This is a genomic window from Micromonospora sp. NPDC051196, from assembly GCF_040682415.1.
Classification (GTDB): domain Bacteria; phylum Actinomycetota; class Actinomycetes; order Mycobacteriales; family Micromonosporaceae; genus Micromonospora.
In genome coordinates this window covers 1-56,874 of sequence record NZ_JBFBAY010000023.1, presented here as the reverse complement: position 1 = coordinate 56,874, position 56,874 = coordinate 1, and the positions used below count along the sequence as shown (strand labels likewise).

Here is a 56,874-nt window from a genome sequence, read left to right as displayed (position 1 = left end):
ACCCCCACTCCCACACACCACCCGCCCGCACCCCGGGTCCTCGGCCCCCCCCCCCCCCGGGCCCCCCCGCGCCCCCCCCCCCCCCGCCCCCGGGGGGGGGGCCCCCCCCCCCCCCCCCCCCACGCCGATGCGTCAGCGACTCGCGCCGGCCCGGCGCTTGTTGTAGACGTCGAAGGCCACGGCGACGAGCAGCACCAGCCCCTTCACCACCGACTGCATCGACTGTTCGACGCCCATCAGCTGCATTCCGTTGCTCATCACGGCCATGATGAGGCCGCCCACCATGGCTCCCACCACGGTGCCCACGCCACCGGTGACGGCCGCGCCGCCGATGAACGCCGCAGCGATCGCGTCCAACTCGAACATGTTGCCGGCGGCCGGCTGGGCGCCGTTGGACCGTGAGGAGAAGATGATGCCGGCCACCGCGGACAGGAAGCCCATGTTGACGAAGATCCAGAAATTGACCGTACGGACCTTCACGCCCGACAGCATCGCCGCCGGCAGGTTGCCACCGATCGCGTAGACCTGCCGGCCGAACACGGTACGCCGGGTGAGCAGCCCGTAGACCAGCACCAGCACGGCCAGGATGATCAGCACGATGGGCAGGCCCCGGGCGTTGGCCAACTGCCAGGCGAACCACATGACCACCGCACCGACCAGGACCATCCGCGCGACGAACAGCGCGAACGACTCCACCGGCTGCTGGTAGCGGATCCGCGCCACCCGGGTGCGGAAGCAGCTCACCACGTAACCGGCCACCGCGATGCCACCGATTAACAGGGTGAAGGCGTCGTAGCCGTCACCGCCGATCAGTCCGTTGAGGAAACCGGCCGCGATCCGGTTGTACTCCGCCGGGAACGGCGACAGCGAGATGTTGTCGAGCACCCGCAGCGTCAGGCCACGGAACAGCAGCATGCCGGCGAGCGTCACGATGAAGGCGGGGATACCGACGTACGCGACCCAGAAGCCGTGCCACGCGCCGACGGCGAGCCCCACGGCCACCGCCGCCAGCACCCCGACCCACCACGGCTGCCCCTGCCGGATGACGACCACGGCGGAGACCGCGCCGGTCAGCGCCACCACCGAACCGACCGACAGGTCGATGTGCCCGCCGATGATCACGATGACCATGCCGATGGCGAGCACCAGGATGTACGAATACTGAAGGACGATGTTCGTGATGTTGCCGGGGCTCAGCGAGAGACCGTCGGTGAGGAACGCGAAGAGCGCGACGATGACGACGAGCGCCACGAAGATGCCGCTCTGCCGCAGATTATTCATGATCAGCGTACGCGGGTCGCTGCTGCCGACGTGCAGGGCGACGGCGGGAGCACTCTCGGCCGACCCGCCCTTGTGCACCGAGGAGGGCTTGGTGCTGGTCATCTGACGGATTCCTTGTCCTTCGCCATGAGTTCCATGAGCTTCTCCTGGGTCGCCTCAGCCGCCGGCAGCACGCCGGTGATCCGACCCGCCGAGAGGGTGTAGATGCGGTCGCACATGCCGAGCAGCTCCGGCAGTTCGGAGGAGATCATGACGACCGCCTTACCGTCGGCGACCAGCCGGTTGATGATCGTGTAGATCTCGAACTTCGCCCCGACGTCGATGCCCCGGGTCGGCTCGTCCAGGATCAACACGTCCGGGTCGGTGAACAGCCACTTCGAGAGGACGACCTTCTGCTGGTTGCCGCCGGACAGCTTGCCCACCACGGACAGCACACTCGGCGCCTTGATGTTCATGTCACGCCGGCTGGCCTCGGCGACCCGGGTCTCCTCGTTGTCGTGCACCCATCCGGCCCGGGCCAGCCTGCGCAGCCCGGCCGAGGACACGTTGTGCCGGATGTCGTCGATGAGGTTGAGCCCGAAGCGCTTGCGGTCCTCGGTCGCGTACGCGATGCCGTTGCCGATCGCCTCGGACACCGACCGTGCCCTGATCTCCTTACCGTGCATGTACAGCCGGCCGGAGATGTCCCGCCCGTACGAGCGCCCGAAGACGCTCATCGCCAGTTCGGTGCGGCCAGCGCCCATCAACCCGGCGATGCCGACCACCTCGCCGGCCCGTACGTCGAGGCTGGCACCGTCGACGACCAGCCGGTCCTGGGTGGGGTGCCGGACGGTCCAGTCCTCGATGCGCAGCACCTGCTCGCCGGGCGCGGAGACCCGGTCGGGATAGAAGCTGTCCAGGTCCCGGCCGACCATGCCGCGGATGATCCGATCCTGGGTCACCTCACCCGAGCCCATCTCCAGCCGCTCCACCGTCCGGCCGTCGCGCAGCACGGTGGTCGAGTCGGCGATCGAGGTGATCTCGTTGAGCTTGTGCGAGATCATGATGCAGGTGATGCCCTGGTCACGCAGCCGCCGCATCAGGTCCAGCAGGTGTGCCGAGTCGACGTCGTTGAGCGCGGCCGTCGGCTCGTCCAGGATCAGCAGCTTGACCTCTTTGGACAGCGCCTTGGCGATCTCGACCAGTTGCTGTTTGCCGACGCCGAGCTGCACCACGGGGGTGACCGGGTTCTCGTGCAGGCCGACCGAGGCGAGCAGCCGCGCCGCCTCGGCGTTGGTGCGGTTCCAGTCGATCAGGCCGCTGCGGCCACGGCGTTCGTTGCCGAGGAAGATGTTCTCGGCGATGGAGAGGTACGGCACCAGGGCTAGCTCCTGGTGGATGATGACGATGCCGTGGGCCTCGCTGTCGCGGATGCCGCGGAAGTCCACCGGCTTGCCGTCGAGCAGGATCTCGCCGGAGTAACTGCCGGACGGATAAACACCCGACAGCACTTTCATCAGGGTGGACTTGCCGGCGCCGTTCTCGCCGCAGATGGCGTGGATCTCGCCACGTCGTACGGCGAGCGAGACGTCCTGTAGCGCCGCCACCCCCGGGAAGGTCTTGGTGATGCGACGCATCTCAAGGATGTTGTCGTCCATGATCACCGTCCTGCGGTCTCGATCGTGGTGCGGGGCAGAGTGGTGCAGTCAGGGGTGGTCCGGGCTCGGCGGCGGATACCCACCGCCGAGCCCGGGGATATCGCCGTCAGCCCTTGGCCTGACCGGCGGCGACCTCCTCGGCGGTGAAGTAGCCGGAGTCGATCAGCACCGACTTGATGTCGTCCTTGAACACGGTCTGCACCGGCAGCAGGTAGGACGGGACGACCTTGACGCCGTTGTTGTAGGTCTCGGTGTCGTTGGCCTGCGGGGTCTTGTCCTGGAGGAACGACTCACCGGCGACCACCGCCTGCTCGGCCAGCAGCCGGGTGTCCTTGAAGATCGTGGAACTCTGCACGCCGTCGTTGATCAGCTTGACCGAGGCGATCTCGGCGTCCTGTCCGGTCACCACCGGCATGTCGCCGCGGTAGCCGGCGTTCTGCAAGGCGGTGATGATGCCGCGCGACAGGCCGTCGTACGGCGAGAGCACCCCGGCGACCTTGCTGCCGTCGTTGTAGCTCGACGTCAGCAGGTCCTCCATCCGCTTCTGCGCGCCCTCCTGCTGCCAGCGCAGGATCGCCACCTGATCGATCTTGGTCTGACCGGACTTCACCTTCAGCGTGCCGGCGTCCAGGAACGGCTTGAGGGTTTCCATGGCGCCGTTGAAGAAGAAGTGGGCGTTGTTGTCGTCGAGCGACCCGGCGAACAGTTCGATGTTGAACGGCCCGGTCGCCTCGCCCTTCCCGCCGTCCTTGGTCTGCAGGCCCAGACCGACGAGAAGCGCGGTGGCCTGCGCCACGCCGACCTTGAAGTTGTCGAAGCTGACGTAGAAGTCGACGTTCGGGCTGTCCCGGATGAGCCGGTCGTAGGCGATGACCGGGATCTTGGCATCGGCCGCCGCCTGCAACTGCCCGCTGAGCGCCGTGCCGTCGATCGCCGCGATGATCAGCACGTCGGCACCACGGGTGATCATCTGGTCGACCTGCTGCGACTGGGTGGGGATGTCGTCGCCGGCGTACTGAAGGTCCACCTTGTAGCCCTTGGCCTCCAGCTTCTCCTTGACGGAGTTGCCGTCGGCGATCCACCGCTCGGAGGTCTGGGTGGGCATCGAGACGCCGATGGTCAGATCGCCGGGCTTGTCGCTGTCATTGCCGCCACCGCCGGCGCCGTCACCACTGCAGGCCGCCATGCTCAGCGCCAGGACGACGCTACCGAGAGCGGCCAGGATTTTTCTGCTCACTGGCTTCCCCAATCTGAACTCGCGCCGTCAGCCGGCTGCGTGGGTCGCACTTGGAGGCCAAGTGTTAGCGCTCACATGTATCAGGTCAACACCTGCTCCGAAATCCAGCGGTCACGGTCTCGTAACGTTCCCACCGCTCCTCCGATCGGTCAGGTATCCGCAGGTCAGAGCGGTGTGGTGAGGCTCAGACCGACAAGCGTGGCGGGCATTTCCGCACCCGACATCGACGCTCGATGATACGCCCGATCCGACCGGTGACACCGAGCGCATTCCGTCAGCCACGCCCGCCCACACCGGATACCCGAGGGCTCGTGGACCACCACCGGCGCGCCGATCGGCGAACCCGGCCTTTCCGGCATGCCGCCAGGCCCGGCCTTGACACCGGAAGCGCCGGGGCAGATGCTCTGCTAAATCAGTTTAGCGACTGTATCCCCGGACACACCTCAGCCACTGCCAGGACACGCGTGCCCCGGGATGACGGGCCAGTCGCGTGCCACAAAGGAGGATCGATGAGACTGCGCAGGGCGCTGATCGCCGTCGCCACGGCGCTGGCGATCGGCATGTCCGGCACGGCCTACGCCGCAGCCGGTGACCGGGGCGGCACAGGCAACATCACCAGCATCACCCCCATCACCACCGTCTACACCTACGGCCAGAAGGTCTCGGCCGTGGCCGTCGAGTACCCGACGACGGTCAACCCGCGCACCCTGGACAACTCGACGTTCACGGTGTCCGACACGACGTACAACTTCCGCTTCAACCCGATCGAGGACCTGCCCAAGCTGGCCGAGCGGAAGATCACCCACACCTACACCAACAACGCGCCGACCACCCGCGCCGACCGCCGGTCGACGCCGGGCCGGTACGTCATTGTCGAGTTGGACCCGGACGAGAACCTCGGCTGGACGGTCGTGCTCTCCAAGTGCCCGACCTTCCTGTGCCACGTCAAGGTGAACGAGGACCTGCCGACCCGGGTGGTCCAGCGCAAGGATGTCCACGCCCAGCCGGGCAAGGGCAACGGCAAGGGTCCGGTGCTGTCCAAGGCGGCACCGAAGACCTCGCACCGAGTCACCGAGAAGGCCGTCAACCTGCTCGTCGACGACTTCCGGTACGGCTCGTACCTCAGCGGCGGCATGGTGCTGCCGTACCACTACCACCTGCCGAAGAACCACCAGCCCGGTAGGACGTACCCGCTGATGGTGGTCCTGCCCGGCCACGGCATGGGCTGGGACGGCGACAACCTGGGCGTACAGATCGCCGCCGACATCCCGGCGACGGCCTGGTTGCAGTCGAGTTGGACCGGTAGCACCGAGGACGTCATCGTGCTGGCCCCGCAGAACCAGCGGGTGGGCCTGCCTGCCGAGGGTGACCTGCTGATCAGGCTGGTCGAGCAGTTCGTCAAGGACCACCCGGTGGACACCGGCCGGGTGTACGCCACCACCGTGTCGTACGGCTCGCGCCTGCTGTGGGAGGCGTTCGCCAAGCGGCCCGACCTGTTCACCGCCGGCCTGGTCACCGGTGGCTTCCAGGTCAGCGCCGGCCAGGCGACCGCCATCGCCGCCGGTGAGGTCCCGCTCTGGATCACCCACGGCGTCAACGACCACCTGCTCAACATCTCGCTGGCACGCAACACGCATGCCGCGCTGCGGACGGCGTACGAAGCGCGGGGCAAGTCGCCCGAGCAGATCGCCGAACTGCTGCGCTACACCGAGTACGGCAACGAGGCGTTCTCCCTGCCGGACCACCACGCCGCCTACGGCCCGACGTACGAGGACAGCAGCATCCTGCGGTGGCTGCTGGCCCAGCGGTGACGAACCGGTGACCGCTGCACCCTGACTCGGTGCACGCCGGCCGCGGCACCCCCGTGGTACGCGGCCGGCGCGCCGGTCCGATGATCCGTGCCCGCGCTGATCCGTGCCCGCGCTGGAAGCGGGCACGGACGTGCCTCAGCCCCCGATCGCGATGGCGAAGATGTGCATGGTCGGTACGTTGGCCGCGGGTCGTGCGCTGATGTTGGGCAGCTCGATTCGGCTCACCGGCTTGTTCTGCAACGCCACCCCGACGTAGTAGACGCAGGCGGAGACGTTGTGCCGCTGGTTGCCGGGGCGGTTCTGGTACGCCGTCACAATGGCGGCGGTGCCACCGGCGTGCGGTCCGCCGTACCAGTCCGGGGTGCTCAACGTGAAGCCCTGCCGGGTGCCGTCGGCGTAGACCACCGTGGCGGTGCCCGACACGGCGCCGTAGGTGCCGGTCGCGAGAAAGCCGAGCGTACGCCCCGTGCCGGTCACGCTGATCGACTGCCCGGAGGCGATGGCGTTGTCGGCGCCGCCGGGGGCCACGTTGGGCCAGCGGAAGTTCACGCCGTTACGACTCACGGTGCTGCCCGGGGTGACCCCGGCCTGGGCCAGGGCCTGCGCGGAGAGGCTGGCGCCGTTGCCGTCGAAGTTGGCCGCGCCGGTGTTGGTGTCGTTGGTGGTGCTGGCGTTGGTGAAGCTCTGTTCCAGCGTCGGTGTGGTGGTCGCCGAGCCGGTGGCCCGGTAGGGGCGTCCACCCTGCACGGTGATCTCGATCAGGTCGGACTCGATCCGGGTGATCCTGGCCGGCGTGCCGTCGGTGGTGTCCACCACGGTGAAGGTGCCGGTGAACATCCGGCCACGGACGCGTACCGTGCCGGCGCGGTCCGGCCGGATGAGGACCTCGGTGGCCTGGCCGTTGCTCCAGGTGATGCCGACGGTGTGCCCACCCCGGCCCCGCAGGCCGCTGACCCGTCCGCTGGGCCAGGCCGCCGGCAGTGCGGGCAGCAGGTGGAGTTCGCCGGTGTGGCTGTGCAGGAGCATCTCGGCGATGCCGGCGGTGGCCCCGAAGTTGCCGTCGATCTGGAAGGGCGGGTGCAGGTCGAACATGTTGGGCGCCAGGCGGGTGGGGGTGGCGAGGTAGCGGATGAGGTCGTGGGCGCGGTTGCCTTGTTCGAGGCGGGCCCAGAAGTTGATTTTCCAGGCCAGCGACCAGCCGGTGCCGTCGTCGCCACGGATCTCCAGGGTCCGGCGGGCGGCCTCGAACAGTTGTGGGGTGCCGCGCCGGGTGATCTGGTTGCTGGGAGCGAGGCCGTAGAGGTGCGAGACGTGCCGGTGATTGCGTTCGGTCTCCACCCAGTCGTAGAGCCACTCCATGATGTTGCCGCGCGCCCCGACCCGGGTCGGGGCGAGCCGGTCGCGGGTGGCCCGGACCTGGGCGCGGAAGGTGGCGTCGGTGTTGAGGATCTCGCTGGCCCGGGCGCAGCCGTCGAAGAGGTCCCGCAGGATCTGGTTGTCCATGGTCGGGCCCGCGCAGACGCTGGCGTCGGCATGATGGCCGATCTCCGGTGAGTTGGACGGGTTGGTGACCAGGTAGCCGAGACTGGGCTCGGTGACCAGGGTGTCGAGGAAGAACTGGGCGGCGCCCTTCATGGCGGGGTAGTTGGCGCGCAGGAAGTCGAGGTCGCCGGTGAACAGGTAGTGGTCCCAGATCATGGTGGCCAGCCAGGCGCCGCCGGTCTGCCACATGCCCCAGAAGGCACCGTCGACCACGGACGAGCCGCGCCAGGCGTCGGTGTTGTGGTGGGTGACCCAGCCACCCGCGCCGTACTGGACCTGGGCGGTGCGGGCACCGCTGACGGTCAGATCCTGGATCATGGCGAACACCGGCTGGTAGCACTCCGACAGGTTGGTGGTGTCGGCCGGCCAGTAGTTCATCGGCAGGTTCGCGTTGATCGTGTACTTCGAGTCCCACGCCGGGGTCAACGAGTCGTTCCAGATGCCCTGGAGGTTCGCCGGCTGGGTGCCCGGCCGGGATGAGGAGATCAGCAGGTATCGACCGAACTGGAACAACAATGCCGAGAACTGCGGATCGTTCACCGTGTTGTGCTGCGCGATCCGTACGTCGGTCGGCTGGTCGGCCGCCGAGGTACGCCCCAGGTCGAGACTCACCCGACCGAACAACGCCTGGTAGTCGGCCACGTGCCGGGCGCGCAACTGGTCGTAGCTGCTGGCCCGCGCGGCGGTGAGGTGCCGACGCGCGATGCCCTGGTAGTCGCCGCCGACGTTGCGGAAGTTGACGTAGCTGGAGCCGATCGAGATCAGCAGGGTCACGCTGGTGGCGCCGGTGACCCGCAACGTCCCACCGGAACTGCTCACGCTGCCGCCGCTCACCGTGGCGTGCGCCAGGGCGAGGAACCGGACGGCGCCGGTGACGCCCTCCTGATTGCCGGAGACCCCGTCGAGCGCGATCGTGGCCCCGTCCGGGCTGGACACCGTGGTCCGCTGCGGGCTGTCGAAGGTTGCGGTGAAGGTGATCGAGGCGGACCGGTCGGCGGTCAACCGCATCGCGATCACCTGGTCCGGTGCGCTGGCGAAGACCTCCCGTTGGTAGCGCACCCCGTTCATCAGGTAGCTGACGGAGGTGGTCGCGTTGGTGAGATCCAACTGCCGGTTGTACTGCGAGGTGCCGGTGGCGCCGGGGAAGGCCAGTCGGAGATTGCCGACGGTCTGGTAGGCCAGTTGTCCGACCGGGTTGCCGAGCATGTTCTGGTTGATCAGGTTCTGGGCCTGGGTCCACTGGTTCGCAAAGACCAGCCGCCGGATCTCCGCGAGGGAGCCCAGGCCCCTGGGGTTGCTCGAGTCGTGCGGTCCGCCGGCCCAGACGGTGTCCTCGTTGAGCTGCAGTCGTTCCGTGTCGGTGTTGCCGAACACCATGGCGCCGAGTCGACCGTTGCCGATCGGGAGCGCACGTAGCCAGTCGGTGCCGGCGGCCCGGTCGTACCAGAGCGCGAGGTCGCCGGCCGCCAGCACCTGTGGGGGTGCCACCGAGTCGGCACGGGCGATCGCGGTCCACGGCAGCGGCAGCAGGGCACCTCCGGCACCCGCCGCGCCGATCTTGAGGGCCTGCCGTCGGGTCAGGTCTGACATCGATCCTCCAAGCGGTGACCGATCCCGGCCACCCGAAGCGCGGAAAACTGAATGAGCCAACCTCTGAATCAGCCCGTCGGGCCAGCCGCGGCCGCGATGCGTCAGGTCGCCGGTAGCCTGCAGAACAGGCAGACATCTGATGTGTTTCGGAAATGTTACTCCCGGCCGAGGTGATAGGCAATGGTCGATATTTGACCGCCGCGTCCGGTTCAACCTGGTCGAAGTCGCTGATGAACAGGCACTTGCGGGCAGCCGAACACCGCCCGCCGACGACCCTCGGGCAGGCCGGCGGACCCGGTCAGCGGGGCGGCTTACATCAGATGTTGGCGGATGTGCGCCCGGTATCAGGGCTGTTCGGTGGCGGCTTGCCGGCCCGGCCGCGACAGGTGGTCAGAGTGGTGCTCCGATCCGAGTCGGGCCAGCCGGTCGAGCGCGGCGGCACGGAGCACGGCGGCTTCGTCGACGGCGAGCCGCCGGGCGTGCTCGGCGATCAGGTCCGGTATCCGGTAGCGGGTCCCGCACTCGACGACCAGACGGCGTTCGCACAGGTCGGCCAAGGTCCGTCGAGCGTGCACCAGGGTCAAGTTGCCCAACGCCGCGGCCGCGCACACGTCGAAGTCCGGACCCGGGTGCAGGCCCAGATACCGGAACAACCGCCGCCGGCTGGCGGGCAGGGCCCGGTAGGAGAGGTCGAAGGCTCGCTCCTGCCCGGTCGCTTCGAGGGGCTGGTGGCGCACCCGGTCAAGCTGCTCGACGAACGCGGCGACCGTGCCGTTCGGCGTGCGCCCCGCGTACCTCACCTGGCCTGGCACCCGCATCAAGCTCCCCTCCTGCCAGCGGAATCCGGGAGTGGCCTTCGACCTGACGGTGGCCGTCGCAGCCGACGAAGGTGTCATACCCCCTGACCCCGGAAGATAAAATGTTATCGATAACATGGGAAGAGTCAATGGCACGGCTGGTCAGCGGGCCAACCAGCCACCGTCGACCGGGATGACCGCCCCGTGCAGATAGGCGGCTGCCTCGGAGGCCAGGAAGACGGTGATTCCGGCGAGATCCTCGGGCCGGCCCCAGCGCCCGGCCGGGATCCGCTCCAGGATCGCCTGGTTACGCTCCGGCTGCTCGCGCAACGCCTGGGTGTTGTCCGTACTGATGTAGCCCGGTGCGATGGCGTTGACGTTGACCCCGTGCCGCGCCCACTCGTTGGCCAGCGCACGGGTCAGCCCGGCGATTCCCGACTTCGCGGCAGCGTAGCCGGGCACCGTGATGCCCCCTTGGAAGCTCAGCATCGACGCGGTAAAGATGATCTTTCCGCTACCACGGGCGATCATGCCCCGACCGACCTCACGGGCGAGCACGAACGGGGCGGAGAGATCGACCTCCAGCACATGGTCCCAGTCGGTGTCGGCATGCTCGGCAGCCGGCGCGCGGCGGATCGTGCCGGCGTTGTTGACCAGGATGTCGATCGGCCGGTCCCGCTGGCCGAGCCACCGTGCGAGGGCCCGGACGGCGTCCCGGTCGGACAGGTCCGCCCGGTACGGCAGGAAGGATCGACCGTGCGCGTGCACCCGGTCCGCGACCTCGCTGCCGGTCTGTTCCAGCGCGGCGCTCACCCCGATCACGTCGGCACCGGCCGCCGCGAGAGCCTCCGCCATCGCCAGGCCGATGCCGCGCCGGCAGCCGGTCACCACGGCCAGCCGGCCGTTGAGGTCGAACAGGTTCACGCGTTTCCTCCACAGTCGACGAGCACCTTGACGTCACCACCGGCGGCCAGAGCCTGGAACGCCTGCGCCACCTCGGTCAGCGGCACGATGCGGGAGATCAGTCGATCGGCGGGCACCTGGCCGCCGTGCACCAGGCGGACCGCCTCGACGTAGTCCGCGTGCTCGTAGACGCGTACCCCGATCACCTCAAGCTCGCGCCAGAAGATCCGGTGCAGGTCCACCTCGCGCGGCGTGGGATGGATCGCCACGACGACCAGCCGACCGCGTACGGCGAGCAGGTCGGTCGCGGTACGGACACCGGCCGCCGAGCCGGACACCTCGTACACCACCTCGGCACCGGCTCCCCCGGTCACCTCCCGGACGTACCCGGCGACATCGACCGTGGTCGGATCGACCGTGGACAGGCCGAGGTCGGCGGCGAGTTCGCGGCGCCACGGGTCGAGTTCGAGCACGGTCACCTCGGCACCGGTTGCCCGCGCGACCGTGCCGATGAGCAACCCGACCGGGCCGGCGCCGATGACCACCGCGTGTTCACCGGCGACCAGCCGGGACCGCCGCACGTCGTGTACGGCCACTGCGGTCGGCTCCACCAGCGCGGCGTGTGCCAGCGACAACTCCTGCGGCAGCGGTACCAGGATCCGCGCCGGCACCGTCCAGGACTGCTGCATCGAGCCGGGCGAGTCGATGCCGACGAAGTTGAGCCGATGACAGATGTGGGTGTGCCCGGCACGGCAGGCAGGGCAGTCGCCGCACCAGTCCAGGGGCATCACCGTCACCGGATCACCCACCCGGTGGCCCTCGACGCCCGTGCCGAGTTCCGCGATCCGGCCCGACATCTCGTGCCCGATCACCGCCGGTACGCGAACCCGCTGGTCCATCGCGCCGTGGGCGATGTGCAGGTCGGTGCCGCAGATGCCGGTGTAGGCGACGTCGATGCGGACCTGCCCGGGGCCGGGCGGCACCGGGTCGGCCTGCTTCACGACGAAGGTCTGCTCGCCGATGTAGTACGCGCTGCGGTTCACGCCGCCTCCTCGGTCAGGTGCTGTGACAGGGCGTTGCGCCGGTTCCGGTGCCTGGGCGGCGCGACGGACCTCGACGGCGACAAACGTCCGACGTCTCTATAGTGGTGAGGGTTGCCGGTGCCGGCCACGAAAGGCGGATCCACGCCGAAGACGCGAGGCAGGCCGGTCCGAAGGGGGCGTGGATGGCACTGACCGACGACGCGATCGCGAAGATCCGGAGCATGATCCAGAGCGGTGAGCTGCCACCGGGGGCGCGGCTGCCACCGGAACCGCAACTGGCCGCGCAGATGGGGTTGTCCCGCAGCGGGGTCCGCGAGGCGGTGAAGGTGCTCGAGTCGGCCCGGGTGCTCGACGTACGACGCGGCGACGGCACCTACGTGACCAGCCTCGCTCCCCGACTGCTGCTGGAAGGGCTGGGCGTCGCGGTGGAACTGCTGCGCGACGACACCCTGCTGGAGGTGATGGAGGTACGCCGGATGCTGGAGCCGGTGGCCACCGGCCTGGCGGCGCTGCGGATGACCGACACCGAACTCGACGAACTGGCCCGGATTCTGGAGGACATGCTGGCGGCGGCCGACGACGCCGAGAAGCTGATCCAGTTCGACACCGCCTTCCACCACACCGTCATCGCGACCACCGGCAACGAGACCCTCACCTCGCTGCTGGACGGGCTCTCCAGCCGTACGCTGCGGGCCCGGGTCTGGCGGGGTCTGATCGAGGGCAACTCGGCGCACAAGACGATCGACGAGCACCACGCGATCTACCTCGCCCTGCGCTCGCGCGATCAACTGCTCGCCCAGGCCAGTGCGCTGATCCATGTGAACACCTCCGAGGCGTGGTTGCGTACGGTGCTCGCGGCCAAGGCGGCGGACGCCTAGCGACGCGCTCACACCGGTGGTCCGGCCGGCCCGGCCAGGTGGTAGGTACGCACCGCCGTACCGGCGAAGATGTCGTCCCGCTGCCGGTCGGTCAGCGCCGGCAGGGCCGCCTCCAGCGCCCGCCGCACGCCCGGATAATCCGATCTGAGCAGGCAGACCGGCCAGTCCGAGCCAAACATCAGACGATCCGGGCCGAACTGCTCGACCGCCACCTCCACGAACGGGCGCAGGTCCTCCGGCGACCAGTCCGGCCGCGCCTCGGTCACCAGGCCGGACAGCTTGGCGGTCACGTTCGGGTTGGCGGCCAGGTCGGCGAAGGGCGTAAGCCACCGCCGCAGCCCCGCCGCGCCCTGGTCGATGCGGGGCTTGCCGAGGTGGTCGAGGACGAAGCGCAGTTCGGGCAGCGCCTGCGCCGCCCGGGCTGCCGCCGGCAGCTGATCGGCTCGGATCACCAGGTCGAACACCAGCCCGGCGGCGGCGACCTCGGCCAACCCTCGGCGCACCTCGGGCCGGTCGAGGTAGTCCGGGTCGGTCTCCCCCTGCACCTGCGAGCGGAGCCCGACCAGCAGTTCGCCGCCGCGCAACCGCCGGTAGTCTGCGACGGTCTCGGCGACGTCCCCGCCGGCCACGTCGAGCCAGGCCACCACCCCGAGGATCGGCGCGGTGTCGGCGGCGTAGCCGAGGAACTCGGCCGCCTCGTCGCGATGGCAGCGACCCCCTTCGACCAGTACGGTGCCGTGCACCCCGGTCGCGGTCAGCTCGGCGGTCAGGTCCTGCGGGGTGAACGGGCGGCGGATGGTGGCCAGTTCCGGCTCGTCGAGCCAGGTGTAGCCGCGTTCCGGCCGCCACAGGTGGTGATGCGCGTCGATGATCATGCGATCGGTGCTCCCGCCTTGGTCGGGGCCGCCCACTCCGGGCCGTCCGGGTAGCGGTAGTCGGCCAGCGCGGCGGGTACGAGTTGGGCACTCATGCCCGGCGCGGTGGGCGCCAGGTAACGCCCCTCGCTGATCCGTACCGGGTCGGTGAAGTGCTCGTGCAGGTGGTCGACGTACTCGATGGCGCGGTCGTCGGTGCTGCCGCTGAGCGCGACGAAGTCGAACATGGCCAGGTGTTGCACCAGCTCGCACAGGCCCACTCCCCCGGCGTGCGGGCAGACCGGCACCCCGAACTTGGCGGCGAGCAGCAGGATCGCCAGGTTCTCGTTGACCCCGGCGACCCGGCAGGCGTCGATCTGCACCACGTCGACCGCGTCGGCCTGGAGCAACTGCTTGAACATGACCGCGTTGTGCACGTGCTCGCCGGTGGCCACTTTGATCGGGGCGAGGGCGTCACGCACGGCGGCGTGCCCGAGCACGTCGTCCGGCGAGGTCGGTTCCTCGATCCAGTACGGGTCGAAGGCGGCCAGTTCGCGCATCCAGCGGATCGCCTCGGGCACGCCCCAGATCTGGTTGGCGTCGACCGCGATGCGCACGTCCGCTCCGACGGCCTGCCGGGCGATACCCATCCGGCGTACGTCGTCGGCCAGGTTGCCCCCCACCTTGAGCTTGATCAGCCGGTACCCGTCCGCCACCGCCTCCCGGCAGAGCCGGGCCAGCTTCTCGTCGTCGTAGCCCAGCCAGCCGGGTGTGGTGGTGTACGCCGGGTAACCCTCGGCCCGCAGCCGCCGCTCGCGTTCGTCGCGTCCACCCTCGGCGGCCCGTAGCAGCGCCAACGCCTCGTCCTCGGTCAGCGCGTCGCGCAGGTAGCGGAAGTCGACCTGGGCCACCACCTGCTCCGGGGTGAGGTCGGCGAGCAGCTTCCACAGTGGCTTGTCCGCCCGCCGGGCGGCGAGATCCCAGACCGCGTTGACCAGACCGCCGGCGGCCATGTGCACGACCCCCTTCTCCGGCCCCAGCCAACGGATCTGACTGTCGCCGACGAGCCGACGGGACAGCGCCGCGGGGTCGGCGAGCAGGGTGTCGACCGGCTGACCGACCACCATCGGGGCGAGCGCCTGCACGGCCGCGACCTGGAGGTCGGTGCCCCGTCCCACGGTGAAGACCAGTCCGTGCCCCTCGGCGCCGGCCGAGGTCCGCAGGACCACGTACGCCGCGGAGTAGTCGGGAAACGGGTTCATCGCATCCGATCCGTCGCGATGACGGGACGTGGGGAACCGTACGTCGAGGGTTTCTACCGACGAGATGCGCTCAATCACCACAACTCCTGAGGGTCGAACAGGTTGGCTCGGGTGTCTGCCTGGCGAGGGGACCGGCCGCCGGCCGGCTGGTCTCATGTCTGCGCCTTACCTCCGGTGATGCGGGAGACCACCAGGGCCACCAGGATGACGGTGCCGTTGAGGAAGTTCGTCCACTGCGCCGGCACCCCGGCCAGGGTCAACACGTTGATGATCATGAAGAGCAGCAGGACACCGGTGAAGGCGCCGAAGACGCTGCCCTTGCCGCCGTTGAGGCTGACTCCGCCGATCACCGCCGCCGCGAAGACCTGGAAGATGGCGCCGGTGCCCTGGGCCGCCGGCACCGCCGCGAGCCGGCCGCTGATCAGCAGACCGGCGAGCGCCGCGAGCACGCTGGCCACGATGAGGGCGATCCAGAGCACCCGATCGGTACGGATTCCGGCCGCGCGGGCGGCGTCGGCGTTGCCGCCGATGGCGTAGAGCGCCCGACCGGCCCGGGTGTACCCGAGGACCACCACCCCACCGGCGAACAGCAGCAGCGACAGCCAGATCGAGGCCGGTACGCCGGACCAGGTGGCGGAGCCGAGATAGGTCATCGACTCCGGCAGCGCGAAGAAGGTCTGCCCGCCGGAGATGCCGGTGAGCAGCCCGCGCAGGACGATGAGCATGCCCAGGGTGACGACGAAGCCGTTGAGACCGAACCGGACGATGAGCAGCCCGTTGAAGGCCCCGACGAGAGCGCCGACGAGCAGCACGACCGGCACCGCCCAAACTTCCGGCAACACGTCGAGACCGAGCCCCCGGGTCAGCGCCGGGTCGACGACCAGCCACGCCGCGATGCCGGGCGCGAGACCGAAGGTGGACTCCAGCGACAGGTCCATCTTGCCGGTGATCAGCACGATGGTCTGGGCGAGGACCACGATGGCGATCTCCGACATGCTCTGCAGCACGTTGATGATGTTGTCCGTGCTGAGGAAGACCGGGTTGACGATCGACCCGACGATCGCGACGGCGATGATCGCCGGGACCAGCGCGAGGTCCCGCAGTCGGGCGATGGCCAGGCTGCGCGACGCCGAGCCCGGCTCCGGCGGCGGCGACGCGGCTGGTCGCGAGGTGCTGGAGAGCGTCTCAGACATGGTGGAGATCCACCCCTTCCATCGCGGCTACCAGATCGTTGTCGCTCCAGCCGTGGGTCATCTCCCGGACGACCCGCCCCTGGAACATCACCAGTACGCGGTCACAGATCCGCAGATCGTCGAGTTCGTCGGAGACGACCAGCACGGTGGTGCCGCGCCGACGCGCCTCGTCGACGACACCGAGCAGGGTCTGCTTCGACCGCACGTCGACACCGGCGGTCGGGGTGATGAGCACCAGCAGCTTCGGATCGCTGGCCAGCGCCCGACCCATCACCACCTTCTGCTGGTTGCCGCCGGAGAGGTCGGAGACCGGCACGTGCGGCCCGGAGGCCTTGATCGCCAGATCGGCGATGGTGTCCCGGGCGAGGGCGTCGCGGCGGCTCGGCGAGATGAGGCCGCGCCGACCGACCCGCTCGGGCACGGTCATGGTGACGTTCTCGGCGATCGACAGCAGCGGCACCAGGCCCTCCCGGTGCCGGTCCTGCGGCACCAGCCCCACGCCGGCGGCGAGGGAGTCGGGCACGCTGCCGGGGCGCAGCGTACGGCCGGCGACGACGACCGTGCCGCCGACCGGCCGGGTCAGGCCGACGATCGCCTCGGCGACCTCGACCTTGCCGCTGCCGCCGCCTCCCGCGATGCCGACCACCTCGCCCGACCTGGCCTCGACCGACAGTTCGGCGCCGGAGGTGGTGACCAGGTCACGCACGGACAGCAGCACCGGCGCGTCGGTGGGCAGTGGTCGGTGGTCGACCTCGGACATGGTCACCTCCTCGCCGGTCATCGCGGCCACCAACGCCGGACGGCTCAGCTGCGCCACCGGGGCGGTGACGATGTGCCGGGCGTCGCGGAAGACCGTCACCTGGTCGCAGATCTCGTAGATCTCCTGGAGGTGGTGGCTGATGAACAGGAAGGTCACGCCCTGCGCCCGCAGGTCCCGGATCCGGGTGAAGAGGCGGTTGATGCCGGCGCCGTCGAGCTGGGCGGTGGGCTCGTCGAGGATGATGAACCGGGCACCGAAGGACAACGCCCGGGCTATCTCGACGAACTGCCGCTGCTCGACCGAGAGCGTCGAGGCGGGCTGGCGTACGTCGACCTCGACCGACCACTGGGCGAGCAACTGTTCCGCCTGGCGCCGCAGCCGCGCCCAGCGGATCAGCCCGGCCGGGCCCCGGGCGTGCCGGTTGAGGAACAGGTTCTCCGCCACGGTCAGGGTGTCGATGATCGTGGACTTCTGGTAGACGCAGGCGACCCGCCGGCGCCAGGCGTCCCGGTCGCCCAACGGTGGCGCCGGACGTCCGTCGAAGGCCACCGTGCCGTGGTCGGCGGCCTGTAGTCCGGTGAGGATGCCGACCAGGGTCGACTTGCCGGCGCCGTTACGTCCCACCAGGGCGTGCGTCTCACCGCGGCGGACCACGATTCCCGCCTCGGACAGGGCCAGCGTGGAGCCGAACCGCTTGGTGATGTTCACGGCCTCGACGACGGGCTGGTCGGCAGCGACCAGCCCGTCGGTCGGGCCGGCTGGGCTGGCACTCATGGGTTGTTGCCCCACAGGGCCGGGTCGTCGAACTTCAGGGTGGGCTCACCGGCGACCGGCGCGCCGTCGAGCGTCACCAGCGGCGCCGGCAACTGGTCCTCCAGCAGGCCGTCGCGCACCTGGATGATGTTGCTGCCGTGCGGGGTCGGGCCGGGCTGGAAGGTCTTGCCCTCGATCGCCGCCTTCACGTACTCCAGGCCGTGCTTGGCGTACAGGTCGGCCGGCTGGCTGACGGTGGCGTCGATCAGCCCCTGGCCGATGTTCTTCAGCTCCTCCGGGATGCCGTCGTTGGAGACCACGAAGACGTGCTTGGGATCGGTCGGCGGCACCTGGAGACCCCGCTGCTTGAGGATCTGCATCGTGCCCGACAGGGCGAACGACGACTGCATGTAGATGCCCTTGATGTCCGGATCGGAGGCGAACCGGGTCTGCAGCTTCGACGCCGCCACGTCGGCCTTCCAGTCGGTGGCCTCGCCGAAGACGGTGATGTCGGGGAAGTTCTGTTGCATGCACTCGTTGAACGCCTCGGTGCGGTCCCGACCGTTGATCGAGTCCAGGCCGCCCTGGAGCATGACGACCTTGCCCTTACCGCCGAGCTTGGTGCCGAGGAACTGGCAGGCCTTGGTGCCGTAGGCGCGGTTGTCGGCGCGGACGACCATGAACACCTTGCCGGTGTCCGGCCGGGTGTCGATGGTGACCACCGGGATGTCCTTGCTCTCCAACTGGGCCAGGGTCGGCGCGATGGCGGCGGTGTCCTGCGGCGCCATCACCACGCCCTTGACGCCCTGACTGATGAACGTCTGCGTGTTCGAGATCAGGTTGGCGATGTCGTTCTGCGAGTTGGTCGTCTTCAGATCGATGCCCAGTTCGTCACCGAACTGGGGGACGTACTTGATGTACGAGTTCCAGAAGTCCGTGTCGGAACGCGGGTAGTCCACCCCCACGACCGACCGGGAATCGCCCGCGGCGGTCCCGCCGGTCTCGCCGCAACCGGCTGTGAGGGTGGCCGACGCGCCGAGCAGCGCGGCCAGCCCGACGCTCAGCAGAGCGCTACGCTTCATCGAAGATCCTCCATGCATGTCGGTAGATGGTCCGACGCGGGCCGCCGTGACGAATCACGGAGCGGCACGCGTCGGCGGTTGGTGCGAAGAATCAGGCGGGGCTGATGTTCCACAACAGGTTCGTGCTGCCGTCCCAGCTCCACTGTTTGACCGGCGAGCCGGAGGCGACCTGGCCACCGCCGTCGAGCACCAGGCCGGTGGCCCGGTTGGCGATTCGGTACCGCCGGTTGCCCTGGTCGGTGATCTGCCACTGCTGGTTGTTACTGCCGTTCCACGGCGCCTGCTGGGCCGCTGCGCCGTTGCCCGTCTGACCGAAGCCGTCGACGACCATGCCGTTGGTGCGGTTGACGATCCGGTAGTAGCCGGTGCCCAGGTCGACGAGCTGCCACTGGAGATTGGTGCTGCCGTCCCAGCTCCACTGCTTCAGCACGGAGCCGGAGGAGACGTTGCCGCCGCTGTCCAGCGCCAATCCGTTGGTCACGTTCGTGATCCGCTGGTACGTGTTCGGGTTGAAGGTCACCCGCAGCGAGGCGATGGCATCGTTGTTGCCGGTGTTACGCAGGTCGCTGTTGTCGGCGGTGAACGTCCAGCTGGTGCCGGAGAGGTTGTCGTTGGCGTACCCGACGAGCTGGTGACCGGCGGTGACCCGGACCGACGAGATGCTCCGCAGCCCGATGCCTGCGGTCTGCAACTGCGCCGCGGTGTAGCTGCCGATCGACAGGTTGGCACCGCTGTCGTAGCCGACGTTGGCGTAGACGCTGACCACCGGCGACACCGAGGGTCCGCCGCCGAGGGTGGGGATCGGCCCGTTGAAGGTCAGCTTCACCACGTACGCCGACGCGCTGAACGGGGCGCTCGCCGAGGGCAAGGTGATCCGCAGTCCGCCGGCGTCCTGGGTACGGTTCGGCAGGTTGACGTAGCTGCCGACGGTGTTGCCGAGCATCTGCACGCCCGCCAGGGAGCTGAGGTTGATCCGGTTCGACGAGAGCGTGGTGATGTTCACCGAGCTGCCCGGCCAGCCGAGGATCGTCGCGTACAGCACCCGGTTGTCCTTGCTGCGGGTGAACCGGATGTCCTGTGGGGTGCCGACCACCGGCGCGACGAAGTAGCCGCCGCCCATCCGGGTCGGCCCCTCACCGTGGATGGTCCAGGCCCGGGTGGCGTAGATGGACTCACCGAAGCGCCGCAGGTAGTCACCGATGCCGCGCAGGATCGTCTGCTGCCCGGCCGGAATGGTGCCGTCGGCCATCGGCGCGATGTTGAGCACCATGTTGCCGTTCTTGCTCACCCGGTCGATCAACGAGTGCAGCATCTGGTTGAGCGAGTAGTAGCCGATCCCGACGGTGTAGCACCAGCTGGAGCTGCTGATGCTGTCGTCGGTCAGCCAGTACGGCTCGCGCAGCTCGGCGGGGCCGCCGCGCTCGTAGTCGTAGACCGCGCCGCCGCGCTCCAGACCGTCCTTGTAGGTCGCGACGACCTCCTTGTCCCAGGCGACGGCGCGGTTGTAGTAGTACGCCAGAAAGCGCAGTCGCTGGGCCTCGCTGATGCGGTGCAGGTCGAAGTCCTGCCAGAGGATGTCTGGCTGGGCCTGGTCGATCACCTCGCGCAGCTTGTCGAACCAGAGCTGCTCCTGCGCGGCGGTGCCCAGCTGCCCGTAGAGCTTGCGCAGGCTCGGGTCGGACTGCTGCGGGGCCCATTGGAAGAAGCCGGTGAAGTTGAAGGCGTGGTGCATGGCGACCATGACCTTCATTCCCCGGGCCCGGATCGCGTCGGTGTGCAGGCGCAGCAGGTCGAGGCGGGGGCCCTTGGCCACCGGGTTCCACTCGTTGACCTGGCTGTTCCACATGGAGAAGCCGTCGTGGTGCTCGGCCACCGGCCCGGCGAACTTGGCGCCGGCGTCGACGAAGAGCTGCGCCCACTCGTTCGGGTCGAAGTTGCCACCCGCCGAGCGCAGCCGCGGGGCGAACTGCACGAACCGACCCGAGCGGTCGTTCGCCCCGTTGATGAAGTTGTGGTACGGCCAGACCGACGGGTCGCCGTACGTGTTGCGGTGGTGGTTGTTCTCGCCCGAGCCGGGGTTGTACATGTTGCGCGGGTACCACTCGTTGGCGAACGCCGGGACGCTGAACGCTCCCCAGTGGTAGTAGATGCCGAACTTGGCGTCCTGGAACCACTCGGCCGCGGGCGGGTGCTGACCCACCGACGCCCAACTCTCGGTGTAGTTGGACGGGCCGGGGATGGCGGCGTGCGCGGGCATTGGGCGGAAGATGCCGCCGGCGCCGACTGCGGCTGCGGCCCCACCCGCGCCGAGGGCGGCCAGCAGCGTACGACGGGTGACAGGGGGACGGGACATGACGATCCCTCCAAAACACGGATGGCGGTGGTGGTGCTCACGTGCTTTAGACATCAGACGTTAGGGGTTACCATCCGATGACGTCAACGCCCCGGAAACGGGAAAACCTCGCATTGATTCACGACTGCAGCGAGAGTGCAGCCCGAGTCATCAGATGACTTCCCCCGGGACGGCCACCTGCCGTCGACACGGTCCTTCGACAGGGCGGGACGGCGGTCGCGCGGCGCCGGGCCGATGTTGGCGGTCACATCACCGCGCTCGGAGATCGACGTTTTGCCACGCGGATGCGCCTGCGAACGTTAACATCGACAGCATTGGAATTGCTAGGTCGGTGGCCGGCCCCGACGCGCCGGGGCCCAGGGCGCCGCCGCGGGGTGGCAGGGTGGCTACGTTATCCGACACCGAACGGAGCAACCCGATGAGCCGCCACGTCCAGGTCACCTTCGACGCTCACGACCCGATCACCCTGTCGTCCTTCTGGCGGGAGGTGTTGGGCTATGTGCATCCCGGCCCGCCCGGCGTCGATCTGCCCGACGGCGCCGACCCGCTGGCCGCCTGGGACGACTTCCTCGCCCGCCTCGGGGTGCCGCCGGAGCAGCGCAACACCAGATCGGCCATCGAGGACCCGGACGGGCACGGCCCCCGGGTGTTCTTCCAGCAGGTGCCGGAGGACAAGGTCACCAAGAACCGCGTCCACCTCGACGTGCGGGTCGCGCCCGAGTTGCAGGGCGACGAGCGGATGGCCGCACTGGAGGCCGAGTGCTCTCGACTGGTCGCGCTGGGCGCCAGCCGGGTACGCCGGGTCGAACCCGCCGCGCCGTTCGAAGCGGGATTCATCGTGATGACCGATCCCGAGGGCAACGAGTTCTGCCTGGACTGACCGGTCGCGCGCCCTCTGGTCGACGTGTGCACGGCGTCCGGGACCGAGAGGGACAGTGCCGCCGTCGGGCCGCCGGGCCCGACGGCGGCACCCGTTTGCTAATCGCCCAGGCAGTCGCGCACCGCGGCGCTGAGCAGGTTGGCCCGTTCGTCGTCGAAGCCGCCCATCTGGTTGACCACGTAACCGAAGCCGACCTGGTGGGTTTCGTCGCCGAAGGCGAGGTGCCCGCCGGCACCGTCGTGGCCGAAGCTGCGTTGCCCGAGCATCGGCCGGGGCAGTGAGTGCACGAGGAATCCGGTGCCCCAGCGGTGCCCGGCGTCGGGGTGGCCGTACACCTGCTGCCCGGCGGCCCGGACGGTGAGCGCGTCGTCGACGGACGCGGTGGTGAGCAGGCGGGGGCCGTCGACCTCGGAGACACAGGCGGCGTAGAGACGGGCCAGGCTCTCGGCCGTGCTGATCCCGCCCGCGCCGGGGACCTGCGCCGCCTGGATGGCCGGGTCGTTGAAGCTGACCAGGCCGTTGGAGTCGGCGGGGAAGGGGAAGGCGTCGCCCATGGTCATGGCGCGTTCGGAAACCGCGTCGGTTTCCGGGCCGGGATCGCCGATCGGCCCCAACATCCAGGCGACCGCGTCGCGTTCGGCGGCCGGCAGTCCGATCCAGGTTCGCAGGCCGAGCGGCTCGGCGAGGGCCCGCGCGAACCAGGCGCCGGGCATCTCGCCGGTGATCCGACGGATCACCTCGCCGATCAGCCAGCCGAAGGTGATCGGGTGATAGCTGTGCGCGGTGCCCGGCTTCCACAGTGGCGTTTGCGCCTCGATCGCCTGGATCACCGGTTCCCAGGCGAGCACTTCCTCGCGGGTGAAGGGCTTGTCCAACGCCGGCAGGCCGGACTGGTGAGTGAGCAGCCAGCGTACCGGGATCTCCGCCTTGCCGTGCTGGCCGAACTCGGGCCAGTAGCGGGTGACCGGCGCGTCCAGGTCCAGCCGGCCCTGCTGGACCAGCAGGTACGCGCAGATCGTCATGATCCCCTTGGTGCAGGAGAAGACCACGGCCGGGGTCTGCGCGGTCCACGGGCGTCCCGAGCGGGGGTCGGCCGAACCGCCGTACAGGTCGACGACCTTGCGGCCCCGCAGGTAGACGGCGACCGCGGCGCCCACCTCCTGTCGCAGGGCGAAGTTGTCACGGAACACGTCGGCGACCCGACCGAAGCCGTCGTCGGCCTGACCGTGGATCTGGGTGTCGCTCAACCCGTTATCCCTTCACTGAGCCCTGGAGCAGGGCCTTGATGAACTGTCGCTGGAAGATCAGGAACACGATGAGTGTGGGGGTGAGGATCAGCAGCGATCCGGCGCACAGCAGCACCAGATCCGTTCCCCACTGTCCCTGGAAAGCGCCGAGGGCACCAGCCATGGTCCGCTTGGTGGCATCGTCGACCATGACGATGGCGAGCAGGAACTGGTTCCAGGTCCAGAGGAACAGCAGGATCGTCAGCGAGGCGATCGCCGGGCGGGCCAGCGGCACGTGGATGCGCCAGAACAACTGCCAGGTGTTGCTGCCGTCGACCCGTGCCGCCTCGGACAGTTCGGGTGGCACGTTGGTGAAGTGGGCCCGCATCCAGAACACCGCGAACGGCATGTAGAGACCGATCAGCGGCAGGATGATCGCCCAGCGGGTGTTGAGCAGGCCCAGGTCACGCATCTGGTAGTACAGCGGAGTGACCACCGCCTCGAAGGGCAGGGTCAGGCCGAGCAGCAGCAGCCCGAAGGCAAGGTGACCGCCGGGCACCCGCAGGTGACCGAGTCCGAAGCCGGCCATGGTCGCGATGAGCACTCCGATCGGCACCACCCCGGCCACGATCAGCATGCTCGACTTGAGCAGGGCCCCCATGTTCGCGGCCGTGAAGGCGTCGGCGAAGTTGCTCCACTGCGGGTCCGACGGCCAGGCCAGACCGGTGGGTACGGTACCCCGTGGTTGCAGGGCGGCCGAGAGCATGCTCAGGAACGGCAGCAGGGTGACCACGACCAGGGCGATCAGGAAGATCCGTCCGCTCACCCGCTCGCTGCGACTGGTCAGGTTCATGGCTTCTCCCCTCGGGTCAGCCGCTGGATCGGCAGCACGCAGACCAGCACCAGCAGCATCAGCACCACGCCCAGGGCGGAGGCGAGCCCGACCTGCCGCTGGGAGAAGGCGAGGCGGTAGATCTCCAGGCCCGGCACGGTGGTCTGGATGCCCGGTCCGCCGCTGGTGGAGATGTAGACGATGTCGAAGCTGGCCAGCGCCGCGATGACGGTCACGGTGAGACAGACGCCGATCTCCTGGCGCAGGCTGGGCAGGGTCACGGCGAAGAACTCGCGGATCGGGCCGGCACCGTCCATCCGGGCCGCCTCGTACAGCGACGGGTCGATCTTGCTCATGCCGGTGACCAGCAGGATGGTGCAGAGGCCGAGCATGATCCAGGTGCCGATCACGCCGACCGCCGGCAGCGCGGTGCTGAACTCGCCGAGCCAGGGTCGCGTGACGCGGTCCAGGCCGACGGCCCGCAGCAACTGGTTGACCAGGCCGTTGCTGGACAGCACCCAACTCCAGGCGATGCCGGCCGCGACCAGCGGGATCACCTGCGGCAGGAACAGCACGGTACGGACCAGGGTGCCGCCCGGTCCGGTGGTGATCCGCCGCACCAGGCTGGCCACCAGCAGGCCGAGCGCGACCGGGATGAAGCTGAAGAAGATGATCAGAACGAACGCGTTCGTGATGATCTTCAGCAGGTCCCGGTCGGTGAAGACGGTCAGGTAGTTGTCGAACCCGACCCACCGGGCCGGCCCGATGCCGTTCCAGCGGTACAGCGAGTACTGCACGGTCAGCGTGAGCGGACGCAGCACGAAGAAGCCGTACATGAGCAGGGCGGGCAGGACCCAGAGCCAGCCGATCCACCGGGCCGTACGACCCCGGCGGTTTCGACGTGGTCGCACGGATCGCGCAGGGTCCACCCCGCCGGGCCGGGACGCGGTGCCCGGCCCGGCGGGGACGCTGCCGAGGGCAGACGTCATCGGATTCCTTCCGTGGCTGCCCCGGCCCTCAGGCCGGGGCCGATGTCAACGGGACAGTTCCTTCTCGTACTCGGCCTGGACCGCCTTGACGTATCCCTGCGGGTTCTGCTGGCCGGCGATCAGCTTCTGCATCTCCGGGGTGATGGCCGAGGCGAAGATGCCGCCGGTGGCGTTGGCGGTGAAGTCGACGGCACCGTTGTCGGCACCGAGTTGCTGCGAGGCCTTGAGGGTCTCGGCCAGCACGGTGCCGTCGCCCACAGCCGGCAGAGCCAGTGCGCTCGGGCCGCCCGGGTGCGAACCGCCGACGTTCACCGAGATGTCCCGGGCCTTCTCGTTGGTGTGCGCCCAGTTCAGGAAGTACGCGGCGGCGTCGGCGTTCTTGGCCTTGGCGCCGACGCCGAAGGTGTTCGGTGCGGACATCGCGACCCGCTTGGCCTCGGCGGTCTCGCCCGGGAAGAGGAAGAAGCCGACCTCACCGGCCATGTTCTTGTCCAGGTTCGCCGACTCCCAGTCGCCGTTGAACATGAACACGCCGTTGCCCTTCATGAACTCGCCCATCATCGCGGTGTAGTCGATGGCGTTGGCGTCCTTCGGGAAGTAGCCGGCCTGGGCCCACTTCTGGATGGTCTCGGTGGCCTTGAGCGCGGCCGGGGTGTCGAAGGTGGCACCCGGCTTCTGGAAGATCCAGTCCGCGATCTGCTGCGGGTCGCCGAACTGGTTCTGCAGCGCCTGGTGCGGGAAGTTGATGCCGGCGGTGTTCTTGTTGAACTGCATGATCGGCAGCAGGTTCGCGGCCTTGGCCTTGGCCAGCAGGTCCTCGAACTCGGCGATGGTGGCCGGCGGCTGGGTCATGCCGATCTGCTCGGCCTGCTTCTTGTTGTAGAACACGCCGGTGACGCTGTAGCCCAGCCCCATGCCGTAGAGGGAGCCGCTGCCGCGCTGGGCGCCGCCGTCGGTGAGCCGCAACTGCACCAGTTGGGAGGCGGGGAACTTGTCCCAGCCGTGGGCGTCGAAGTACGGGTCGAGATTCTTCAGCAACCCGTCCTTGACCAGGTCGACCATGGTGGGCAGCCGGATGATGTCGGGCGCGTTGTCCGAGGCGAGTACGCGCGGCGCGTTCTCCACGATGACGGTGAACTGGTCCTCGCGAACGTTGAACGTGACGTTCGGATGCTGCCTGGTGAACTCGTCGGCGAGCGCCTTGGCCAACGGGAAGCCGGTCTCGGCGTACATCTCCAGGATGATCGGGTCGGTGCCGAGTTCGGTGCTGACCGCGGCGTCGGCGTCACCCGACGTGGTCTGCTCCGTGCCCGGCGCGCTACAGGCGGTGATCGTCAGGCCGGCGGTAAGCAGCGGCACCAGCAGTGCCAGCCGGCGTCGGGTGAACCTGGTCGAGAACTCCGGCACCTCAATGCTCCTTGACTCGTCCGCGCGCCTCGCCGCCTGGCGGCCGGGGCGACGTCGTACCGATGCCGGCTACCGGCCGGCATTCGTCGGACGTCGCGCCGGAACTCCGGCTCGCGGTATCCAATGACAAATTCGGCGGATCACGCCCTCCGCCAGCGGCTACATCACGTCGCTAAACTGATTTAGCAGAGCATGCGCGTGATGCCGGGCACTGTCAAGCAGCAGTTCGCAACGGTCCGGAAACAGCCAGTTCACCCGGCGGACCCCGACCGAGGTCGGGCCGCCCGCCGGTGACCGGTCGCGCGCCGCAACGCATCATGATGGGGGACGGCGGCGCCCGACGGACCGCCGCGATCGGAGGACTGATGGGCCGTGACCGAGCAACCCTGGCCGATGTCGCCAAGCGGGCAGGGCTGTCCAAGACCGCCGCGTCGATGGTGCTCAACGGGCGAGAGGGGACCCGACTGTCCGCGGAGGCACACCAGCGGGTCTTCGCGGCGGCCGAGGAACTCGGTTACCGGCCCAACGTGGCCGCGCGGAGTCTGCGTACCAGAAAGACCGCCACCATCGCGTTCGTCTCCGACATCGTCGCCACCACCCGCTTCGCCGGTGGCCTGATCCGCGGCGCCCTGGACGCCGCCCGCGAGCGCGACCACGTCCTGCTCATCACCGAGACCCAGGGCGACGCGGCGTTCGAGCAGTACGCCATCGAGGCGATCCTGGATCGCCAGGTCGACGGCGTCATCTACGCGGCCATGGCCACCCGCCGCCTGTCGGTGCCGCCGGCCATCCTCAGCGGCCCGGTGGTGCTGCTCAACGCGACCAGCGCCGAGGAACTGCCCTGCGTGCTACCGGACGACGAGGGGGCCGGGGTCACCATCGCCGAGACCCTGCTCGGGTACGGCCACCGCGACCGGATCGCGTTGATCGGGCGCAACCGGCAGAAGGAACGCGATCCGGAGATCTCGCTGGCCGCCGAGGCCCGACTGCGCGGCATCCGGGCCACCCTCGCCGCAGCCGGGGTCAAACTGCTGGTCGAGAACTTCTGCCCCGAGTGGTTGCCGGAACACGGCTACACCGCGACCCGGGCACTGTTGGCCCGGCCCGACCGGCCGACCGCGATCATCTGTATGAACGACCGGCTCGCCTTCGGCGCCTACCAGGCGCTCGGTGAGGCGGGGCTGACCATCCCCGACGACCTCTCGGTGATCTCCTTCGACGACGACCCCACCGCCTCCTGGCTGCGCCCCCGGCTGTCCACGGCTGCTCTGCCGCACGAGCAGATGGGGCGCCGGGCGGTGGAACTGCTGCTCGACGGCAACGCTCCGGCGCAGTCGCTCGTCCCGATGCCGCTACGTCGGCGCCGGTCGGTGGCGCCGCCGAGCGGATCACCTGCGGCGGAGCACGACTGAGAGCAGCCCACCCTGGCCGCTAAACCGATTTACTGATACCTTCCCCGCCATGCTACGTCTGCCCGACCACTGGGTGTGGGACAGCTGGTACGCCCAGGACGACGACGGTTCGTGGCACGCGTTCTTCCTGCGTGCCTCCCGGGCCCTGCTCGACCCACACCGCCGCCACCGGCGTGCCTCGATCGGCCACGCCGTCTCCACCGACCTACGCTCCTGGCGGCTGGTCCCCGACGCGCTCGTGCCCGCCGACTCCCCCGGCTGGGACGACCTGGCAACCTGGACCGGCTGCACGGTCCGCGGCCCGGACGGGCGGTGGTACCTGTTCTACACCGGCGTCGGCCGGGCAGAAGACGGCCTCGTGCAGCGCATCGGCCTGGCCGTCTCCGACGACCTGACCACCTGGCACCGGCACGGCGACGGCCCACTCGTGCAGGCCGACCCGACGTGGTACGAGTTGCTCGACCGCGAGATGTGGTACGAGCAGGCCTGGCGTGACCCGTGGGTGTTCCCGGACCCGACCGGCGACGGCTGGCACATGCTCGTCACCGCCCGCGCCAACCAGGGACCCGCCGACGGGCGAGGCGTGATCGGTCACGCCACCTCCCCGGACCTGCTCAACTGGACCGTTCAGCCGCCGCTGTCCGCACCGGCCGGCTTCGGTCACCTCGAGGTGCCCCAGGTCGCCGTGGTGGACGGCCAGCCGCTGCTGCTGTTCTGCACCAACGCCGTCGCCGCCACCCGCACGGCCGAGCACCAACTCTGGGTGGTCCCCGCGCCGACGGTCCAGGGCCCGTGGGACGTGACCGCCGCGCAGCCGATCGCGCTACCGCACCTGTACGCGCCACGGTTGGTGCCCGACGGCGACGGCTGGGCGCTGATCGGCTTCGTCGACCACGTCGACGGTGAGTTCGTCGGTGAGATCGGCGACCCGGTCCCGGTCCGCTACGACCCGGCTGTCGGCCTGCTCCCCCGGCTACCGGCCGCCACCGGCAGCTGAGGTGCGGGCAGTGGACAGCAGGCCCGGCCTGGGAGTCACCGTACTCGGTGAGGCGGTCGTCGACCTGGTGCAGGCCCCGGACGGCCGGTTCACCGCCCATCCCGGCGGCAGCCCGCTCAACGTCGCCGTCGGGCTGGCCCGGCTCGGCGTACCGGCCGCGCTGCTGGCCCGCTTCTCCACCAGCCGGTTCGGCCGGCAACTGCGTACGCATGCCGAGGGCAACGGTGTCGACCTGCGCCACGCCGTCGACACCGACGATCCGGCCACCCTGGCGATCGCCTCGCTGCGCGGCGACGGGGTGGCCGCGTACGACTTCTACGTCGAGGGCACCGCCGACTGGCAGTGGCGCGACGAGGAGTTGTCCCCGGCGCTGACCGGCCGGGGCATCCTGCACACCGGTTCGCTGGCGGTGTTCCTCTCCCCCGGCGCCGACCGGGTGGCCGACGCCCTGCATACCGCGCGGGCCCGGGGCGCGTTGATCAGCATCGACCCGAACATCCGGCCCGGTCTGATCGGCACCCCCGCTCAGGCCCGCGCCCGCATCGAGCACCTGGCGGCACTGGCCCACCTCGTCAAGGCCAGCGAGGAGGATGTCGCCTGGCTCTATCCGGGCCGGCCCGTCGAGGACGTCCTGCGACACTGGCGAGACCTCGGGGCCGCCCTCGCGGTGGTGACCCTGGGAGCCGACGGGGCGCTCGCCCTCTCCGGCACCCGCAGGTTCCGGCAACCGGCACCGGCCGTCGAGGTGGTGGACACCATCGGCGCCGGTGACGCGTTCACCGCCGGGTTGCTGGCCGAACTGTCCCACGCCGCCGACGGGTGGACCGACGAGGATGTCGCCGCCGCGCTGCGGTACGCGGTCGAGGTCGCCGCCGTCACCTGCACCCGGGCGGGCGCCGACCCACCCTGTCGGGAGGAGTTGACGGGTTGCGCGGGTGCGGGCGGTCCACTCCCGGCCGTCTGACAGCGTCACCGGGCCGCGGCATGCCTCCAGAGGGAGCAGGTGACCGGCGAGCAGGGCGGCTCGTCAGGCGACCACCGGTACCGGTGCCAGCCCGGTGTATCGGCCACGGTGGTAGAGCAGCGGCGAGCTGGTTTCCGCACGACGGACCAGTTCCGGCTCGGCCAACACGATGGCATGACTACCCACCGTCACTCGGTCGATCACCCGGCACAACAACCAGGCCAACGCGCCGTCGAGAATCGGCACCCCCTGCGGCCCCGGCCACCATCGAGTCGGCGCAGCGAACCGATCGACCCCGCTGGCGGCGAACGTCCGCGCGAGGTCCTGCTGATGATGCGCCAACAGATGCACACCCACATGCCGCGCGGCAGCAACCGCAGACCAACTCGACGATCCGGTGTGCACGCAGAAGGAAACCACCGGCGGCGCCAACGACACCGACGTGAACGACGTCGCCGTGAACCCGACCGCCGGCGCCCCCGGCGCAGTCACCACCGTCACCGTGTTCGCCTGGTGACTCAACAGATTCCGGATCTCCACCACGTCGGCGTCGACCGGCGCGAGATCATCGATGGACGGTGGCATGGGGTCCTCCCGGGGTTCGAAGGGGGCCACGGTCGGCGCCGGCCCGCCGGATGCCGACCGACGGCCGCGAACAGGCCCTCGGCCAGGGCCTACGACCGGCGGCCGAGGAGTCCGGACGATATACCTACCTATCCGATGGGTTATAGGTATTATGCGGCCGCCTCCAGTCCGTGACAAGGAGCTGGAGGCGGACGCCCGCTGCCCGCAACGCGCTACAGCTGCCCGTGCCGAGGCGGCAGAGTGCCGTCGAGCAGCCAGCGGCCGACGTGTTGGACCTTCCACCGCGCCGGGTCGTGCAAGGTGTGGGTGCGCGCGTCCCGCCAGTAGCGGGACAGGTTCAGCGAGTCCGAAGCCGATCTGGTTCCACCGATGTCGAACAGCGCCGAGGATGCTTCCACCGCAGCCCGGGCGGTGGCCACCTTGGCGATCGCGGTGGCGACGGAGGCGCGCGCGGCGCTGTCTTCGGTCAGGTTCGCCTCTGCCGCGTCGATTGCGAGCGCCGCCTCTCGGACCAGCGCCTCCGCGCCCCGAACCAGGATCTCCAACTCACCGGCCTGCTGGACGAGCAGCGGTTCCTCGCTGGCCCGCGCCACCCCGGACTCCCACCACGGACGTGCCCGGGCGACCTGGACGATCGCGGCGTCCAACGCGCCACGGGCGATGCCGGCGTCGAGCGCGGCGTGCAGCACCTGCGCCCGCGCACCGTAGGTGGTCGCCCGTTCGAAGATCGAGGTGTACGGCACCACCTGCGTCTCCTCCACCAGCACCTGTTCCAGCAGCACCGTCCCGCTGGCGGTGGTGCGCTGCCCCATCCCGTCCCAGTCGTCATGCACCGTCACCCCGGGGGTGTTGCGGGGTAGGTAGGCAAGCACCTTGGACGTCGGCGCACCGGGGGTGCTGGGTGGTGCATCCACCGCCGGCCCGGCGCCGGACAGCACGGCACGGACCACCAGCCAGTCGGCGAACAGCGCCCCGGTGCAGTAGAACTTCTCGCCGTGCAGCACATACCCGCCGCCGGCACGGGGCCGCAGGGTGGTGGCGTCGTCGGCGGCCGTACGGCCGCCCCGCTCCGCCTGCGCGTTGGCGAACCGCTGCCCGGCCAGCGCGGCGTCGAAGTAGCGTCGCTGCTGACTCTCCGTACCCTGCAAGCGCAGCGCCTCGAGGAAGACGACGTGGCTGTGCGGGATCTGGGCCAGACTGGCGTCCGCCGTCGCCAGCGTCCGGAAGACTTCGGCCAGCGTCGCGACGGAGACCTCGGCCCCGCCGAAGGCCGCGGGCACCGTGATCCCCAGCAGGCCGGAGGCGGACAACTCGGCCAGTTCGGCCTCGGGCAGGCGTCGCTCCCGGTCCCGGTCGCCGGCGTGCAGGGCGTACGAGGCCGCCAGCTTCCGGGCGATCTGGGTGGCCTCCTCATCCGTACGGATCAGCTGGGTCGTCGACACAAGCCCACCTTCCTTCGAGCGCAGTGCCGCCAGTTACCCCTGGTAGACAGCACTCTATTCCTACCTGTTAGATAGGGCATAGTGTTGCGCCTGCGGGGAGGCACCGTCAATTCGCGTGCCATACGCCACTGTCATCACCAGGACCGTCCCGGTCCGCTGCACGGGACTCGTGGTGCCGCCCAGCGTCAGGCCACCCCACCGCACAGCTGCCCCGGAGGCGGCATCGCGCGCTGCGTTCTGTCGAGCTGAACCGTTCGTGCCGTCGCTCGACAGGGCCGACACCGACGACCCGACGACCGGGTCGCCGGTGTCGGTCACCGGTCCCTCGTGGATCAGCCGGTCACGGCGAGGGTGGGCGGGACGGACCGAGTGGCGGGCGTACTCACGGTCGTGCTGGGGCTGCCCGGGGCGAGTTGGACCCGCACCTCGGAGTCGACCGCGACGCCCAGGGCGAGAAACTCGTTGCGGGTGAGCGTCGCCGTCACCGGCTGACCGCCGGTCGTGGTCACGTCGACCCGGATCTCGAAGCCGATCCGGGTAACCCGGGTGACCCGGGCCGCCAGGCCGAGGGTGCCTGCGGTGGACAGTTGCAGGTCGTGCGGGCGGACCAACTGGTCGCCGAGCTGGGTGACCGGGCCGAGGAAGCGCATGACGAACTCGTTGGCCGGGCGGTCGTACAGGTCGTCGGGCGAGCCGATCTGCTCCACCCGCCCCTCGTTGATCACCACGATCTCGTCGGCCACCTCCAGGGCCTCCTCCTGGTCGTGCGTGACGAAGACGGTGGTGACGTGCACCTCGTCGTGCAGCCGGCGCAGCCAGTCCCGCAACTCCTTGCGGACCTTGGCGTCCAGCGCGCCGAACGGCTCGTCGAGCAGCAGCACGGTCGGCTCGACGGCCAGCGCCCGGGCCAGCGCCATCCGTTGGCGCTGCCCGCCGGAGAGCTGCGCGGGCAGCCGCTCGGCGAACTGCTCCAGGTGGACCAGGGCGAGCAGTTCGTCGACCCGCCGGCGGATCTCGTCCTTGGGTCGCTTGCGGATCTCCAGGCCGAAGGCCACGTTGCGGCGTACGGTCAGGTGCTTGAACGCGGCATAGTGCTGGAACACGAAGCCGACGTTGCGTTTCTGCGGCGGCAGACCGGTGGCGTCCACGCCCTCGATCTCCACCTTCCCAGTGTCGGCGCGCTCCAGGCCCGCGATGATCCGCAGCAGGGTGGACTTGCCGCCGCCGGAGGGACCGAGCAGGGCGGTCAGGCGGCCGGACGGGATGCTCACCGACACGTCGTCCAGCGCGACGAAGTCGCCGAAACGCTTGCCGACGTTGACAATCTCGATGCTCAACGGTCTTCCTTCGGCCTGAGGACGGACACGACGATGATGCAGGCGACAGCGACGAGAGCCAGCAGGAACGCGGTCGCGTACGAGCCGCCCTTGTCGAAGTTGAGGTACTTCTCCTCGACGACGAGGGTGGCCGTACGGGTCTCGCCGAGCACGTTGCCGGAGACGACCTTGACCGCGCCGAACTCGCCGAGGGAACGGGCGAGGCTGAGCACGACGCCGTAGATCACGCCCCACTTGATCGCCGGCAGCGTGATCCGGCGGAACGTCTGCACGGCGTTGGCGCCGAGGCTGCGCGCGGCCTGCTCCTGCTCGTCGCCGATCTCTTGAAGGACCGGTACGACCTCCCGGATGACCAGCGGCAACGCCACGAACACGGTGGCCAGCACCATGCCCGGCGTGGCGAAGATGATCTGAAGGCCGGCCGCTTCGAGCGTCGGGCCGAACCAGCCCTCCCGACCGCCGTAGACCAGCACCAGGGCGAGGCCGACGACGATGGGCGAGACCGACAGCGGCATGTCGAGCATGGCGTTGAGCAGCCGTTTGCCGGGGAAGTCGTAGCGGACCAGCAGGATCGAGATGCCGACGCCGAACACCGTGTTGATCACGACCGCGGTGACCGCGATGACCACGGTAAGCCGCAACGCGTGAGTGACGTCGGGATCGGTGAGGATGTCGTTGAGGCTGGTGAAACCGTCGGCGAAGGCGTTGCGGCCGACGAGGTACAACGGCCACGCCACCAGGAAGAACAGGTACGCGGCGACCACGGTCCGCAGCACGTACCGGCCGGGTCGGCGGCCGACCTGGTTGCGGGTGGTGATCGAGTGTTCAGCCACGGCGCATCACCCTCCGCTGAATGACGTCGAGCACGACGATGACGGCCAACGAGATGGCCAGCAGCACCACCGCGACCGCCGCCGCGCTGTCGAGATTGTCGTTCTCGATGCTGCTGAGGATGCGTACGGACGCGACCTCCGTACGCATCGGCAGGTTGCCGGTGAGCAGGACCAGTGAGCCGTACTCGCCGACCGCGCGGGCGAACGACAGTGCCGCGCCCGCCGCGATGGCCGGGGTGAGGCTCGGCAGGACGATGCGCCGGAAGGTGGTGTACCGGCTGGCGCCCAACGACGCGGCGGCCTCCTCCACCTCCGGGTCGAGTTCGGCCAGTACCGGCTGCACGGTCCGCACGATGAACGGCAGGGTGACGAACAGGAAGGCGAGGAAGACCGCGATCCGGGTGTTGGCGATGTTGACCCCGAGTGGGCTGCTCGGCCCGTACAGCGACAGCAGCACCAGGCCGGCGACGATCGTCGGCAGCGCGAACGGTACGTCGATGAGGATCTCCAGCGCCCGTTTGCCGAAGAACCTGTCGCGTACCAGCACCCAGGCGATCAGGGTGCCCATCACGATGTTGACCAGGGTGACCAGCAGCGCGGTGCCCACGGTCAGTCGGATGGTGGCGGCGGTCTGCTCGTTGGTCACCGACCGCCAGAAGCCTGCCCAGCCGCCTTCGGCGGCGGCCACCGCGACGGCGGCCAGCGGAATCAGCACGAGCAGGCTGAACCACACCATCGCCACGCCGAGGCCCAGCCCGGACACCCGGGTCAGCGGCAGGCCGCCCCGCACCGACCGGCGGTTGCCCGCCGGCCGGTCCGGAGCAAGGGTTGCCGAGGTCACTTCGCCTTCCCGGAGGCCGCGATGACCTTGGTGACGATGCCCTCGTTCTCGTCGAAGAACTTCTTGGACAGTGCCGACCAGCTCTCGAAGTCCGCATCGACGGTGAGCAGCTTCTGCGGCGCCGGGAACGGGTTGCTCGGGTCGAGCGCGCCCTCGATGCCGCTGGTGTCGACGCCGTCGATGATCGGGCGGAAGCCGGTCAGGGCGAACTGCCGCTGCCCCTGCGGGCCGAGCACGAAGTCCAGCCACTCCTTCGCCTTCGGGTCGGCATCCTTGAGGATCGCACCCGGGTTCTGGATCAGGATGGTGGTGGCGGGCAGGACCCAGTCGAGTTCCTCGCCGTTCTGCCGGGCCAGGATCGTCTCGTTCTCGTAGGCCAGCAGCACGTCGCCGGTGCCACCGAGGAAGGTGGTGGTGGCGTCCCGGCCGCTGTTGGGCAGCGACACCACGTTGGCGAACAGCTTGGTGATGAACTCCTCGGCCTGGGCGTCGGTGCCACCGTTGGCGGCGACGTGTCCCCAGGCGGCGAGGGCATTCCAGCGGGCGGCACCCGAGGAGGCGGGGTTGGGCGTGACGATGCCGATGCCCGGCTTGATCAGGTCGTCCCAGCCCTGGATGTTCTTGGGGTTGCCCTTGCGCACCGCCAGGACCACCACCGACGAGGACACGATGCCCTTGTTCGGGCCGTCGTCCCAGCCCTGGTCGACCAGGCCGGCGTCGACCAGGCGGGTCACGTCGCTGCTCACCGAGAAGTGCACGTAGTCGGCCTTGAGGCCGGAGACCACCGCGCGGCTCTGGTCACCGGAGGCGCCGTACGAGGACTTGAAGCGGACGCCCTTGCCCGCATCGGTCTTGTTCCACTCCGCGGCGATGGCCTTGTTGGCCGCCTCGGGCACCGCGAAACCGACGATGTTCAACGTGCTGGAGTCGCTCGCCGAGGTGCCTCCGCCGCAGCCCGACAGGGCCAGGCCGGTGACCATGGCGAGGGCGATGGCCGTTCTGATCCGGAGCCTCATCGCAGTTGTCCTCCTCCAGTGCGCGCCCGCACTCTATAAATCCGACCGACTAGATAGGGAATATGCCCGTTTTGAGGTGCAACGAGAAAACAACATGAGGTCACGGCCGCAGACCGGGCCCCGATGCCCGACCAGCGATTGCCGGGACAGCGCGACTCGCCGCCGCACTCGGCTCCCGCCGGCGCGGCAGCATCGATCGCCCGCCCCGACCGCGCACCGAATATCCCACTAACTCGACAGGTTTTCAAGCCTTACCGAGCGGGGCCGGGGCGGACACCCCGACGATCGGCCGTGTCGCGGGTCGACTTGTCGACTGGGACGAGCAGGTCGGCGAGGCTGGACCGGTCGACCACCCGCTCGATCGCGCGGTGCACCGACAGCCACACCTCGCCCAGTCCGGCCGCCACCCCGTGGTAGGTCGCCACCTCGGCCGGGGCACCCCGAACGGTGGTCAACGGCCCGCCGGTCGCCCGCAACACGTCACCGATGGTGATCTCCTCGGGCGCGCGGGTCAGCGAGTAGCCGCCGTCGGAGCCGCGCGAGCTGTGCAGCAGGCCGGCCCGACGCAGGTCCAACAGGATGCCCTGGAGGAAGGAGTACGGGATGTCCTGGCTGGCCGCGAGCACGGCCGCCTTCACCAGCTCCGGATGCCGGTGCGCCATCGCCAGCATGGCCCGTACGGCGTAGTCCGATCGCGCTGACACATACACGACTACGCTCCCGATGCCCTACATACTCCATCGAACATATAGGAATACTGGACAGCGTTGTGCGGCGCGTCAAGAGCACTCCCCGGCGGGTGCCTCAGGACACGCGCATCGCCCGCACCGCCTCTCCCGCGTACAGGCAGGCCGCCCGGTGCCCGGTGGCGACCTCGACGAACGCCGGATCGGTCTCGGCGCAGTCGGGTCGGGCCTGGGGGCAGCGCGTCCGGAATCGGCAGCCGCCGGGCGGGTCCACCGGGCTGGGAATGTCACCGCGCAGGATGACCCGCCGACGCTCCCGCTCGACCTTCGGGTCGGCTACCGGAATCGCCGACAGCAGCGCGGCGGTGTACGGATGGGCCGGCTCCCGCCAGATCTGCGTCGGCGTACCGCTCTCCACGATGCGGCCCAGATACATCACCGCCATCCGGTCGCTCATGTGCTCGACGGCGGCCAGATCGTGGGCGATGAACAGGTAGGTCAGTCCCAACTCCCGTTGCAGACGACGCAGCAGATTCATGATCTGCGCCTGCACGCTGAGGTCCAGCGAGGCGATCGGCTCGTCGAGGACGATCAGATCCGGCTCGCCGGCCAACGCGCGGGCGATACCCACCCGCTGCCGCTGACCACCGGAAAGCTCGTGCGGATGCCGGTCGGCGAGATCACGACGCAGCCCCACCATGTCGAGCAGTTCCTCGACGCGGTGGCGCCGCGCGGCGCCACCGTCGACGAGCCGGTGCACGATCAGCGGCTCGGCGATGCTGGACCCGACGGTACGACGGGGATCGAGCGACGCCTGCGGATCCTGGAACACCATCGCGACCCGACGCCGCAGGGCCCGCAGCTGACGCCGCGACCAGCCGGTCACGTCCTGCCCGGCCACCCGGACACTGCCGGTGGTGGGATCGACCAGGCGCAGCAGCGCCAGCCCGGTGGTCGACTTCCCACTGCCGGACTCCCCCACCAGTCCCAGTGTCTCGCCCCGGCGTACCTGCAACGACACCCCGTCCACCGCTCGAACCACACCGGCCGACGTCGGGAACCAGACCCGCAGGTCGTCGAGTTCGGCGACCACGTCGGCCGAGCCCCGCTGCGTCGGCACCCCGCCGGCCGGTGTCACCTGCGTGTTCTCCCGCTCACGACGCTTCATGGCCCTCCCCGTCGGTTCGCTGCGGGTAGAAGGTGCGGACGTGGTGTGCCGGGGAGACGCCGACCAGCGGCGGCAGCTCGTGCTCACATCGGGCGTCACTCCGGACCGGACAGCGGGGCCAGAAGGCACAGCCGGCGGGCAACGCCAGCGGACTGGGCGGGGCGCCCGCGATGGTGACCAGGTCGCCACCGCCGCCGCCCGGGTCGGGTCGGGCGGCGAGCAGAGCGGAGGTGTACGGGTGCCCCGGCCGGCCGAACACCGCGTCGACCGGCCCCTGTTCGACGATCCGCCCGGCATACATCACCGCCACGGTGTCCGCGATGCCGGCGACCACACCCAGATCGTGGGTGATCCAGACGACCGCGGTGCCCAGACGCCGTTGCAGATCGGCGACCAACTCCACGATCTGCGCCTGGGTGGTGACGTCCAGCGCGGTGGTCGGCTCGTCGGCGATCAGCAGATCAGGTTCGCAGGCCAACGCCATGGCGATCACCACCCGCTGGCGCATGCCGCCGGAGAACTGGTGCGGGTAGGCGTCGACCCGCTGCGCAGCCGACGGGATGCCGACCAGGTCGAGCAGTTCGACGGCACGAGCGCGGGACGCCCGTCGGGTCAACCCGAGATGCTCCTCGCCGGCCTCGGCGACCTGCCGGCCCACGGTCAGCACCGGATTGAGCGAGGTCATCGGATCCTGGAAGACGAAACCGACGTGTCGCCCCCGCATCCGCCGCCGCCGATCCGCCGGCAACGCGGTGAAGTCCGCGTCGAGCAGTCGTACGCTTCCCGTCACCCGCGCGGCGCGCGGTGCCAGGCCGGTGGCGGCGAGCACGCTCATGCTCTTGCCGCTGCCGGACTCCCCCACCAACGCCAGGGTCTCCCCTGCCCGGACCGACCAGTCGACTCCGGCCACCGCGCGGGCCGGACCGCGCCGGGTGCCGATGGTGACGGTCAGATCCGAGACGGCCAGTACGGCGGCATCGCTCATCCGGTGCTCCTCCTGGCCTCGTTGACGGTGAGCTGTCGGGGGTCGAGCACGTCGCGCAACGCGTCGCCGACCAGGTTGAACGCCAGTACGGTGAGGAAGATCGCGGCGCCGGGGAAGACACCCAGCCACCAGGCGTCGGTGACGAAACCCCGACCGTCGTAGAGCATCCGCCCCCAGGCGGGTGCCGGTGGCTGCACGCCGAGGCCGAGGAAGGACAGCGCCGCCTCGGACAGGATCGCGAAGGCCAGCGACAGTGACGTCTGCACGATCAGCGGTGCCGCGATGTTCGGCAACACGTGCCGGCGCATGATCCGCAGGTCGGAGGCGCCGATGGAGACGGCCGCCCGGACGAAGACCTGCTCCCGCACGGAGAGCACACCGGCTCGGGTGACCCGGGCGAAGATCGGCGTGTAGACCACCCCGATGGCGATCATCGCGGTGAGCAGGCCCGGCCCGAGCACCGCCACGATGGCCACCGCGAGCAGCAGCACCGGGAACGCGAACAGCACGTCCATGCAGCGCATGAGCAGGTTGTCCAGCCAGCCCCGGTAGTAGCCGGCGAACAGTCCCAGGGTGACCCCGGCGAGCAGGGCGATGCCGACGCTGACCGCGCCGACCTGCAGCGACACCCGGGCGGCGACCATGACCCGGCTGAGCACGTCGCGGCCGAGTTCGTCGGTGCCGAACGGATGCGCCCAGCTGGGTGGCTGGAGCATCCGGTCGACGTCCACGTCGTTGATGCCGGCGGGCGCCAGCCACGGCCCGGCCACGCCCACCACGACCAGCAGCACCAGGACCGCGGTGCCGGTCAAGGCCAACGGGTCGTGGCGCAACGCCGACAGGGCACGCCGCAACTGCCCCTCGCTCCGGTGCGCGGTCGGCGCGCTCATTTGACCGTGATCCTCGGGTCGAGGCGGGCATAGAGGATGTCCACCAGCAGGTTGACCAGCAGGAACAGCGCCGCGACCAGCAGCACCGCGCCCTGGAGTACGGGATAGTCGCGGGCCTGCACCGCGTCGAAGGTGAGCCGGCCGATGCCGGGCCAGGCGAACAGCACCTCGATCACGATCACGCCGCCGAGCAGGCTGGCCAACTGCACCGCCACCACGGTCACCACCGGGATCAACGCGTTGCGCAGCACGTGCCGCAGCACCACCACCCGGGTACGCAGCCCCTTCGCCTCGGCGGTGCGGACGTAGTCCTCCGACAACACCTCCAGCATCGACGAGCGGATGAACCGGGTCAGGATCGACGCGGTGACCAGACCCACCGTCGCCGCCGGCAGCGCGACGTGCGACGCCCACCGGGCCGGGTCCTCGGTCAACGCCACGTACCCCGAGGGCGGCAGCCAGCCGAGCACCCCGGCGAAGAGCAGGATGCCCATGATGCCCATCCAGAAGTCCGGCACCGAGACACCGAACTGGCTGAACACCCGGGCCGCGTGGTCGACGAAGGACCCGCTGCGCATCGCCGAGAGGATGCCCAGCGGCAGCGCGATCAGCAACGCGAACAGCACAGCGGTGACGGCCAGTGACAGCGTCGCGGGCAGCCGTTCCAACACGATCTCCGTGACCGGCCGTCCGCTGCGGAAGCTGACCCCCAGGTCGCCGGTCAGCGCCCGCCGCAGATAGTCGAAATACTGCACCACCAGGGGCTGGTCCAGCCCGGCCCGAGCCCGCAGCGCCTCGTAGGTCTGCGGGTCGAACCGGGTGCCGAGCGCCACCCGGACCGGGTCACCCGGGACCAGTTGGAGCAGCAGGAACACCACGAGCGTCACACCGAGCAGCACGATGGTGGACTGGAGCAGTCGGCGGATGACGAAGCGGGCCACCTGCGGTCCCCTGCCGGCTCACCGGGTCAGGGCCACGTCGCGGAACCGGATCGCCCGGTCGGTGCGTACCTGATAACCGCTGACCTGTTTCGACCAGCCCTGCGCCACATCCGGGTTGTAGAGGTAGATGTAGCTGGCGTCGTCGACGATCTGCTTGGCCACCTGCTCGTACTGCTGCTTGCGGGCGCCCTGGTCGGTCTCGGTGCGGGCCCGGTCGAGCAGTTGGTCGACGGCGGGGTTGTTGTACTTGTGGAAGTTGAACGTGCCGCCGCTGTGGTGCTGGGCGTAGTAGAACTCGTCCGGGTCGATGTTGCCCAGCCAGCCGAGCATGAACGAGTCGAAGTTGCCGTTGCCCTGCTCGTCGAGCCACTGCGCGAAGTCCAGCGTACGGATCTTGACGTTGACGCCGATGCCGGCGAGCTGCGACGCGATGACCTGCGCTGCGGTGACCGTCTCCGGGTACTCGCTGGTCACCATCAGGTCCATGGTCAGGTCGCTGACCCCGGCCTGGTCGAGCAGTTGCCGAGCCTGGTTCACATCATGCGAGTACGGGGCGTACTCGTAGTGGAAGGCGCTGTTCTGCGGGATGGCGGTCTGGTTGACCGTGGCCAGCCCGAACTTGGCGGCCTTGGTGATCGCCTCGCGGTCCAGCGCGAACGCGATCGCCCGCCGCACGTTGACGTCGTCGTACGGCTTACGCCCCTGGTTGAGGGCCAGATACCAGTAGTCCGTCGACGGCACCGACTGGACGGTCGGCTCGTCGCCGTCGAGCAGCGCGGGCACCTGCTGAGGCGGCAGGTTGTCGGTCCACTGCACCTCGTTGCCGCGCAGGTTCTGCAACGCCACCGTGGGGTCACTGACGAAGGTGAACCGCACCCCGTCGAGCTTGGGCCGCTCACCCCAGTAGTTGTCGTTGCGGACCAACTGGATGTTGTCGCCGGAGGTGTAGCCACTGAGCGCGAAAGGTCCGCTGCCGATCGGCTTGGTGATGATCTCCTCCGATTCCACGTTGGCCTTCTGCACGATCGCCACGCCCTTGAAGCCGCCGAGGTTGGCCAGCAGGTTCGGGGTGGGTGCGTTCAGGGTGATGACCACGGTGGTCGGGTTCGACGCGGCCACCGACTTGACCGTGCCGAACTTGTACGCCGTGTTCAGCTTCTCGTCGATGATCCGGTTGTACGAGTAGACGACATCGTCGGCGGTCAACGGCGTACCGTCGGAGAACTTGACCCCCTCGCGGAGGGTGAACGTCCAGGTCAGCTGGTCGTCGCTGGTGGTCCACTCGGTGGCCAGCGACGGCTGCATCGCAAGGTTCGCGTCCGGCTCGACAAGAGTGTCGAAGACGTTCTCCAGCACCTGGAAGCTGTAGTAGGCCGAGGTCTTGTGCGGGTCGAGCTGGTCGGGTTCCCCACCGATGGCGGCATTGAGGACACCGCCTGCGGCGGTTCCGTTCCCGCCGTCGACATCGACGCCCTCCCCCGCGCTACAGCCCACCGACACGGTGAGCAGCAGGGCGAGCGTCGCGCCGGCCAACCCGAATCTGGTGCTGGACATGGTCCTCCCCCAGGCATCCTGCGGCCACTGCTTGACCCCACGCTAGCCGCAAACCGGTCACCCGGCAGGGCACGACCGGCGTCAATTACCGGCAGCGGCGCAGTTGTTGCTGGTCAGGTGCACGGTGTACTCGGCATCGTCGTGGGTGATGCCGGACGGTTGACCGTCGAACCAGGTCTCCACCTTCTGCCAGCCCTGCCGCTGCTCGTAGTGCAGATGCGGGGCCCCGGAGTTACCGGTGCTGCCGATCCGCCCGATCTGCTGACCCTGGGTGACCCGCTGACCGACCTGCACCATCGGCGGTTCGAGCAGGTGCAGATACTGGGTCTCCCACCGGCCGCCGTGGTCGATCTTCACCCAGTAGCCGCCGCCCCGACCCCGGGGACCGTCCGGGTTCTCCGGCGTACGACCACCGAGCGACCCGTTGATGCCCGCCACGGTGACCGTGCCCTCGTACGAGGCGAGCACCGGCTGCCCCCACGGGTCACCCTTGAGGGGGAAGAAGTCCACGTCGTTGTCGCCGTGACCGGGATAGGTGCCCAACTGCCAGGTCTCCCCGCAGCCCACCGGCATCTGGAACAACGGTCGCGGCCCTGGCGGCAACAGCTGCGGCACCACGACGTAGGCGACAGCGGCGAGCACGCCCACCAGGCCGACAACCAGCAGCAGCCGCAGCGGGCGCCTGCGGCTGCGCCGGTGTGATCGGGGGTGGCCGGTCGTCACGCCCCGAAGCATCTCAGACGTCGACAACGCACTGCTGCGGCGGTGAGGCGGGCGAGAACGGCTCCGACGGTGGTCGCCGAGCCATGTGGTGTGCGGCCCTGTCGAGCTGAGAGCGAGAACGGATCTAGGCTGCCGGTCCGATGAGACTGCGAGCCGGTGCCGCTGTCGGCTTTCCGCACGCCAAGATCGTGCTCGATCCGAGATCGAGTGGTAACTCTGACAACCGGATACCACTAGATCTGGGATCGAGCACGATCTTCGCTCGACACACCGCAGAAAGCCCCTGCTGCCGTGCAACGACCAAGTGACTGTCAGTGGCGGCTGGACTGCGACTGACACCACCATCAGGCGAAACCCGCTGGCCCCGCCCCACACTCCCGCGCCCTCTCCCCGTCGATCATGGAGTTTTCGTCGGGACAAGTAGGGTGCTAAGCCGTATTTCGGCGACCAAAACTCCATGATCGACGCAGCGAGTGGGCGGGGCGGGGCGGGTGGGGTGGGGTGGGGTGGGAGGGGGTGGGCGTTAGTTGGGGGCGGGGCCGTTGTCGACCAGGCGGAAGCGGGTGGTTACCGGGGCGTCGCCGGCCTCTTCGAGGATCAGGCCCCGGGTCGGGGAGTTCTGGAGGTAGGCGGAGTTGCTGCTGATCAGGTATGTCGACCCGTCGTCACGAGTGACGGAGAAGCGTTGGCGTGGTTCGTCCTGGTCGCAGGGGACGCCCTCCACCCGCAGTGGCTGGCTGCCCGCTGAGCGGACTTCCCAGCAGGTGTCGGTCAGGTCGGTGCCGGGCTCGGCGGTACGGATCTGGTACGTGCCGGGGCCCTGCGGCGTGAACACGAACAGCCGTCGACCCTCGTCGCCGTCGACCTCGGCCAGCCGGCCGTCGTCGAGCAGCGACAGCGCCGACTCGAACGCCCCGGTCCGCACGATGGCGACCTGACGTTTGCCGGACAGCAGACGATCGCTGCTGCTCGGAGGCACGGCAGGCGAACTGGTGGACGCGTCGGGCGACCTCGTTGGCGAGGTCGACGAAGCGGTGGGCGAGGTCGGCGGAACAGACGGAACCGAGGGTTCGGCGGTGGGCGCTACGGATGGTCCGGTGACGATGGGCGGGTCGGGCGTCGGGCCGGCCGGGCCGATGGGGATCTGCGGCGCGGACCCGTCGAGGCGGGCCAGTGCGACACCCGCGCCGAGCGCGACGACGGCGGTGGCGGCAAGCGCGACCGAGGCCGCCCGGCGGCGTCGGCGTCGGCGTTCGCCGCGTCGCCGGATGTCCGTGGCGACCGGGATCAGGCTGCTCTGCCCGCCGTGGCGCGCCAGCGCCCGCAGTGCGTCGTCAAGCTGGTTGTCAGCGCTCACGGCTGTGCCCTCCGTGCCCGCAGGGCGCCGTCGAGCTGACTGTCGAAGCTCACGTGCTACGCCCTCCGTCCATGCTGGAACTGCTGTGTTCGGTCAGGTGGGCGGCCAGCGCCCGACGGCCCCGGGCCAGCCGCGTCTTGACGGTGTTCTCGTTGCTGCCGACCTCCGTCGCGATCTCGCTCACGCTGAGCCCGACCAGATGGTGCAGCACCACCACCCGGCGCTGCTCGGTGGGGATGCGCCGCAACGCGGTCACCACCGCGACGTGATCGACCGAGGTGGCCTCGACCGGCTGCCCGGTGGCGTCCCGGCGGTGGGCGCGCAGCCGGTTGACGGTCTTACGCCACGCGCTGACCGCCACCCGGTAGGCCACCCGGCGTACCCACGCCTCCGGGCTGTCGCACTCACGCACCGAGGCCCAGCGGTCCCAGGCCCGGGCGTACGCCTCAGCCACCGCGTCCTCGGCCTCGGCCCGGTTGCCGATCATCGCGTACAACTGTCCCAGCACCCGTTGCACGGACGCGGAGTAGAAGGCGTCGAACTCCGCAGCGTCACGCATCGGTCAAAGTCTCCCCCGACCTGGTCGAATTCGACAACGGCCCGATCACACCGGCGGCGACCCGGCCCGAGGTGAGCGGCCGGGTCGCCGAAGGTGTCACTTGCGCGGGGCCGGTCCGGTGTCGTTGAACCGGAAACTGCTGAACGGCGCGGCGTCGCCCAACTCTTCCAGGATCAGCCCGGAGCGCGCGGAGTCACGCAGGTACGCCCACCGGTTGCTGATCACGTACTCGCGGGGACCGCCGGCCTCGGCGGGAGCGATGGTGAACCGCTGCGCCGGGTCGTTCGCCCGGCAGGTGGCCCCCCGGACGTACAGCGGCTGGGTGTTCTGCGGGTTGTGCGCCTGCCAGCAGATCGCCTTGCCGGTACCGCCACCGTAGTACGCCTTGATCAGAAACTCTCCCGCGCCGAGTGGAGTCGGCACGAACACCTGTCGGCCCCGGTCGTCGTCCACCTCGGCCAGCCGGCCACCGTCGAGCAGTGACAGGCCCGACTCGAACGCACCCACCCGTACGATCGTGATCCGACGCTTGCCGGAGAGCACCGGATCGGTGCTCGCGGTCGGCTTCGGTTTCGGTTTCGCGGCGGCCGGCGGTTGCGCCGCCACCTCCACCGCCGCCACCTCCACCGCCGTCGCTGGGGGCGCCGCCGCGTCTTCGGACGCCGAGGCCACACCGTAAACCGTCGCGGCGACGCCGGTCAGCGCCACCAGACTCGCGCCAGCGAGCCACCTACCCAGCACCACAGTTGCCTCCCGGTTGTCCCGACCACTGCGGCCAGCAGCCCCACCGGCGGCCGGTCCTCGGTCGATTCAGCCTGATGACGCATGAGATGGGCGGCGGGTTTCACCCGTCTGCCGGATTTCTCCGGCGCAGCGCACCCTTCCCCATCAGTGATCAGGGCAATACGGTGTGTGCGGCACGCCAGCCGACCGGGGGGGCCAACATGGCGGAGTTCGACTACATCGTGGTCGGTGCGGGATCGGCCGGTTGCGTGCTGGCCAACCGGCTGACCGCCGACCCGGGCACCCGGGTCCTGCTCATCGAGGCCGGCGGCTGGGACCGCAGCCCCTGGGTCCGCATTCCCAAGGGTTTCAGCCGACTGATGGACGACCGACGCACCGCCTGGCACTACCCGGCGCAGGTCCGAGCGGGCCAGCAGGAGGTCTGGCAGCGCGGCCAGCTGGTCGGCGGGTCCAGCTCGATAAACGGCATGGTGTACGGCCGCGGCGACCGGCTCGACTACGACGAGCTGGAACGTCTCGGCAACCCCGGCTGGGGTTGGGACACCATGCTGCCGATCTTCAAGCGCCTGGAGGACAATCCGCTCGGCCCCTCCGAGGTGCGCGGCGCCGGTGGACCGCTGCGCCTGTCCACCGCCACCGGCACCGACGAGATCAGCGAGAACGCCATCGCTGCCGGGGTGGAACTGGGCTGGCAGCGGGTGGACGACCTCAACGCCACCGACGACGAGCGCATCGGCTACCTGATGGCGACCATCCGCGACGGTCGCCGCAGCAACGCCGCCGACGCCTTCCTGCACCCGGTCCGCAACCGCCCCAACCTCACCGTCCTGGTCGACACCGTCGTGGTGCGTGTCCTGGTCGACAACGGACGCGCCGTCGGCGTACGCGCCCGACGGGACGGTCAGACCGTCGACCACCGGGCCGCCGCCGAGGTGATCCTCGCCGCCGGGGCGATCGCCACCCCGCAGTTGTTGCAGGTCTCCGGCATCGGGCCGGCCGACACCCTGCGCCAGGCCGGTGTCCCGGTGCTACTGGACCGGCCGCGCGTCGGCGCCGGCATGCGCGAGCACCGCACCACGCCCATGCAGTTCCGGCTGGTCGGCAGGGCCGGCTACAACGCCCGCCTGAGCGGGCCGCTCGGACAGGCCCGGGAGATGCTGCGCTACCTGACCACCCGGCGGGGATTGCTCGCCCTGCCGGTGTACGACGTCGGGGCGTACTTCCGCTCCGCGCCGGACGTCGGGCATCCCGACGCGCAGTTGCTCCTCGCGCCGTTCTCGGCGGCGCCTCGACGTCCCGGGCGGGCGATCGAGCTGGAATCCGAGTCGGGGCTGATGGCCCAGATCACCGTGACCCGGCCGGAGAGCGAAGGCAGCCTGGCCATCACCTCGGCGGACCCCGGCACCGCACCCCGGATCGTGGCGAACTACTTCACCACCGACCATGATCGTCGGGTCGCCGTCGGCGCCTTCCGGCGAGCCCGAGAGCTGTTCGGCACCGGACCGATCGCCAAGCGGATCTCCGTTGAGACGCTGCCCGGCCCGGCCGTGCAGGACGACGAGGAGATCATCGAGGCGGGGCTGGCGCTGGGCTACTGCGGCTACCACGCGGTGGGCACCTGCGCGATGGGACCGGGCGACGACTTCGTGGTGGATCCGCAGTTGCGGGTACGCGGCGTGACCGGCCTGCGCGTCGTGGACGCCTCGGTGCTGCCGATCCTCGTCTCGGGTTACCTCAACGCCCCGGTGATGGCGCTGGCCTGGCGCGCCGCCGACCTCATCCGCGCCGACCGCTGACCGCCGCCACACCCACCTCTCCGCGACCAGCATCCGCCCCTCCCCCGACCAGCATCCGCATCCCCCAGCAACCGGCAGCCGCACCTCGGCGATCGGCGTGCCCGTCACGGACGCCGGCTAGCGGCGCAGGGCCGATCATCTGATCCTGCTGGCGTGGCTGTCACCGGCGTTGACCGTGACACCACCCGTAGAGTGTCCTAGGCAGATAGGTTGAAGAGAAACCGCCGGTTCGGCGCGCCTGAATGCCCTTGGCAAGGGTCGGTGCCGGAGAGTTACCAGGCGGTGGCTCGTGCTGCCGGCCCGGCCGCTCGGGCGGCTGGCCAGGCAGGGCTGTGACCTGCGTTACCAACGTCCGCAGCGGGAATCAGCTCGCCGGTCACGGGTTGCAGCCAGTTGTGACGATCACGCCGCTGACTGCCCTGACCGCCAGTTTCGTGGAGACGACCCGATGACCTCAGTCGACACGGCCGCGGCACCGGCGCAGCCGGTGATGCCCGGCGACCTGATGAGCCCTCGGCAGCGCCTGCGGCTGATCCTCGTGCTCGGCTCACTGATCGCGGTGGGCCCGCTGACCATCGACATGTACCTGCCGGCGCTGCCCGCGATCGTCGACGACTTCGCGACCAGTTCGGCGGCGGTGCAGTTGACCCTCACCGGCACGCTTATCGGTCTCGCGTTGGGCCAACTGCTGATCGGTCCCCTCTCCGACGCCGTCGGCCGCCGCGCACCGCTGATCGCCGGCACCGCGCTACACATCGTCGCCTCGGTGTGCTGCGCACTCGCCCCGAACATCACCGTGCTGGGGGCGCTGCGGGTCGTGCAGGGCCTCGGCGCGGCGGCAGCCGCCGTGATCGCCACTGCCGTGGTCCGCGACCTGTTCACCGGCACGGCCTTCGCCCGGATGCTCTCCCGGCTGCTGCTGGTGATGGGTGCCGCGCCGGTGCTCGCCCCCACACTCGGCAGCGAACTGCTGCGCTGGACGCAGTGGCGTGGCGTGTTCGTGGCGTTGGCCGTCTTCGGCGTACTGCTGATGCTTGTCGCCCTGCTGGGCCTGCCGGAGACGCTGCCGCCCGCGCGGCGCCAACGCGGCGGGCCGTTGCACATCGTGCGGCTCTACGGCTCTCTGCTGCGCGACCGCGCCTTCGTCGGGTTGGTCATGGTCGCCGGCCTGGCCATGGCGGCCCTGTTCGCCTACGTCGCCGGGTCATCGTTCGTCATGCAGGAGCAGTACGGGCTGGACGAGCAGCAGTTCGGGATCGCCTTCGGTGCCGGCGCGATCGGTCTGATCGCCGCGACCCAGGGCAACGTCCGACTACTGCGCCGCTACACCCCCCAAAGAATCCTGTTGTTCGCCCTGCTGGCGGGCACCGGCGCCGCTCTGGTGCTCGTCGCGCTCGCCGTGACCGGCTTCGGCGGGCTGCCGGCGCTGCTGGCCGCGCTGTGGTTGGTACTGGCCGCGACGGGTCTCGCGCTGCCCAACGCGCCGGCTTTGGCGCTCACCCGGCACGGCGAGGCGGCCGGTACCGCCTCCGCCCTGCTCGGCGCGGTGCAGTTCGGCGTCGGTGCGCTGGCCGCGCCGCTGGTCGGCATGCTCGGCAACGGCGCGGTGGCGATGGCCGCGGTGATCGCCGGCGGCCTGGCCTCAGCGCTGCTCGCCCTGCTCGTCGTGGCCCGCCCCGACCAGCTCGCGGCGGTGGACTCGGAACCGGTGGCCGTCGCACTGCACTGATCCCGGTGCTGACGCCGGTGCCATCGACAGCCGGTCACCGCGATCCGTGCACGCTCTCAGCTCGACAGGGTGCGCGCCCGAAGCTCGACAGGGTGCGCACCCGGAAAAGACGATCCGCACGGCAGGGAAATGCAAAAAGCAGGAAGCGGTCGCTTCCTGCCACTCCTAACGTATAGCGCACATGGGGGCTTGCGGCAAGACCCGGGTGATGCCGCAGAATCTGCGACCGAGGCCACGAGCTGCGGAAACGGGAGATCTTTCCGTGATGCGGCAGCGCGCGATGGCCGACTCATCCACTCCATGTGATCGGGCGGCGCATGTTTGACGTGATCGTTGTAGGCGGCGGACCGACCGGCCTGATGCTGGCCGCAGAATTGCGGCTGCACAGGCTACGGGTCGTCGTAATAGAGAAGGAGGCGGAGCCGACCAACCATGTCCGCGCGCTCGGCCTGCACGTACGCAGCATCGAGGTGCTGGACCAGCGCGGACTGCTGGACATCTTCCTCGCCAACGGCCAGCGGTACCCGGTCGGCGGTTTCGCCGCCATCGACAAGCCGGCACCCGAACTGGACAGCGCGCACGCGTACGTGCTGGGCATTCCGCAGACCACCACCGACCGGCTGCTGGCCGAACATGCGGTCATGGTCGGCGCGGAACTGCGGCGGGGCTGCGAACTGGTCGGGCTGAGCCAGGACGAGCACGGCGTCACCGCCGAACTGGCCGACGGCACGCAGTTGCGGTCCCGCTACCTGGCCGGTTGCGACGGCGGCCGCAGCACCGTACGCAGACTGCTCGGTGTCGGTTTCCCCGGCGAGCCGAGCCGGGTCGACACGCTGCTCGGTGAGATGGAGGCAGATGACCCGCTGGACACGATCGTCGCCATGGTCGCCGAGATCCGCAAGACCCAGAAGCGGTTCGGTCTCGGGCCCATCGGGAACGGGGTCTACCGGGTCATCGTGCCCGCCGAGAAAGTGGCCGTCGACCGGACCGTCGCGCCGACGCTTGACGAGTTCAAACAGCAACTGCGGGCGTACGCCGGCACGGACTTCGGTGTGCACTCACCGCGCTGGCTGTCTCGCTTCGGCGACGCCACCCGGCTGGCCGAGCGTTACCGGGTGGGCCGGGTGCTGCTGGCCGGCGACGCCGCGCACATCCACCCGCCGACCGGCGGGCAGGGCCTCAACCTCGGCCTCCAGGACGCGTTCAACCTCGGCTGGAAACTCGCCGCCGAGGTCAACGGGTGGGCGCCGGACGGGCTGCTGGACAGCTACCACACCGAACGGCACCCGGTCGCTGCCGACGTGCTGGACAACACCCGCGCGCAGATGGAGTTGCTCTCCACCGAGCCGGGCCCGCAGTCGCTGCGCCGGCTGCTGTCGGAGCTGATGGACTTCGAGGAGGTCAACCGGCACCTGACCGAGAAGATCACCGCGATCGGCGTCCGGTACGACTTCGGCGCGGGGCACGACCTGCTGGGCCGACGGATGCGCGACGTTCCGCTGGAGCGGGGGCGCCTCTACGAGCTGACCCGGACCGGCCGTGGCCTGCTGCTCGACCAGACCGGCCGGCTCTCTATCGCCGGTTGGGCCGACCGGATCGACCACGTCGTCGACACCAGCGGCGCACTGGACGTACCCGCCGTCCTGCTGCGACCCGACGGTCACGTCGCCTGGGCCGGCGCCGAACAGCAGGAGTTGCTCGGCCAGCTACCGCGCTGGTTCGGCACCCCGAACGCTGACGTGATGTGTCAGCATCGCGCGCATGGCTGAGCTGACCGTGCGATCGATGACCGAGGCCGAGTTCGATCAGTGGCGGGCCGATTCTGTGCGGGCCTTCGCGGACGCACAGGTGGCGGCCGGCAACTGGCCCGCCGACGAAGCCCAGGAACTGGCCCGGCAGGGCAACGACGCCCTGTTGCCGGACGGTTTCGGCACGCCAGGGATGCTGTTTCTCGCCGGTGAACTCGGGGACGGGACGTCGATCGGGGTGTTGTGGATCGGGCTCACCCATCCGCGTGGCGCCGCGGACTGCGCGTTCCTCTACGACATCGAGATCGGCGCGGACCATCGTGGGGCGGGATACGGACGGGCCCTGCTGGCCGCCGGCGAGGACGCCGTCCGCCGACACGGGGTCGCGGCCATCGAACTCAACGTGTTCGGTGACAACGCCCGCGCCGTCGGGCTGTACGGCAGTTCGGGATACCGGGTGATCACGCAGCAGATGCGTAAGACCCTGGTTTGACCACGGCCGCAGTGGGCAGGAGCAGCCTCATGCTGGTTGACCTGGTAGGACGTATGGACGACACGCTGACGCTCGCGATCCAGGGCTACGGATGGTTGCCCAACCGCCTGCGCCACAGCCCGCACGACGTGGTGCGTACCCGCCTGCTCGGTCAGACCGCGGTGGCGCTGCGCGGGCCCGACGCCGCACGTTTCTTCTACGACGAGAACCACATCCGGCGCCAGGGTGCCGTCCCCGAGCCGCTGCGCGGGACGCTGTTCGGCAAGGGCGCCGTACACACCCTCGACGGCGAGCCGCACCGGGTACGCAAGGCGATGTTCACCGCACTGCTGATGAACGGCGGCTACGACGGCCTGGTGGAGCGGGCCGAAACGGCGTGGGACGCGGCCACGCGATCCTGGGCGGGGCGGCAGGTGGTGTTGTTCGACGAGACGGCCCCGGTGTTGACCCGCGCCGTCTGCGAGTGGACCGGTATCCCCGTGCAGCCGCAGGACCTCCCGGCACTCGCGGCCGACCTGGTCGCTATGGTCGACGGCTTCGCCACGGCCGGGCCACGGCACTGGCGGGCCCGCCGGGCGAGAGGGCGCCGGGAGCGCTGGCTCGCCGGGATCGTCACCCAGCTCCGGCGGGGTGAGTTGGCCGTGCCGCCGGGCTCGGCGCTGGCGGCGGTGGCCGAGCATCGGGACAGCGACGGTGAACTGCTCGACCCGCGGATCGCCGCGGTGGAACTGCTCAACATCATTCGGCCGACGGTCGCGGTGACCTGGTTCGTGACCTTCGCCGGGCACGCCCTGCACCGCTGGCCCGAGCAGCGGGATCGGCTCCGACAGGGCGATGCCGTCTTCGCCGAGGCGTTCGCCCACGAGGTGCGCCGCTTCTACCCGTTCGCACCCTTCATCGGCGGTCGGGCCAGGACCGACCTGACCTGGCAGGGCACCGACATTCCGGCCGGCGCGATCGTCCTGCTCGACCTGTACGGCCAGAACCACGACGCGCGACTCTGGCCGGACCCGTACCGGTTCGACCCGGACCGGTTCGTCGGTCGGGACATCGGCGCCTTCGACCTCGTACCGCAGGGCGGTGGTGATCCACGTACCGGCCACCGCTGCCCCGGTGAGCAGATCACCGTCGCCCTGCTGAAGGCCCTGGCCGTACGACTGGCCCGCCTCGACCACCGGGTGCCCGCCCAGGACCTGGACATCCCGCTGCACCGGATCCCGACCCGACCCGTCAGCGGCCTCGTGATGGCCGTACCCAGCCGCAGCGCCGCGCCGCTGAGCACCCACTGATCGACTCCGTTCTGCCGAAACGGCGGTCTCGCGCCGCTGCGTACCCCGCCGTTTCGGCGATACGGCGCTTGAGGCCGCCTCGCTGACGGGGACAGCGGGGCGGCCTCAACGGTGTGACTGCGGCAGGGTCAGGACACCGAGGCGGGGAACCTCTCCCAAACCCGGTGGTTGGTCATCAGTTGCTGGACACTGCCGAAGACGTCGCCGCCGGAGTCGCCGGTGAGCACACCCGGGCTACCGGTCACACCGGCCTGTTCCAGGACGGTGACGCCGGTGCCCCAGGCGCCGATCGGCTTGGCGTGCCGCCAGACCTCCTCGACCAGCAGCAACACCCGGGGGTCGACGGTGGCGGAGTTCGCCGCACCGGCCTTCGCGTCGCGGGCGGCCAGCGCGTCGGGTGCCGGTGGCGGCGCCGCAGCGAGCAGGAGCGCGTCGAACTCGACCGAGCGGCCGGTGGCGAAGGTGCGCTGCACCGGCAGGTCGCCGACCATGCCACCGTGCCCGGCGATCAGCAGCGGCACCATGTCCGCGGCGAAGACGGCCCGACGCACCTGGTGGACGGTGTCGAGGTCACTGTCGTCGGCAACTACGACGCCGACCACCCGACCGTCGACCGGCCACTGCCGGCCCACCTGCGACAACGCCGGGCTGGGCGTGACGTCGGCCAACGGTACGGTCGGCTCCGGCGCGGGCAACCCCAGGCCGGTGGCGACCTGGGCGCAGAGCACCGGGTCGATGTTGGCCAGGCATTGCAGCTGACGTTCCTTGATCGCCTGGTGGTAGCACTTGCCCAGCTCGAAGGTGTAGGCCCGGATGATGTGCTCCTGCTCGACCGGGGACATGCTCAACCAGAAGAGTCGGGCCTGACTGAAGTGATCGTCGAAAGACGCCGGGCTCTGCCGTACCTTGGGTGCCTGGGCCACCTGGACCGGTACGTCGACGAACGGGTGGTCGTCGTCGCCGGCCGGGAACGGGTTGCCGCCGTCGAGGGAGTTCGGCCGGTACGGCGCCACCCCGGCGTGCACGGCGTGCTGGTGGAAGCCGTCGCGCAGCATGTCGTTGACTGCGGCGTGCGGCCGGTTGATCGGGATCTGGGAGAAGTTCGGCCCGGCGAGACGGGTCAGCTGGGTGTCGACGTACGAGAAGAGCCGGCCCTGCAACAGCGGATCGTTCGTCACGTCGATGCCCGGCGGCAGGTGGCCGACGTGGAAGGCGACCTGCTCGGTCTCGGCGAAGAAGTTCGTCGGGGTGCGGTTGAGCACCAGCCGGCCGACGGGCTGCACCGGCGCGAGTTCCTCCGGCACGATCTTGGTCGGGTCGAGCAGGTCGATGCCGGCGAACGTCTCCTCCGGGGTGTCGGGGAAGACCTGGATGCCGAGTTCCCACTCGGGGAACGCGCCGGCCTCGATGGCGTCGTAGAGGTCACGGCGGTGGAAGTCCGGGTCGATCCCGTTCAGCAGCTGCGCCTCCTCCCAGACCAGGGAGTGCACGCCCAGCTTCGGCTTCCAGTGGAACTTCACCAAGGCCGTCTCCCCCGCCGCGTTGACCAGGCGGAAGGTGTGTACGCCGAAGCCCTCCATGGTCCGGTACGAGCGCGGGATGCCCCGGTCGGACATGTTCCATATGGTGTGGTGCTGCGCCTCGGTGTGCAGCGAGACGAAGTCCCAGAAGGTGTCGTGGGCGCTCTGCGCCTGCGGGATCTCCCGGTCCGGGTGCGGCTTGGCGGCGTGGATGATGTCCGGGAACTTGATGGCGTCCTGGATGAAGAAGACCGGCATGTTGTTGGCGACCAGGTCGAAGGTGCCCTCGTCGGTGTAGAACTTGGTGGCGAAGCCACGGGTGTCGCGTACCGTGTCGGCCGAACCGCGCGAGCCGAGCACGGTGGAGAACCGGACGAACACCTCGGTCTCGCGGCCCTTGCGCAGGAAGGCGGCCCGGGTGACGTTCTCCGCGGCGCCGTAGGCGGTGAACACTCCGTGCGCGCCGGCACCCCGGGCGTGCACGACACGCTCGGGGATGCGCTCATGGTCGAAGTGGGTGATCTTTTCCCGCAGGTGGTGGTCCTGGAGCAGGATCGGCCCACGCGGGCCCGCCTTCAGCGAATGGTCGGTATCGCGCAGCCGGGCCCCTTGGGAGGTGGTCAGGTAGGCGCCCTGCTGGCCGTTGGCGGTGGCCGGCGCGCCGGTACGGGCACCGGTCGGGGTACGGGTCTGCGGGGAACCCTGCTCCGGCTTCGGCGGCAGCGGACCGCGTGGGGTGGTCGGCTCCTCGACCGTCGGCGGAGCGCTGCCCGGTACGCCGGGCACGTCGGGGCTCAGCACATCGGCCACCTTCTCCGCCGCCGACTCCACGACGTCCTTGACCGCCTTGGCGGGGTTACGGGATTCCATCTCTACGGATACCTCCATGTGACACGACGAGCGGATGCCAGGGCGATACCCGGCTCACCAGCGGCAAAACGGGTCGAACATCACTCGTCCGGCGATCCGGCCACAAGGGGCGACGTCGTGCTCAGACCGTGATGACCACCTTCGCCCGCGCGTGTTCGCCTTCGAGGTAATCGATGGCCCGGGGGACCTCGCGCAGTGGATAGGTCCGGTCGATGACCGGGGTGAGGCGGCCGGCCTCGGCGTGTGCCCGGAGGGTGTCGAGGTGCGGGCGGCTGGGTGTCGTGGTGAGGATGGCGATGCGCTGTCGGACGAAGGGTGCCAGCAGTCGGCCTCGGGCGAGCAGCCAGACCGGTCCGAGGAGACTGCCACCGCGGTAGATGCCACCGCCGGAGAGCACCAGCGTCCCGGTCGGGGTCAGCGCCCGCCGCAGCGCGGCTAGTGAGCGATTGCCGACCAGGTCGAACACCAGGTCGTGGCGGCGACCGTCGCGGGTGAAGTCGACGCGGGTGTAGTCGACCACGTGGTCGGCGCCGAGGGAGCGGACCAGGTCGACGTTGCGGGTGCTGCACACCGCCGTCACGGTCGCGCCGAGGGCCTTGGCCAACTGCACGGCCAGGGTGCCGACGCCGCCGGAGGCACCGTTGACGAGGACCCGCTGACCGGGCTCGACCCGCCCGACGTCGGACAGTCCCATGAGTGCGGTGACCCCGGCCAGGGGCAGGGCGGCGGCCTGCTGCGGCGTCAGGTTCGCCGGCGCGGGTGCAACCAGGGTCTCCGGTACGCAGACGAACTCGGCGAACGCGCCGTTGGCGTCGCCGAGGTCACCGAAGACGGCGTCGCCGGGGCGTACCTGGCGCACGTCGGCGCCGACGGCGGTCACCCGGCCGGCGAAGTCGCGGCCACGGATGCGCGCCCTGGGCTTCGACCGGCCCAGGCTGAGCCGGGCCATCCGCGGATCGCCCCGCATGACATGCCAGTCGTACGCGTTGAGCGCAGCGGCCTCGACCCGCACAAGCACCTCGTCGGCGGCGGGCACCGGCACGTCGACCTCGGCCAGGTGCAGCGTCTCCGGTGGGCCGTACCGGTCCTGGACGATCGCTTTCATCTTCGCTCCCCTGATCGCGGTGTACGGCGTACACCTGATGAGGAAAACGGTAGGTGTACGGCGTACACCTGTCAAGCCGGTTATGGTTTCATCGGCAACCCGAAGACGAGGATCACGATGGCTGAGCAGGCAGCAACGTCCCGCCGGGCGCCGCTGAGCAGGGATCGGATCCTGCGCACCGCCGTCGCGCTCGCCGACGCGGCCGGGATCGATTCGCTGAGCATGCGCAACCTCGCCCAGGAGTTGGGCGTGGTGCCGATGGCGCTCTACAAGCACGTGGCCAACAAGGACGAGTTGCTCGACGCCATGATCGACATGGTGGTCGGCGAGATCGACCCGCCGATGCCCGACGCGCACTGGAAGCAGGCCGTCCGGCAGCGCGTCCTGTCGGCGCGGGCGGCGTTGCGGTGCCATCCCTGGGCGGCGCTCGCGATCGAGGCCCGGAACATGGCGACGCCGGCGATCCTGGCCTACCTCGACTCGGTGGTCGCCACCCTGCGATCCGGCGGACTCTCCGCCGACCTCGCCCACCACGTGATGCACGCGATGGGTAGCCGGGTCCTCGGCTTCAGCCAGGAACTGTTCGACACCGCCCGGGACGCCGGGCGTTCCGGCCCGACCCCCGAGCAGCAGCCGGTCGCCATGCCGCCGGAGGTCGCCGCCCGGTTCCCGCACCTCGCGGAGATCGCCACGGCGGCGTCCCACGACGACGCATCGGTGGTGGGATCCGGTTGCGACGACCAGTTCGAGTTCGAGTTCGCGCTGGACCTGCTGCTGGACGGCATCGAGCGGTTGCAGCAGCAGGGATGGACCTCGGCGCGTCGGTGAGGCGAGGGGCGGCCGGCACTTCCGGACGCGCGGCATCGACGGGTACGGCAACGGCCGGGGGGGGGGGCGGGGGGGCCCCGCGGGGGCCCCCCCCCCCCCGGCGGCGGTGGTGACCACTTCCAGGACCAGGTCCAGCTTCGAGTTCCACCGGC

The 56,874-nt window shown here is 69.8% G+C and carries 47 protein-coding genes; 12 read left to right on the top strand and 35 right to left on the bottom strand.

Annotated features, from left to right (window positions below; genetic code table 11):
* Positions 1–132: 132 nt before the first annotated feature.
* The 3 genes from mmsB to chvE form a co-directional block, all read right to left on the bottom strand.
* Complete coding sequence (mmsB, locus tag AB0M35_RS27185) at positions 133–1,383, bottom strand: multiple monosaccharide ABC transporter permease (protein ID WP_363748831.1); 1,251 nt, start codon at positions 1,381–1,383, stop codon at positions 133–135.
* Positions 1,380–2,918: a multiple monosaccharide ABC transporter ATP-binding protein gene (gene mmsA / locus AB0M35_RS27180; RefSeq protein ID WP_363748830.1), complete on the bottom strand. Its 1,539-nt coding sequence runs from the start codon at positions 2,916–2,918 to the stop codon at positions 1,380–1,382. Before mmsA ends, mmsB begins: the two co-directional genes overlap by 4 nt.
* 106 nt (positions 2,919–3,024) lie before the next feature.
* The gene (chvE, locus tag AB0M35_RS27175; protein WP_363748829.1) at positions 3,025–4,155 is read right to left on the bottom strand and encodes a multiple monosaccharide ABC transporter substrate-binding protein; all 1,131 of its coding nucleotides are present in this window, start codon (positions 4,153–4,155) and stop codon (positions 3,025–3,027) included.
* Between the two features lie 509 nt (positions 4,156–4,664).
* On the opposite strand from chvE, the gene AB0M35_RS27170 reads away from it, so the two are divergent.
* Complete coding sequence (locus AB0M35_RS27170; protein ID WP_363748828.1) at positions 4,665–5,966, top strand: hypothetical protein; 1,302 nt, start codon at positions 4,665–4,667, stop codon at positions 5,964–5,966.
* A 135-nt stretch (positions 5,967–6,101) separates the two neighbouring features.
* Here the strand turns inward: AB0M35_RS27170 and AB0M35_RS27165 are convergent, their stop codons facing one another.
* The 4 genes from AB0M35_RS27165 to AB0M35_RS27150 all read right to left on the bottom strand — a co-directional run bounded on the left by AB0M35_RS27165 (position 6,102) and on the right by AB0M35_RS27150 (position 11,841).
* A complete protein-coding gene (locus tag AB0M35_RS27165; protein WP_363748827.1) occupies positions 6,102–9,098 on the bottom strand; it encodes a glycoside hydrolase family 95 protein in 2,997 nt (998 codons plus the stop codon).
* A gap of 344 nt (positions 9,099–9,442) precedes the next feature.
* The gene (locus AB0M35_RS27160; RefSeq protein WP_363748826.1) at positions 9,443–9,910 is read right to left on the bottom strand and encodes a hypothetical protein; all 468 of its coding nucleotides are present in this window, start codon (positions 9,908–9,910) and stop codon (positions 9,443–9,445) included.
* Between the two features lie 147 nt (positions 9,911–10,057).
* Entirely contained in the window at positions 10,058–10,819 is a 762-nt protein-coding gene (locus tag AB0M35_RS27155) for an SDR family oxidoreductase (RefSeq protein WP_363748825.1), read from the bottom strand.
* A complete protein-coding gene (locus AB0M35_RS27150) occupies positions 10,816–11,841 on the bottom strand; it encodes an alcohol dehydrogenase catalytic domain-containing protein (RefSeq protein WP_363748824.1) in 1,026 nt (341 codons plus the stop codon). Before AB0M35_RS27150 ends, AB0M35_RS27155 begins: the two co-directional genes overlap by 4 nt.
* A 182-nt stretch (positions 11,842–12,023) precedes the next feature.
* Here AB0M35_RS27150 and AB0M35_RS27145 point away from each other — a divergent pair, with 182 nt between their 5' ends.
* Positions 12,024–12,719: a FadR/GntR family transcriptional regulator gene (locus AB0M35_RS27145; RefSeq protein ID WP_363748823.1), complete on the top strand. Its 696-nt coding sequence runs from the start codon at positions 12,024–12,026 to the stop codon at positions 12,717–12,719.
* Between the two features lie 8 nt (positions 12,720–12,727).
* On the opposite strand, the gene AB0M35_RS27140 is transcribed toward AB0M35_RS27145, so the two are convergent.
* The 6 genes from AB0M35_RS27140 to AB0M35_RS27115 all read right to left on the bottom strand — a co-directional run bounded on the left by AB0M35_RS27140 (position 12,728) and on the right by AB0M35_RS27115 (position 20,976).
* Positions 12,728–13,594 carry an amidohydrolase family protein gene (locus tag AB0M35_RS27140; RefSeq protein ID WP_363748822.1) on the bottom strand — a complete coding sequence of 289 codons (867 nt, stop codon included), beginning with the start codon at positions 13,592–13,594 and terminating at the stop codon, positions 12,728–12,730.
* Positions 13,591–14,910 carry an enolase C-terminal domain-like protein gene (locus AB0M35_RS27135; RefSeq protein WP_363748833.1) on the bottom strand — a complete coding sequence of 440 codons (1,320 nt, stop codon included), beginning with the start codon at positions 14,908–14,910 and terminating at the stop codon, positions 13,591–13,593. Before AB0M35_RS27135 ends, AB0M35_RS27140 begins: the two co-directional genes overlap by 4 nt.
* A 77-nt stretch (positions 14,911–14,987) precedes the next feature.
* Positions 14,988–16,028, bottom strand: a complete 1,041-nt coding sequence (locus tag AB0M35_RS27130) for an ABC transporter permease (RefSeq protein ID WP_363748820.1) — start codon at positions 16,026–16,028, stop codon at positions 14,988–14,990.
* A complete protein-coding gene (locus tag AB0M35_RS27125; protein ID WP_363748819.1) occupies positions 16,021–17,562 on the bottom strand; it encodes a sugar ABC transporter ATP-binding protein in 1,542 nt (513 codons plus the stop codon). The genes AB0M35_RS27130 and AB0M35_RS27125 overlap by 8 nt, the downstream gene beginning before the upstream one ends.
* Positions 17,559–18,623 carry a sugar ABC transporter substrate-binding protein gene (locus AB0M35_RS27120; protein ID WP_363748818.1) on the bottom strand — a complete coding sequence of 355 codons (1,065 nt, stop codon included), beginning with the start codon at positions 18,621–18,623 and terminating at the stop codon, positions 17,559–17,561. The genes AB0M35_RS27125 and AB0M35_RS27120 overlap by 4 nt, the downstream gene beginning before the upstream one ends.
* A gap of 91 nt (positions 18,624–18,714) precedes the next feature.
* The gene (locus AB0M35_RS27115) at positions 18,715–20,976 is read right to left on the bottom strand and encodes an alpha-L-fucosidase (RefSeq protein ID WP_363748817.1); all 2,262 of its coding nucleotides are present in this window, start codon (positions 20,974–20,976) and stop codon (positions 18,715–18,717) included.
* A 418-nt stretch (positions 20,977–21,394) separates the two neighbouring features.
* On the opposite strand from AB0M35_RS27115, the gene AB0M35_RS27110 reads away from it, so the two are divergent.
* Positions 21,395–21,856 carry a VOC family protein gene (locus AB0M35_RS27110; protein ID WP_363748815.1) on the top strand — a complete coding sequence of 154 codons (462 nt, stop codon included), beginning with the start codon at positions 21,395–21,397 and terminating at the stop codon, positions 21,854–21,856.
* 98 nt (positions 21,857–21,954) lie between these two features.
* On the opposite strand, the gene AB0M35_RS27105 is transcribed toward AB0M35_RS27110, so the two are convergent.
* The 4 genes from AB0M35_RS27105 to AB0M35_RS27090 are packed head-to-tail and all read right to left on the bottom strand — an operon-like array spanning position 21,955 to position 26,310.
* Entirely contained in the window at positions 21,955–23,103 is a 1,149-nt protein-coding gene (locus AB0M35_RS27105) for a serine hydrolase domain-containing protein (protein WP_363748814.1), read from the bottom strand.
* A 4-nt stretch (positions 23,104–23,107) separates the two neighbouring features.
* Complete coding sequence (locus tag AB0M35_RS27100) at positions 23,108–23,935, bottom strand: carbohydrate ABC transporter permease (RefSeq protein WP_363748812.1); 828 nt, start codon at positions 23,933–23,935, stop codon at positions 23,108–23,110.
* Positions 23,932–24,903 carry a sugar ABC transporter permease gene (locus AB0M35_RS27095; RefSeq protein ID WP_363748811.1) on the bottom strand — a complete coding sequence of 324 codons (972 nt, stop codon included), beginning with the start codon at positions 24,901–24,903 and terminating at the stop codon, positions 23,932–23,934. The genes AB0M35_RS27100 and AB0M35_RS27095 overlap by 4 nt, the downstream gene beginning before the upstream one ends.
* Before the next feature lie 45 nt (positions 24,904–24,948).
* Positions 24,949–26,310: an extracellular solute-binding protein gene (locus AB0M35_RS27090; RefSeq protein ID WP_363748809.1), complete on the bottom strand. Its 1,362-nt coding sequence runs from the start codon at positions 26,308–26,310 to the stop codon at positions 24,949–24,951.
* Between the two features lie 365 nt (positions 26,311–26,675).
* On the opposite strand from AB0M35_RS27090, the gene AB0M35_RS27085 reads away from it, so the two are divergent.
* From AB0M35_RS27085 to AB0M35_RS27075, 3 genes are read left to right on the top strand one after another with little or no spacing between them, the layout of a single operon-like run.
* Complete coding sequence (locus tag AB0M35_RS27085) at positions 26,676–27,722, top strand: LacI family DNA-binding transcriptional regulator (protein WP_363748808.1); 1,047 nt, start codon at positions 26,676–26,678, stop codon at positions 27,720–27,722.
* 49 nt (positions 27,723–27,771) lie between these two features.
* Complete coding sequence (locus AB0M35_RS27080) at positions 27,772–28,719, top strand: family 43 glycosylhydrolase (protein ID WP_363748807.1); 948 nt, start codon at positions 27,772–27,774, stop codon at positions 28,717–28,719.
* A gap of 10 nt (positions 28,720–28,729) precedes the next feature.
* Complete coding sequence (locus AB0M35_RS27075; RefSeq protein WP_363748806.1) at positions 28,730–29,683, top strand: carbohydrate kinase; 954 nt, start codon at positions 28,730–28,732, stop codon at positions 29,681–29,683.
* A gap of 63 nt (positions 29,684–29,746) precedes the next feature.
* Here the strand turns inward: AB0M35_RS27075 and AB0M35_RS27070 are convergent, their stop codons facing one another.
* From AB0M35_RS27070 to AB0M35_RS26995, 16 genes are all read right to left on the bottom strand, one after another.
* Positions 29,747–30,268: a flavin reductase family protein gene (locus tag AB0M35_RS27070; RefSeq protein ID WP_363748805.1), complete on the bottom strand. Its 522-nt coding sequence runs from the start codon at positions 30,266–30,268 to the stop codon at positions 29,747–29,749.
* A 212-nt stretch (positions 30,269–30,480) separates the two neighbouring features.
* A complete protein-coding gene (locus AB0M35_RS27065; RefSeq protein WP_363748804.1) occupies positions 30,481–31,710 on the bottom strand; it encodes an SfnB family sulfur acquisition oxidoreductase in 1,230 nt (409 codons plus the stop codon).
* Positions 31,711–32,042: 332 nt separating this feature from the next.
* Positions 32,043–33,047, bottom strand: a complete 1,005-nt coding sequence (locus AB0M35_RS27060; RefSeq protein WP_363748803.1) for a TOBE-like domain-containing protein — start codon at positions 33,045–33,047, stop codon at positions 32,043–32,045.
* Positions 33,044–33,880, bottom strand: a complete 837-nt coding sequence (locus AB0M35_RS27055; RefSeq protein WP_363748802.1) for a sulfate ABC transporter permease subunit — start codon at positions 33,878–33,880, stop codon at positions 33,044–33,046. The genes AB0M35_RS27060 and AB0M35_RS27055 overlap by 4 nt, the downstream gene beginning before the upstream one ends.
* Positions 33,873–34,721 carry a sulfate ABC transporter permease subunit CysT gene (cysT, locus tag AB0M35_RS27050; RefSeq protein WP_363748801.1) on the bottom strand — a complete coding sequence of 283 codons (849 nt, stop codon included), beginning with the start codon at positions 34,719–34,721 and terminating at the stop codon, positions 33,873–33,875. Before cysT ends, AB0M35_RS27055 begins: the two co-directional genes overlap by 8 nt.
* On the bottom strand, positions 34,718–35,737 hold the full coding sequence (locus AB0M35_RS27045; protein ID WP_363748799.1) for a sulfate ABC transporter substrate-binding protein: 1,020 nt from the start codon (positions 35,735–35,737) through the stop codon (positions 34,718–34,720). The genes cysT and AB0M35_RS27045 overlap by 4 nt, the downstream gene beginning before the upstream one ends.
* Before the next feature lie 251 nt (positions 35,738–35,988).
* Positions 35,989–36,447: an Rrf2 family transcriptional regulator gene (locus AB0M35_RS27040; RefSeq protein ID WP_363748798.1), complete on the bottom strand. Its 459-nt coding sequence runs from the start codon at positions 36,445–36,447 to the stop codon at positions 35,989–35,991.
* 94 nt (positions 36,448–36,541) lie between these two features.
* Positions 36,542–37,591 (bottom strand): ABC transporter ATP-binding protein, encoded by a 1,050-nt coding sequence (locus AB0M35_RS27035; RefSeq protein WP_363748796.1) that lies wholly within the window; start codon positions 37,589–37,591, stop codon positions 36,542–36,544.
* The gene (locus AB0M35_RS27030; protein ID WP_363748794.1) at positions 37,578–38,576 is read right to left on the bottom strand and encodes an ABC transporter ATP-binding protein; all 999 of its coding nucleotides are present in this window, start codon (positions 38,574–38,576) and stop codon (positions 37,578–37,580) included. Before AB0M35_RS27030 ends, AB0M35_RS27035 begins: the two co-directional genes overlap by 14 nt.
* Positions 38,573–39,466, bottom strand: a complete 894-nt coding sequence (locus AB0M35_RS27025) for an ABC transporter permease (RefSeq protein ID WP_363748793.1) — start codon at positions 39,464–39,466, stop codon at positions 38,573–38,575. Before AB0M35_RS27025 ends, AB0M35_RS27030 begins: the two co-directional genes overlap by 4 nt.
* Positions 39,463–40,407, bottom strand: coding sequence for an ABC transporter permease (locus AB0M35_RS27020; protein ID WP_363748792.1), 945 nt, complete (start codon positions 40,405–40,407; stop codon positions 39,463–39,465). Before AB0M35_RS27020 ends, AB0M35_RS27025 begins: the two co-directional genes overlap by 4 nt.
* Before the next feature lie 18 nt (positions 40,408–40,425).
* Positions 40,426–41,961 (bottom strand): ABC transporter substrate-binding protein, encoded by a 1,536-nt coding sequence (locus tag AB0M35_RS27015; RefSeq protein ID WP_363748791.1) that lies wholly within the window; start codon positions 41,959–41,961, stop codon positions 40,426–40,428.
* An 81-nt stretch (positions 41,962–42,042) separates the two neighbouring features.
* Positions 42,043–42,696: a M23 family metallopeptidase gene (locus tag AB0M35_RS27010; RefSeq protein WP_363748832.1), complete on the bottom strand. Its 654-nt coding sequence runs from the start codon at positions 42,694–42,696 to the stop codon at positions 42,043–42,045.
* A gap of 511 nt (positions 42,697–43,207) precedes the next feature.
* Complete coding sequence (locus AB0M35_RS27005) at positions 43,208–44,041, bottom strand: hypothetical protein (RefSeq protein WP_363748790.1); 834 nt, start codon at positions 44,039–44,041, stop codon at positions 43,208–43,210.
* A gap of 49 nt (positions 44,042–44,090) precedes the next feature.
* Positions 44,091–44,600 (bottom strand): sigma-70 family RNA polymerase sigma factor, encoded by a 510-nt coding sequence (locus AB0M35_RS27000; RefSeq protein WP_363748789.1) that lies wholly within the window; start codon positions 44,598–44,600, stop codon positions 44,091–44,093.
* A gap of 96 nt (positions 44,601–44,696) precedes the next feature.
* Entirely contained in the window at positions 44,697–45,344 is a 648-nt protein-coding gene (locus AB0M35_RS26995) for a hypothetical protein (RefSeq protein ID WP_363748788.1), read from the bottom strand.
* Positions 45,345–45,544: 200 nt separating this feature from the next.
* Here AB0M35_RS26995 and AB0M35_RS26990 point away from each other — a divergent pair, with 200 nt between their 5' ends.
* From AB0M35_RS26990 to AB0M35_RS26970, 5 genes are all read left to right on the top strand, one after another.
* On the top strand, positions 45,545–47,140 hold the full coding sequence (locus AB0M35_RS26990) for a GMC family oxidoreductase N-terminal domain-containing protein (protein ID WP_363748787.1): 1,596 nt from the start codon (positions 45,545–45,547) through the stop codon (positions 47,138–47,140).
* Between the two features lie 448 nt (positions 47,141–47,588).
* A complete protein-coding gene (locus tag AB0M35_RS26985; protein ID WP_363748786.1) occupies positions 47,589–48,869 on the top strand; it encodes a multidrug effflux MFS transporter in 1,281 nt (426 codons plus the stop codon).
* A gap of 317 nt (positions 48,870–49,186) precedes the next feature.
* Complete coding sequence (gene rox / locus AB0M35_RS26980; RefSeq protein WP_363748784.1) at positions 49,187–50,638, top strand: rifampin monooxygenase; 1,452 nt, start codon at positions 49,187–49,189, stop codon at positions 50,636–50,638.
* Positions 50,631–51,110: a GNAT family N-acetyltransferase gene (locus AB0M35_RS26975; RefSeq protein WP_363748783.1), complete on the top strand. Its 480-nt coding sequence runs from the start codon at positions 50,631–50,633 to the stop codon at positions 51,108–51,110. Before rox ends, AB0M35_RS26975 begins: the two co-directional genes overlap by 8 nt.
* Before the next feature lie 29 nt (positions 51,111–51,139).
* Positions 51,140–52,399 carry a cytochrome P450 gene (locus tag AB0M35_RS26970; RefSeq protein WP_363748782.1) on the top strand — a complete coding sequence of 420 codons (1,260 nt, stop codon included), beginning with the start codon at positions 51,140–51,142 and terminating at the stop codon, positions 52,397–52,399.
* A 128-nt stretch (positions 52,400–52,527) separates the two neighbouring features.
* On the opposite strand, the gene AB0M35_RS26965 is transcribed toward AB0M35_RS26970, so the two are convergent.
* Positions 52,528–54,789 (bottom strand): catalase, encoded by a 2,262-nt coding sequence (locus AB0M35_RS26965; protein WP_363748780.1) that lies wholly within the window; start codon positions 54,787–54,789, stop codon positions 52,528–52,530.
* Between the two features lie 121 nt (positions 54,790–54,910).
* The gene (locus tag AB0M35_RS26960) at positions 54,911–55,894 is read right to left on the bottom strand and encodes an NAD(P)-dependent alcohol dehydrogenase (RefSeq protein ID WP_363748779.1); all 984 of its coding nucleotides are present in this window, start codon (positions 55,892–55,894) and stop codon (positions 54,911–54,913) included.
* A 117-nt stretch (positions 55,895–56,011) separates the two neighbouring features.
* Between AB0M35_RS26960 and AB0M35_RS26955 the strand changes: the two genes are divergently transcribed.
* On the top strand, positions 56,012–56,722 hold the full coding sequence (locus tag AB0M35_RS26955; protein WP_363748778.1) for a TetR/AcrR family transcriptional regulator C-terminal domain-containing protein: 711 nt from the start codon (positions 56,012–56,014) through the stop codon (positions 56,720–56,722).
* Positions 56,723–56,874 lie beyond the last annotated feature (152 nt).

Excerpts from the sequence above, each read along its gene's own strand:
- AB0M35_RS27080 (WP_363748807.1), top strand. The coding sequence starts at position 27,772 with ATGCTACGTCTGCCCGACCACTGGGTGTGGGACAGCTGGTACGCCCAG.
- mmsB (WP_363748831.1), bottom strand. The coding sequence starts at position 1,383 with ATGACCAGCACCAAGCCCTCCTCGGTGCACAAGGGCGGGTCGGCCGAG.
- AB0M35_RS27025 (WP_363748793.1), bottom strand. The coding sequence starts at position 39,466 with ATGAGCGCGCCGACCGCGCACCGGAGCGAGGGGCAGTTGCGGCGTGCC.
- AB0M35_RS27125 (WP_363748819.1), bottom strand. The coding sequence starts at position 17,562 with ATGAGTGCCAGCCCAGCCGGCCCGACCGACGGGCTGGTCGCTGCCGAC.
- AB0M35_RS27145 (WP_363748823.1), top strand. The coding sequence starts at position 12,024 with ATGGCACTGACCGACGACGCGATCGCGAAGATCCGGAGCATGATCCAG.
- mmsA (WP_363748830.1), bottom strand. The coding sequence starts at position 2,918 with ATGGACGACAACATCCTTGAGATGCGTCGCATCACCAAGACCTTCCCG.
- AB0M35_RS27095 (WP_363748811.1), bottom strand. The coding sequence starts at position 24,903 with ATGACGTCTGCCCTCGGCAGCGTCCCCGCCGGGCCGGGCACCGCGTCC.
- AB0M35_RS27140 (WP_363748822.1), bottom strand. The coding sequence starts at position 13,594 with ATGATCATCGACGCGCATCACCACCTGTGGCGGCCGGAACGCGGCTAC.
- AB0M35_RS27070 (WP_363748805.1), bottom strand. The coding sequence starts at position 30,268 with ATGCCACCGTCCATCGATGATCTCGCGCCGGTCGACGCCGACGTGGTG.
- AB0M35_RS26975 (WP_363748783.1), top strand. The coding sequence starts at position 50,631 with ATGGCTGAGCTGACCGTGCGATCGATGACCGAGGCCGAGTTCGATCAG.
- AB0M35_RS26965 (WP_363748780.1), bottom strand. The coding sequence starts at position 54,789 with ATGGAATCCCGTAACCCCGCCAAGGCGGTCAAGGACGTCGTGGAGTCG.
- AB0M35_RS27085 (WP_363748808.1), top strand. The coding sequence starts at position 26,676 with ATGGGCCGTGACCGAGCAACCCTGGCCGATGTCGCCAAGCGGGCAGGG.
- AB0M35_RS27100 (WP_363748812.1), bottom strand. The coding sequence starts at position 23,935 with ATGAACCTGACCAGTCGCAGCGAGCGGGTGAGCGGACGGATCTTCCTG.
- AB0M35_RS27000 (WP_363748789.1), bottom strand. The coding sequence starts at position 44,600 with ATGCGTGACGCTGCGGAGTTCGACGCCTTCTACTCCGCGTCCGTGCAA.
- AB0M35_RS27045 (WP_363748799.1), bottom strand. The coding sequence starts at position 35,737 with ATGAGGCTCCGGATCAGAACGGCCATCGCCCTCGCCATGGTCACCGGC.
- AB0M35_RS26960 (WP_363748779.1), bottom strand. The coding sequence starts at position 55,894 with ATGAAAGCGATCGTCCAGGACCGGTACGGCCCACCGGAGACGCTGCAC.
- AB0M35_RS27130 (WP_363748820.1), bottom strand. The coding sequence starts at position 16,028 with ATGTCTGAGACGCTCTCCAGCACCTCGCGACCAGCCGCGTCGCCGCCG.
- AB0M35_RS27035 (WP_363748796.1), bottom strand. The coding sequence starts at position 37,591 with ATGAAGCGTCGTGAGCGGGAGAACACGCAGGTGACACCGGCCGGCGGG.
- AB0M35_RS27115 (WP_363748817.1), bottom strand. The coding sequence starts at position 20,976 with ATGTCCCGTCCCCCTGTCACCCGTCGTACGCTGCTGGCCGCCCTCGGC.
- AB0M35_RS26985 (WP_363748786.1), top strand. The coding sequence starts at position 47,589 with ATGACCTCAGTCGACACGGCCGCGGCACCGGCGCAGCCGGTGATGCCC.
- AB0M35_RS27120 (WP_363748818.1), bottom strand. The coding sequence starts at position 18,623 with ATGAAGCGTAGCGCTCTGCTGAGCGTCGGGCTGGCCGCGCTGCTCGGC.
- AB0M35_RS27015 (WP_363748791.1), bottom strand. The coding sequence starts at position 41,961 with ATGTCCAGCACCAGATTCGGGTTGGCCGGCGCGACGCTCGCCCTGCTG.
- rox (WP_363748784.1), top strand. The coding sequence starts at position 49,187 with ATGTTTGACGTGATCGTTGTAGGCGGCGGACCGACCGGCCTGATGCTG.
- AB0M35_RS26970 (WP_363748782.1), top strand. The coding sequence starts at position 51,140 with ATGCTGGTTGACCTGGTAGGACGTATGGACGACACGCTGACGCTCGCG.
- AB0M35_RS26990 (WP_363748787.1), top strand. The coding sequence starts at position 45,545 with ATGGCGGAGTTCGACTACATCGTGGTCGGTGCGGGATCGGCCGGTTGC.
- AB0M35_RS26955 (WP_363748778.1), top strand. The coding sequence starts at position 56,012 with ATGGCTGAGCAGGCAGCAACGTCCCGCCGGGCGCCGCTGAGCAGGGAT.
- AB0M35_RS27030 (WP_363748794.1), bottom strand. The coding sequence starts at position 38,576 with ATGAGCGATGCCGCCGTACTGGCCGTCTCGGATCTGACCGTCACCATC.
- AB0M35_RS27165 (WP_363748827.1), bottom strand. The coding sequence starts at position 9,098 with ATGTCAGACCTGACCCGACGGCAGGCCCTCAAGATCGGCGCGGCGGGT.
- AB0M35_RS27170 (WP_363748828.1), top strand. The coding sequence starts at position 4,665 with ATGAGACTGCGCAGGGCGCTGATCGCCGTCGCCACGGCGCTGGCGATC.
- AB0M35_RS27010 (WP_363748832.1), bottom strand. The coding sequence starts at position 42,696 with ATGCTTCGGGGCGTGACGACCGGCCACCCCCGATCACACCGGCGCAGC.
- AB0M35_RS27110 (WP_363748815.1), top strand. The coding sequence starts at position 21,395 with ATGAGCCGCCACGTCCAGGTCACCTTCGACGCTCACGACCCGATCACC.